Below are 57,671 nucleotides of genomic sequence, written 5' to 3'. Positions count from 1 at the left end.
GAAGTTCTACCCGTTCAAGGATAATGATATTGCCACTCACAGTACCGGCATTGCCACCAACGCCGTTTATCAATCCCCCTTGCGAACCATAGCCACCGGCGCCACCAAGGCTGATCCCGCCAAAAACGCTGCCGCCGCCAGTGCCGCCGGCACCGCTTCCCCCCATACTGACGCTCTTGTCTCCTTCTTCGTCCAAGATTGTAATCGTATGGGAAATTGACCCACCGGTACCGCCCGCATTGCCATTCAATGTGGAATCGACAATCTTTATCCGGTTATTGGTGACATCACCGCTATCGCCACCATTGCCATTATATTTTTTTGAATTCGAACCGTTGCCACCGCCGCCGCCGGTGCTTAAACCGCCGATAACGCTGCCGCCGCCTATGCCGCCAATTCCTCCGCCTTGACCGCCATTGCCGCCAATACCGCCATTCAGTGTTGTGTGATCGAGAGAAATAATATTGTTGCTGACAACTCCGCTCGCGCCGCCATTACCGCCTCTACTCTCGCTATTTTCTGTGTTTAATGCTGCATCACCGGCACCACCGGCACCCCCCATGGAAAGACCGCCAAAGACCGTAGCGCCGCCAGCGCCGCCGGCACCACCACCACTTGTTGTGCTCGAGCCGCCAGCACCGCCAGCACCTCCGTCAATCGTGACATCAACCAATGTAATGCTATTGGATTTTACATAATCGGCGATACCTCCATTACCGCTCGACGTATCAGCGGCATAGCCAGAGCCACCGGCACCACCGATGGTCATGCCGCCAAAAATCAGGCCACCGCCCATGCCACCAACGCCACCGCCACTATTGGGGGCGCCGTCACCGCCTTTACCGGCATTTCCGCCTTTGATTGTTACATGGGTCAGGATGAGTTCGTTGTCATGGATGGCGCCACTATGACCGCCATCAGAATTCGAGGCGCCGCTACCTCCGGCAAAACCACCTCCGCCGGCAATTGCCAGGCCACCTCCGATTATACCGCCGCCAAAGCCAGCCGTTCCGCCACTCCCGTTAACGCTTAAGGCCGAGCCGCCATTACCGCCATCGGCTCCGGTCAAAGTTACGTCCGTTAAAATAACGTGGTTATCGGAGATGACACCCGTTGATCCACCCTGACTATTATGTCGGGTTCCGTTATAGCTGGTGCCGCCGGCACCGCCGATAGAAACACCGCCCAAAACACTTGCGCCGCCAAAGCCGGCGGCACTTCCACCGGATTTCGAACCACCATTGCCGCCTTTGCCACCATAAAGGTCGGTTTTTTTCAAAGTAACATAATTGCCGCTTATGTCGCCTCCGTTGCCACCATTTGAACCATCGGCGGTTGAACGTGTTGACCAGGCTCCGGCACCGCCGATACTGATAGCGCCAAAAACCGAACCACCCCCCATGCCGCCAACCGTGCTTCCACGATGGTTGTTATCGGGTGAACTATTTCCCTCACCTGCATCGGCTCCATGAATGGCGACATTATCAAGGGTAACATGAACGCCCTTGATGTAACCGCCATTTCCTCCCAAGGCCACATTCGTACCATCATAGGCGGTACTCCCCGGGGCGCCTGCACTGAGGCCACCAAAAACCGAGCCGCCTCCCATGCCACCCAGTCGACCGGCTTGGTCGGCATTTGTTGCTTTGTTTGCGGCTCCGCTCCAGTCATATTCAACATCTTTGACCGATACGGTCGCTCCTGTGTTAGAGGCTCCGTCAATGCCATTATTGCCTGTGACATCATATTGCACAGAAGCAAAGCCGTAGACATTATAGGGAGCAATAGTGTTTTCCCAAAGCGTTCTTTGCCCCGCGACTGCCCCTTTAACGGTCATTGTATTGGTTTCATCACTCGTGCGCGGAAGAAGGCTCATGCGGGAAGCATTTATATCTGTCGGATCTGCGGTTAAAACACTGTGATCAGTGCCGTCATAGGTAAGCTCGTCAGCTTTCAGCTCCTGCATTGTCATGGCTGAAAGAGCCACAGTTGAAAGAACAATGCTTGAGGCAGCATTTAACAAGACCTTCGAGAGGCGGCTCAGATTAGAAGAAAGGTGCATAAAATTTCCTCGCTCTTTCATGGCCAAGGCCAGCGTCGCAAAAAACAAGAAGCGCTCTTTATCGGCAGGTAGCTGATTAATCGATGGCGGATGAATCAGCTATAGTCTATCTCGCTATGTTGAAAATTAAAAGGAGAAAAACACAAATTTATGTAATAAATAATAAATAGAAAATAACACAAAATAATTTTAATTCATAAAAATAAAACAAAATGTATTTTAATTTAATTTTTTATAAAACAAAATAACTTAATAAAATTAATATATATATTTTTATATTCAAATATTAAAAAATAGTATTTTAACGATAATAAATTAGCCGGCATAATAACGATATTTTAACAATAATTCTCAAAGTGAATAAAAGTGTAAATCGTTTTCATATAATATATTTTCAGGAAGAAAAAACAGTGAATTCTAGTCGAAAAACTCTGGTTTTAGCGGCGCTAAAAAGGGAATAATGGAATTTCATCCTTCGTTTTTCTTTAACCTTCTGGAAGAAATGTCTGGCACTATGGCGGAATAGTTTAAAAGTCGGTCGGGATTGCAACACTATGCTTTTTGACAAAGTTTGAAAAAATGTCACAAAACAGGTTGGTCATTTTGTGTCATAAAGGATTTTCCACTCCGCTCCAGTCATATTGCACGATCTTTGATCGTAACAACGCTATCTTTGGTGGAGGCTCCGTCAATGCCGTTGTTTTCCCGGCCAAGTCCGACTTCAGTCTGTATCGAAGCAAAACCATAGACATTATAAGGCGCAACAGAGCTTTCCCAAAGTGTTCTTTGCCCCGAGACCGGCCCTTGAATGGAAACAGTGTTGGTTATATCGGAACTGTGAGGAAGAAGGCTTGAATGCGGGGAGTGAAACTCTGTGGGGTCGGCCTTTAAAATGCTGAGGTCTGTCCTGTCATAGACAATCTCTTCTGCTTGAAGAGCCACTATCATAAGCCCTGAAAGTGCAATGGTTGCAAGTCCAATTCAGGCAAGTACAATTCGGGAAGCAGTAATGAAAAAATACCGGAAAATTTGGTATGATTAGAAGAATGGTGCATTGTAGTTTATGACTTTCAGATAGTTAAAGCCGATATTCTTGAAATAATAAAAAGTCTTTTTATAAGAATTAGATGATCGGGTGCCGATCCATGAATCGCGCAAAAAATATATTATCGTATTAAAAAATAAAAAATATGAGTTAGTTTCACATACAAAGGTTAGAATAAAAGTTATACGGAACGGATTTTTGCTTCTATAAAATAAAATATTTAATTAAAAATTATATATAAAAAATTAATACATAAAATAAATTTTAATATATAATAATAATTTATTTAAAATTGTAGTTTTCAATACAATTCGAATAATTTATTCAAAATAAAGGAGATAATTATCATGGAAAGCGATAGAGAATAATAAGACGGCAAAATAAAACCGGAAAGTTTGGCAAGAAAGTAGCGAAATAGGTGTTTTTTTATCCGGTATTATTCCACACTTATTTTTTTGTGTGGTTATGCCAAATGCCAACAATTCCGTTTCGTTTCGCAAGGCTCCGATCATTTCCGGAACGGAGCTTGACCTGTGTTCAAGATTGGCGAATTTATGAGTTAAAGATCGGCAAATTTACGTTTATAAGATCGGCAATCGAGAGAGGCTAAAGAAGAGTGCGCCAAACACTTGGCTCCTTCTTGGCGGTCTTTCTCAGTATTGTGCTCCCATCCGACAGAATGATGAAATAATGCCCGTCTGAAAAAGACTTGAACTGGCACAATCGGCCGCCGCAAAACCTTGATTTGAAAAAATGCCGGAGGAAAAGTTACTTGGGACTGTGCACCCAGAAACGGCCTTTCATATCAAGCATGAAACGCTCGGGTTGATGAACATAGGATTCCATACCGACGAGTGCGGCCCGGGGATGGGTGATGATAAAGGTAGGGATTTTTTCAAGCAGTTTTTCATGTGGTTGTTTATGGATGAAATTTTGGCGGAATTCATCCTCGTCAATGAGAGGTAAAAGTTCCGGCAGAATGCCGCCACCGATATAAACACCGCCTTCGGCCTTGAAAACGAGGGCAAAATCACCCGCCAAACGCGCCAGATAATTGATAAAAAATTGTACCGTGTCATAAGCTTGTTGTTCATGGGCAGTTAAAGCTTCGGAGGTGATGACTTCGGGGACTTCGATGGTGGGTGTTGCACCGCGCATATCGCAAAAGGCACGATAGATATTTAAAAGTCCGCGCCCGCTCAACAATTCCTCGGCACTCACACGCCCGACAATCTTTTTCAAAAACGGGTAGAGCGCAAAGTCTTCTTCGCTTTGCGGGGCAAAGTCGATATGCCCGCCTTCACCTTCAATCGGGATATAGTGCCCGTTCAGATAGGTAAGACCGGCAATGCCGAGCCCCGAACCGGCGCCGATGATAACTTTCGTATCATCTGTGGCGGTGTTTATCGGGCCGATTGGCTCAAGATATTTTTGCGGCAATACAATCGTGGAAAGTGCCTGCGCCTCGAAATCGTTGATAATGAAAACTTCATTGAAGCCGAATTCTTCCATGAGGTGGCGAGGATTGATGACCCAGTTGCAATTGGTAAGCTTGATAACCTCTCCCGTTACCGGACCGGCAATGGCGAGAAAGAGCGATTTTAAGGGCGCTTTTATCAATGGCAGAATGGTCTGGTGAATGGCTTCTTCAATAGTTGGAAAATCATTCACTTTGCGGGTGGAAATTGCCATTTGTTCGCCGGCCTGATTGAGGATGAGCGAAAACCGCATATTGGTGCCACCAATATCGCCGATAAGAACAGGAAATTCCAGATTTTGATTTTGCATGAACCATTCCCCGGTTTGGTGGTTGGGTATTTCATTGCAATTATATCATTGATGAAAAATTGCAAAATATAGTTTATTTAGCCGATTTTTCCGGTGCGTCCAAAACCGCCGTGCATTCCTTCGGCAATTCCGAAACCATCATGATATGCGGCTTCGGCGGTGTGGTGGTTACGGGTTTCTTCGGCTTTTTATCGGCCCATGGCTCGTCGGTAAACCACCAGGCAAGCGATTTGTCGCAACCGTCACCACCTGTTACTTTTGGTTGCGGCTTACAATTTTCAGAACCCGACTGGCATTTTAGCCGGACATGGAAGTGCCAGAAATGCCCCCAATAGGGGCGCACTTTCTGAAGCCATGAACGGTCGCCGGTCACTGTATCGCATAATTGTTTTTTTATACCCGGATGCACAAAAATGCGCTCGACTTCCGGATTTTCAGCCGCGTCACGAATAAGCGCTGTGCGTTCGGGTGTCCATTTTTTCGGGTCGGCATAAAGCGAATCTTTTTTAAGCATAGACACGCCTTGCATATTTTCTCTTTCTTCCCGACTTAAACGGTGGTCGGGCATGGGGGTGAGCCAGATATCCGCGTCAAGCCCGATCTGGTGGGATGCGTGCCCGTTCAGCATCGGCCCGCCGCGCGGTTGCGAAATGTCGCCAATGAGGAGGCCCGACCAGCCATCTTTGGCAGCCTGCCGCGACAATTGCTCGATAAAGCGTATGGTGGCCGGATGCCCCCAATTGCGGTTACGCGAAAGCCGCATGACTTGCCAATTGGGCCCGTCAATCGGCAGCGCTACCGCGCCATTAAGACAGCCTTTTGAATAAAACCCGATGGATTGTGCTTGACCGGTCGACGGCAATTTGACGGCGCCAAAAGCCTGTTTTGCCGGTTCGTCACTATGGGCAGCCGCGATTGGCAAAAAAACTGCTGCCAATGTTGTTGCCAAAATCCGGTTGAATGACTTGAACTTTGAAGACATCCCTAACGCCTTTCGAACGCGTAAACTTTTTTCAAAAGCACAATAATTTAAAAACTTGTCACAATTTAAAAACTTGTCACTCGTCGCAAGCACCCGACCGCCTTTTTTAAAAGGCGTGCGAGCTTAGATCTTTTTATCCCAAAGTTTATCTTTCCACATTGCCTCCAATGCGGTTCGGTAATCGGGATATTTCAGATTATATCCTGTTTTTGAGAGTTTATGATTCAATATTCTTTTATTATCACCATAAAAAGAACGTGCCATGGGCGACATATCGGCTTTTTCGAAGGGAACTTCTTCAAGTTCCATTACACCCATCAATTTTGCAGCATAATGCATGACAGCTTCTGGCGCTGCCGGTTCATTATCGACAATATTGAAAATGCCTTCACGTTTTGCCGAAGAAAAAGCCTTGATGACACCGGCAATATCATCAACATGGATGCGGTTGAAAAACTGCCCCTTTTTAATGACAAGCGTTTTGTTGCCCTGACTCAATTTTATAAAAGGATTGCGCGAAGGGCCATAAATGCCGCCAAGGCGCAAAATGGCAACGGGGATAGTGTGCTTGTTCCCGAAAGCCTGCCATTTCTTTTCCACCTCGAGGCGGGAAATATTGCGTTTAAGCGAGGGGTGACAGGGGGCTTCCTCGTCAATCCACCCACCGTCATGATTGCCATAAACGCCAATCGTTGAAAGATAGCCTATCCATTTTAACTCCGGCATAGATCCAAGAATGTCGGGCCGGTTCAAAACCGCGTCGCTCATTGTGTCATCGGGTGAAACCGAAATAACAAGATGTGTTGTTGTTTGAAGCCTTTCAAAAAAAGTTGGGGTCGGCTCGTCAAAAAGAAATGGTTCGATATTGGCGCTTTCGAGAGTGGCGAATTTTTCTTTTGTGCGTGTGGTGCCGCAAATCCTGCTTTTTGTGGCAGAAGGCGCGGTGTCTGGTGTGTTGGCAACAGGGGCGCCATAAAGAGAGGCGAAGGCGCGAGCCGAATAGCCCGCTCCAAGCATCATGAATTGTTCCGCTGCTTTTCCCTTTGCTCTATCCTGTTTCAATCTTCCCATTCCTTTAACACATCGGGGTTTGAAGAGAATGTTATAGAACGCTTTGCCAATTCATCAAATTCCGCTTTGGTGAGGAGTTGTTTCAAGGCCCAGACGGCCATACCGGCAACAAGCGGGTCGGGATCCTTCAAATGCGGCTTGACCACACTGACGAGTTTTCGGTCGGCGCTGTTTCCCGCAGCAATCAGACAATTGCGGATGAAGCGGTTGCGCCCGATGCGTTTGACCGGAGAAGCGGTGAAAAATGAGCGGAAGGCTGCATCATCGAGTTTCAAAAGAAAATCGAGTTTCGGGGCAATCAGATCTTCTCGTGCTTTGAGTTTGATTTCACGTGTGTTTCGGGCAAATTTGTTCCACGGGCAGGCGGAAAGGCAATCATCACAGCCATAAATGCGGTTGCCGATGGCTTTACGGAATGAAAGCGGAATTTGCTCTTTGAGTTCGATGGTCAGATAGGAAATGCAGCGGCGTGCATCAAGCTGATAAGGGGCGGGAAAGGCATGGGTAGGGCAGGCGGAAAGACAGGCGTGGCAGGAACCGCAATGGTCAACTTCCGGCTCGTTAAAGGTAAGTTCCACATCGGTAAAAATGGAACCGAGAAAAAGCCATGAGCCGAATTCACGGCTTACAAGATTTGTGTGCTTCCCCTGCCAGCCAAGTCCGGCAAGTTGGGCAAGCGGCTTTTCCATAACGGGTGCGGTATCGACAAACACTTTGACATCACCACCGAAACGCGAAACAAAGCGCGAGGCTATCTGCTTGAGACGCCCCTTTATCAATTCATGATAATCACGATGGCGCGCATAATAGGAAATATTGCCGGAGCTTTTGTCGGGTCTCTGGTGGAATTCATGTGCGTCCGGCCCGTAATTCATTGCAAGCATAATGACCGATTTGACGTCCGGCCATAAATTCACAGGTTCCATACGCCGTTTGGCGGTTTCAACCATCCATTCCATGGTTCCGTGATAGCCTTGGTGCAAGGCTTCGACAAGGTGATGGGCCGCTTTTTGATTGTTACAACCGGTAATGGCTATCGCATCGAAACCCTGCGCTGCGGCTTCTTTGACAAGAAATTCCCTGAGGACCAGAAAATCCTTGAGTTTTGCTTTGTCCTTAGAAGTCGAGATCGGCATAATGCGTGCTCGGAGCAATGCCTCTTATGCGGTCATTCAAAAGCGGACGGAACGAGGGTCTCGATTTGATGCGCATATACCAGTCGCGCGAGGCAGGAAAAGTTTTCCAGTCGATTTCTCCCATAAAATCAAGAACAGAAAGAGCCGCAGCAGCGGCAAGATCGGCATAAGAAATGGACGTTCCGGCAAGCCAGTCACGCGAGGCGGCAAGCCATTCGAGATATTTCATATGCGGGCGGATATTGGCACGGGCATAGCGCAAAGTTTGTGAATCGGGTGCTCCACCTCCCTGAGCGAGCGGTATTTCGCGTTTATAAATACGTTCGCGTACAATGTGACGGGTTACTTCGCTTTCAAACTTCGATAAAAACCATTCGGTCAGGCGGCGCACTTCAGCGCGTTCAAGCGGGTTTTCGGGAAAGAAGCGCTGGTCACGACGCAAGCCGCCGCGCGTTTCATCAAGATATTCATAAATGACATAGGCACCGCAAAGCGGCACTTCCCGCTCGGCTAACAATACCGGCACACTGCCGGCCGGATTGAGCGCAAGAAATTCGCGCCGGCGTGCCCATTCATGCTCTTCGATAAGATTGGTGGCAACATCATATTCGTTAAGGATGAGCCTTACAAAACGGGACGAAGAAGACATCGGATGATGAAAAAGCGTTAGCATGACTACTCTGGTTTTTAAAAACTTCAAAAGACCTTATAGAACCCATTCGCCCGAAGAACAAGAAAGGGAACCACGATGCTTCCTCAGTTGCAACACTCATGCTTAACCAATTGTAAAACGCGGCAAAAAATTGTCTCTCAACGTTAATAATTTGAAAACGGAATGTATAAACCGGTGACGTTGAAAAGATGTATTCATCCATTGTTTTGATATTCGGGTTGTTTCATCTTCCCCCTTCAAAATTTCCTTGAGAATTCACTTGAGAATTCACTTGAGAGTTCATTTGTAAACCGATGGCTTTCCCGTGAAGACGTTTTTCGGAGAAGTACCAGAGCCTGTTTTTAAAAAGATAGCTCTCGAAAAGGGAAAATTCTTAAAAATGCAGCCAGGATTTTTTAAAAAACAGGAAGTGATTTTCCAAGAGCCGGTCTTTGCCAACAGTGTTTCAATGATGAGCCCTTGAGTGCAAACGGTGTCGGGCGTGCCAAAACGGTTTTGTTTGTTCGTTGTGGCGCGCATTTTCAGCCGCCAGTTTTGAAAACGAAATCGGGCACAACTTGAAAGGGGCGTAACTTGGAAGGGGCGAAACTTGAAAGGGGCACAACTTGAAAGGGGCGAAACTTCAACCGCGTAAAATTTGACGGGGCAAAACTTGAACGGGGCAAAATTCAATGAACAAAAATTTATCGGGCAAAAACTTATCGGGCAAGCGGATTGGCGGCCTCTAAAATCGTTCCCCTCAAATCATCAAGGCCAATGCCTTTTTCCGAAGAGGTGGCGATGATATGGGGAAAAGCGGCAGGCCGTTTGACGATAGCCTTATGGGTGTTATCAATCAGTTTTTGAAGCTCTGTGGTTTTGATTTTGTCAATTTTGGTGAGAACAATCTGATAGGAAACGGCTGCTTTATCAAGAAGGGTGAGCACATCCTGATCGTTCTTTTTTATGCCATGGCGGGAATCAATCAGCACATAAACGCGTTTTAAAGTGGTGCGACCGCGCAGATAGTCGAAAATGAGCTTTGTCCATTGGTCGACCTGCGCTTTCGGTGCTTCGGCAAAGCCATAGCCCGGCATATCGACAAGTGCAAGCGGCGGCAAATCGTCCACAGTGCCGGCAAAGCCATCAGGCACAAAATAATTGAGCTCCTGTGTGCGACCGGGGGTGTTCGACGTGCGGGCGAGACTTTTATGTCCGACCAACGCATTGATGAGCGAGGATTTGCCGACATTGGAGCGGCCGGCAAAGGCAATTTCGGCTGGCCCTTCGGGCGGCAGAAACTTCATTGCCGGTACACCGCGGATAAAAATCCAGTTACGGGCAAAAAGTCCCGCCAATGCAGGACTGTCTGTCACTTATTTGGTCTCTTTCTTCGGTTTCTTTTTGAAGATGGCTTTGAGATTGTCCCAAAGTTCGATCTTTGCACCCTGACGTTTCATGATGATTGCCTGCTGGCAGATCGACAGCGTGTTGTTCCATGCCCAGTAAATAACAAGACCGGCAGGAAACGAGGCGAGCATGAATGTAAAGACAATCGGCATCCATGTGAAAATCATGGCCTGTGTCGGGTCGGGCGGTGTCGGGTTCATGCGCATTTGCAAGAACATGGTGATACCCATAATGACAGGCCACGCGCCAATCATCAAAAATGCCGGAACATTATAGGGAAGCCAACCGAACAGATTGAAGAGCGATGTCGGGTCGGGAGCTGCAAGGTCCTGAATCCAGCCAAAGAACGGCGCATGGCGCATTTCGATGGTGATATAGAGCACTTTATAAAGGGCAAAGAAAATCGGGAATTGCACAAGTAGCGGCCAGCAACCGGCGAGCGGATTGATTTTCTCGGTTCTGTAAAGCTCCATAATGGCTTGTTGCTGCTTGACCTTGTCATCGGCATATTTGGTGCGGATTTCCATCATTGCCGGTTGTACGACCTTCATGCGGGCCATGGACTTGTACGACTTGTTGGCAAGCGGGAATAAAACCGCCTTCAAAATGACAGTGACGAGCAGAATGGCAACGCCGAAATTGTTGGTGAGCTTAAAGAGAATGTCGATCAAAGCAAACATCGGCTTGGTGATGATAGAGAACCAGCCCCAGTCAATCAACAATTCGAATTTTAAAATTTTGAGATTATCCTGATAGGCATTGATGGTTTCAACGCGTTTTGCACCGGCAAACAAATGATTGGTAACAGTTTCGGTTGCACCGGAAGCAACGGTGATGACCTTGCCGGTCAAATCCGACTGATAATGGGTGGAAAGACGGTCGAAATAGACAAAACGGCTCGTATATTCCTCATCCTGCGGAGGAATGGCAGCAACCGCCCAATATTTGTCGGTAATGCCGATAAAGCCACCTTTGACCTTGTCGAAAACCATTTTCTTTTCATTTGCCGCATCGGGTTTCAAATCTTTCAATGCGGAATATTTTTCTTCCTTGAGGCCGTCATCACCGGCAACGCCGATCATGCCTTCATGAAGAAGATAGGTGGCACTTGCGTGTTCGGGAGGAGCAGCGCGGGCAACGCGCGCATAAGGCAGAAGGCTTACAACCGAAGAGGCATTGTTGGTGACACTGTCGGAAATGGTGAACATATAATTTTCGTCAACCGAGATCACACGGTGGAAGACCTGACCCTGACCATTATCATAGACAAGATGGACAGGTGTCTTGGGGGTCAAGGTTGTGTTTTCACCATCAACCTTCCATTCGGTATTGAATTGCGGCAGGCTTCCGGCGGGCAATCCCTTGCCGGTAAAACCGAATTCGGCAATATAGGTTGTGTTGAACCCGTTCGGGTTAAGAAGGGCAATTTCCGGCGAATTCTTGTCAACCGTCAGGCGGTAATTTTTCAAAAACAGATCATCGAACTGGGCACCGACAAGATTGATCGACCCTTGAAGCTCGGGCGTGTCGATTGCAACACGTTTGGATTTTTTAAGTGCCGCGTCGCGTGCGTCCGGTGTCATTTCGAAACCGGCGGGGTTTGTTTCTTCTTTGTTTTGCGGCGGTGTTACAGTGCCATTTTCGGCAGTCGGAACGGCCTGATTTTGCGCGTTTTCATCTTTCTCGATCTGGCGGGCAATTTCCTGAGCCTTTTGCTGGTCGGCATTTTTCGGCGCAACATAAAAATACTGCCATGCAAGAATGATAAGGAGCGACAATCCAATAGCAATGAAAAAATTACGATTATATTCCATGAGCGATTGTCCTGTTACCGTTTCGAGTTTTGTAATTTTTGCCTGAACCGGCGTTCCATTTCTCCGGTCAGACTGTCGAATGATGCTAGAAGCGCATCGGGCCGCGCAATAATGACATAATCTGTCCCGGCGGCAATGTCACGCTTTAATGAAAGCCGGAAAGCCTCGCGTAAACGCCGTTTGATGCGATTACGCTTGACTGCATTACCATTTTTGCGTGTGACAGTAAAACCGACACGCGGCGGCGTTATTGCCCTGATTTCTTCCGGCAAATTCCGGCTTTTCGATTCGAGAAGAAAAAACGGTCCGCGCCGTTTTTCGCCGTTTCTTAATGCCAAAAAATCCGCCCTTTTACGAAGGCGGAGGAAGGATTTCTCACTCATCGGAAAAACCTCTGACAAAACTCTGCCTTGAAAGAGCGGGTTTTAACGGGTGTCTCAACACTGGCCTTTTTACAACAAAAATGGGAAAACCGGTCATAATGCCTATCTTTCCCGTGGTTGTAAAATCCCTGAAAAACCGGAAAATTGAAACCGGAAAAATTGGAAAGCCGGAAAAAACCGAAAAATCAGGCTGAAAGGCGCTTGCGACCGCGGTTGCGGCGAGCAGCGACGACTTTGCGGCCACCAAGGGTTGCCATGCGCGCACGGAAGCCGTGGCGGCGTTTACGGACGAGTTTGGACGGTTGATATGTACGTTTCATTTATTTAACATACCGCGGCGTGCGGCCCTTCTTGGTTCTATGTGCGGTTTTCCGCCGGTTGAACAGTTTTCAAAACCTTGTGCCTTTGAACAAAGTACTCTGAACAAAGTACTACGAATAAAGGACAGGGCAATTTTTGCGCTTATACGGTTTAGTTTTCGCCGAGTCAATTGCCGTTCGTATTTCGTGCCCGTCCGGTATCAACAGAAGAGCGCCTGATATCAACAGAATATTGGTCGCGGCGGCCTTTTATCTGGGGCTTTATATGGGCTTCGTCAACAAGCTCTTTTAACGTTTTTTTCGTATCGACCACTTTGAGGTCATAAAGATAGGAGGGGAGCTGTCCTGAAAAGAGAATGCGCCAGTCAAGCGGAATACCGGGGTCGAGTACGCGAGCCATATCGAAAACGACTGTCGTGCAATTAGCCGTAACCGTGTTATAAAAACGTGCTTTATGGGCAAGTTTATCGGCTGTTTCGAGATAGTTCACAAAGAGTTCTTTTATCTTTTCCTGACGCACATTGATCGGATAGCGATAAACATTTTCATGCCTGATATCGGTGCGCAATTTTATGATGTCTTCTTCAGGTGCGGCTATCATGATCAATTCGAATTCTTTGAAAAAACCGCCAATAGCCGAAAAGCTTTGTTCTTTTGTGCGCCGGATTTCGGCAGAAAACACCAGATGGCGCCCGTCCTTGAAAGTAAAGCCCACAAGCGTGTGGGCAATATAAGGGCCCATCCAATAGGATAGATAGACATCAAGCCCGATAAGATCATTGATATTATAAGTCCCGTTTTCCCAGTTTTCCTTTCCCTCGTAAGGCGCGATCCATTCGAAATTGCGGATGTTTTGAAGATGCACAATATCGGGATTGATCGGGTCGAATGTGGCTTCCACACTGCGCGCAAGTTCGGGTGCCCAATCACGGTGCAGTGTCGGCCTGATTGACGACCACCATATGATTACGCCGATAAACATGAGAGCTAAAAGAATGCGCGATTTCCATGGTGATTTGAATTCGAGGATAAGCGCATAAATGCCGACAACCACCCATAAAGCGGCAATAAAGACAAAGCCCGCCATATTGAACGGTAACTGGTAGAAAAACGCAAAGAGGCTCCATACCAGCATGAAAAAGGCAAAACAGACCCACACTATACGCGCAATTTTTGCAAGAATACGCAATAGAAAATGTGACAGAGTGCTTTCCCGATGTAAAATAACTTTATTCATAACTACCCGAATTCATAATGACCCGATCAATCAGAAAATGCCTTTTTATTAAAAAATATTGGCCTGATGTAGTCCTTTCAAAGAATAATGTTGTATTCAACCAGAAAACAACCTATGATTGTTAATTGTAGCGTAAGTGTATCGGGTAGAAAGATGAACGAACATTGCACAGATATGCAACGACTGATGTTGATGATTCGTCAATATCTTTCAAAGCAAAATAGTTCGATCGAAGAGCCGGTCAACAGTATTTTCGAGGTTGAAAGATCGTTGAGAGAATACCGTTCCTTTGATAACAGCTGTACTACTCCCGATGAAATTCTGCGTCGGCTATTGTGTTTCGAGGCTTTGAGACTGGGGATGATTTTGTATTTCGGCGATGATTACCGGAATTTCGCAAAAAGATAAGGGCTTTTCCGAAAACGCTTGTTTAAAAACGCTTGTTTAAAAATGTTTTTGAGAAAAAGCGCCGCCTTACCCCAAAACTTATGCGAAAATGTGTGAGGAGAGAAGGGCGTACGGGTCTGCTGCAAATCTTTGCAACAAGCACATCGGCTATAAGCATATCGGCAACAAGCAAATCGGATTTTCCGTTTCGGCAAATTTGCTTATTGAAAGTCGATATTCTATTTCGATATTGGATATTTCATTTGATGACGGGCGGCAAAAGCCCCTCGCTGTTTTTCCATGTGCTGTTTTTTCATGTGCTGTTTTTCCATGGGCTGTTTTTTCATCTGTTTGTCTTTAAGTTTTTCTGACAGCTTAAGGCAGGCGCTATTGGCTCTTCACTGCGAATTGTTTTGGTTAAACAGCCTTTAACCCTTATATTGAAGAATTGTTAAAAGGTTCATCGGCATAATGGAGTTATGACAAAAAAGTCCGTTTTTTTTCTTGCGTTTATTGTTCTGGCATTGGCAAATTTTGTTTGTGATGCCGTGGCTTTCACTCAGCCATCTGTCAAGGATATGTGCGGCCATTTCATGAATGACGATTTTGCGGGTAAAACAACCGGAGCGGAAGAAAACGAGGGCACATCGGCTACGCCGCCATTAGTGACATCAGACAGCGCCAATTATCGCGCAGCCGATATGCCTAAAACCGATAGCGTGCTTCAGCGTTCAAGCACAGCCCATCATTTCACCAAAAGCGGTGATATTATAAAAAACCGCAAGATTGTAAAAAGCCGCGCCGATATAAAAATAAACGCCAATATAAAAATAAACGCCGATATAAAAATAAACGCCAATAAAAAAACAAGCGACGGGTTAAAAAGCCCTTATAATGTAAAAAGCCCTTATAATGTAAAAAGCCCCGGCAATGTGATGAAGATCAATGCAACCCTGTCGAATGGCGCGGTTCAAAACGGTGTGGTGCCGCTCAAATCCGGTTTGGCAAAATTACCGGGAAAATTCAGAGCTGCTCCTGAAGCCGACACCGCCAACAAAACTCCGGATAAAGGAATTTTTATGCAGAAAAATAATGATAATAGTGCCGATATTGTCCGTCTTGATAATTTCCGTTATCGCATTGACCGCGCTGCCAATCCGTCGGGAGAAGTCATTATTCTCTTGCATGGGTCGGGGGGTGATGAAACCACATTGTTTTCCTTTGCCCGCCCGATTTGGCCACAGGCAACACTTGTGGGCATTCGTGGGCGCATTGTGCAAAACGGCGAAACGCGCTGGTTTAAAAAAATTACACCGACAAAATTCGATCAGAAAGATGCGGTTGACGAAGCGGAAGCTTTTGTCAAGTTTTTGACCGATCTTGGTGAAGAGGATCAATATGATTTGTCGCGGGCAACCTTTGTCGGTTATTCGAACGGCGCCAATTTGCTGGCGGTCATTATCATGCGCCATCCCGAACTTGTCCGGCGTGCTGTTCTTATGCGTTCTATGCCGGTTCTTGATACTTACCCGCACACAAATTTGTCAAAAACCAATGCGCTGATTATTTCGGGGAAAAAAGATTCCCTTTATTCGCCTTTTCAACCGGCTTTGTCGGCGATGCTCACCGAAAACGGTGCCAAAGTCGATAGTGAAATCGTGAACAGTGACCATATGATTGGTGAAAAAGATCGCGAGATGATTGTGAAATGGTTGGGCAACCAAAATTCAAGCCGCATTTTGGCCAATACAAAAACCGGAAAAACTGCTCATTAGCCGGTTGACCAACGGCTTGTCAGCGCGATAGGAAAGAAAAAAATCCAGCAAATTTGCAGGAAGGAAAATTTCGTGTCCAATATCACAAGCGATGATGTTGTTGATGAATTGCGTAAGGTCAAAGGGCCCGATTTTGAAAGCGATATTGTTTCGCTCGGGCTTGTTTCGGAAATATTTATTTCCGATGGCAAGGTCTTTTTTTCGATAACTGTGCCGGATGAAAGGGCACAAGAACTGGAGCCGTTGCGACAGGCTGCGCAAAAGGTTGTCGAGGCAATGGATGGCGTTAAAGCCGCAATTGTCACATTGACGGCCGAGAAAAAGGGTTCGGCCAATGCTACTGAAACGGCAAATAGCGCTGCGCCCCATAAGGGACCGGCAAAAAGAATTGTTGTCGAACCGGGGCACGCCGCCCCGAAAATTGCGCGTGCAAGCCATGGCATTGGTGAAAAAATGCCGATTGACGGGGTTAAACATATTATTGCTGTGGCCTCCGGAAAGGGAGGCGTTGGCAAATCGACAACTGCAATCAATCTGGCTTTGGCACTTGCCGACAAGGGGCTTAAAGTTGGGCTCTTGGACGCCGATATTTACGGGCCGTCCTTGCCAAGGCTCACCGGCCTTATCAACCAGCGCCCGCGTGCGGTTGAAGGCAACAAGCTTGAAACGCTGGAAAAATTCGGCCTGAAATTGATGTCGATGGGCTTTCTCGTGGATGAAGACCGGCCAATGGTTTGGCGTGGTCCCATGGTGATGTCGGCTGTTACCCAATTTTTGCGCGATGTTTTATGGGGGCCGCTTGATGTATTGGTTGTCGATATGCCCCCCGGCACCGGTGACGCACAATTGACCCTTGCCCAGCAAGTGCCGATGACCGGCGCGGTTATTGTGTCCACCCCGCAGGATTTGGCGTTGGTTGACGCGCGCAAGGGCATAGAGATGTTTACCAAGGTCGGCGTGCCGATTCTGGGCGTGATCGAGAATATGAGCTATTTTATCGCTCCCGACACCGGCAAGCGCTATGATATATTCGGTCATGGCGGGGCACGCAATGAAGCCCACCACCGGCAGGTGCCGTTTTTGGGAGAAATTCCGCTTGATCCGGATGTGCGCGCTTTGTCGGATGCCGGTACACCGGTCTATATTGCCAAACCGCAAAGCACTTTTGCCAAACTTTATAGCGAAATAGCCGATCGGCTAAAAAGTAACCTTTTGTAAACGAAAAGGCGAAATTTAACCCTTTGTAAACCATGTTTTGCGATTCTTTAAAAGTTGTGTTAGGTTGACTTTGCAACTTAGGTGCCTAAATGTCGTTTTCGAACGCTGTTCAATGCCTTTTCACAACATTGGATAACGTTCCGGAGCTTCATTGAGTGTGGTGCGCTTTCATGTCGAACTTCGGTTTTTCATGAGGTTATCCACTTAAATGACAAGAAAATGACATTTTGGTCACAGGATTGCCATGAAATCGGCTCATCAGGAGTTGTCGCGCAAAGAGTACGGCGGCAAAGTGTACAGCGTATGTGCGTTTTTTGATGGCCAAAATATTTGGCTTTCTTGAATATTTTATAAAAGCCTGAACAAGTTGAATGGGGCTTGGACAGGTTTTAAGAAAAAGTTTGTATTAAAAACGGGTGGTGTATGACTAAACGACGTTTGATAGTCAGTGGCAGTATTGTCGTACTAACGGGTTTTCTGGGAGCATGTACCCAGCAAAACAAACCCAAAGCCGAACTCGCTGATGAAACCGCGTCGTTTGCACGTGTCGGAACAATGACAACGCCGTTATCATACGGTTATCTGATTGACAAAAAATTTCCGGTTCCGGTGTTCAAGGAATTGGCATATAATGGAAAAGAAGCCAATCCTGCAGCTCTCGCTAGAGAAAATGCCGCCAATCCCGATGCCCTCAAATCCTCGTCGGGGCCCGTTGAACTTGCCCATGCAAGCCCGGAAGTCGAACAGCTCATTTCCAAATATTCAATGGCCTATAATGTGCCGGAAAGTCTCGTAAGACGTGTTGTCAAACGCGAAAGCAATGGTAACCCCAATAGTCGTAACGGGCCCTATCTCGGGCTCATGCAAATCAGTCATCCGACGGCCAAAGGCATGGGTTATCAAGGGGATCCGAAAGGGCTTCTTGACGCAGAAACGAATTTGCGTTTTGCCGTGAAATATCTGGCCGGCGCCTATAAAGTGGCAGAAGGCGACGAGACGCAGGCCGTGCGTCTTTATGCCCGCGGTTATTATTATGATGCCAAGGCTAAAGGACTTTTAGGCGAGACAGGGCTTGGCGACAATTCCGGCATTTCGGATGACGCAAGAAATGCTGTCGAATCGGTTACCAGACCGAAAACCGATGCCAGCACCGGTAACGGCACGGTCAATATTCCGATACCGCAAATGAAAAGTAGCGGGACCTGATTTTTAAAAAAGTCGGGTTCACCTCTTTGATTGTTATGCTTTTGCCAAAAGAAAAGCACATAAAGATCACTTACGGGCAAGCGGCCGGTTTTATGGGGCGCGACACTTACCAATATTAAAACCGGTATCAAGCGAAGCAAGCACTATTAAGCAAAGCAAGATTAAGCATAATTTATTCAAGCTTTCAAAAAAATTGCCGGTGAATGAATGCTGTTTGGCGTGTCACTCGACAAGCTGTTCAACAATAATAGAGATTTCATCGAGTGTAACAGAGTGGCTTTCCGGAAAAAACTGACCGGTCGCATATGTTCACTGCGCTCCAAGGTCGAGTGATCTCATCATAATAATCTATCCATAATAATCCGGCCATCATGATCTGACTTTTATGATCTGGCCTTGGTGCTTCGCTTTGGTGATGATCTGACCATCATGGGAAACCGATAGCATCGAAGACCGGAATACATTGACCAGCTTTCTAAAAACATCACTTAAGCTTTTTCACAAAAACAGGTTTTGATACAGTTTCTTGATTGTCGTTTTGTTACAATTTCCGGATTGCCATTTCAGAGAGCACTGTTTGTCCAACAATGAGAATAAGCTTCGCGATTAAGTCAACGCTGTTTCGAAAGTTTTTGGACGTAACCGATAGAAGCAAACCGATTTTAGCCTGATTGTTTTGAGCCTCATTAAAATTGTCGGACAAAAGGTACACAATTGCTTGGTTTTTGGAGCACAATTACTTGATAAGAGGGGATAATTGCTTGATAACAGGGTACAATTGCATGATAAGGATGAGTGGAAAGTTGTACTTTCGGCTTATGCCTGATAATGAGCTTTTTAATGGAACCTATTCTGTTCAAGAACAGTTTGATTTCAAAAATTAAGGAAGTCGGAACAGGACCGGAACAAGATTTATACCACTTGGAGTCAATTCCAGATCGTTAAAATAGGTCAGGATTGTTAAAAGGGTTGAGGTTTGTTAAAAGGGTCATGGGAATGGAGTTTGATTGATGGCAAGTGTTATGCGAGATCGGTTAATCGTCGGATTGGACGTGGCTGATATTCGGCAGGCAGAAAAGCTGGTTGAACAATTAGGTGATACAGTCGGCTTTTATAAAATTGGCTATCAATTATTGTTTGCAGGCGGGCTTGAATTTGCCCGTGAACTCAAAGCGGCAAACAAAAAAGTTTTCCTTGATATGAAACTCCTCGATATCGACAATACGATTGCGAGTGCGGTTGAAAATGTCGTCAAGCTCGGTGTCGATATGTTGACTGTTCATGCCTATCCGAAGGCCATGCGTGCAGCCGTGAAAGCGGCCAAAGGGAGCAATCTTTGTCTCCTCGGTGTGACGGTGCTCACCTCTATGGATGACGCTGATCTTAAAGCAGCAGGTTATTCAGACGATGCCAAAACATTGGTGCTAAAGCGGGCGAAAGACGCGCGTTTGGCAGGAATGGGTGGAATTGTCGCTTCGGCTGCGGAAGCCCAAGCATTAAGAAATGTTATTGGCCCTGATATGGCTCTGGTCACGCCCGGTATTCGCCCCAAAGGGGCAGATAAAGGCGACCAGAAACGTGTTATGAGCCCGAAAGAAGCGATTCAAGCCGGTGCAAGTCATCTTGTTGTTGCCCGACCGATTGTCAAAGCGGACAATCCGTTACAGGCGGCCAAGCTGATTTTAACTGAAATGGAAGAGGCTTGATAGCATAAGCCCAGCAAACGTTACCTGGATTTTCAAAAGTTTCGCAGGGAGGCTGGCTAAAATGTTGTTGAGAATGGGAGTATGGAATGTTTGAAGATCGAATTCAAAGTGAGGAATTGAGAGCAAAAATCGTCTCGGCGGACGAGGCGGCAAGTCTGGTCAAAGATGGTATGGTTGTCGGCATGAGCGGTTTTACCCGTGCGGGCGATGCTAAACTTGTTCCTCATGCAATGGCAAAGCGGGCGAAAAAACACCCTTTTAAAATCAGCCTGTTGACAGGCGCTTCTCTTGGTCATGACACCGACAAGATATTGAGCGAGGCGGGTGTTCTTGCCCGCCGTATGCCGTTTCAGGTTGATACCGCTTTAAGAGCGGCAATCAATCGCGGCGAAGTTATGTTTATTGACGAACATTTGTCGGAAATGGTCGAGCAATTGCGCGCCCACCAGTTACCACCGGTCAATATTGCCATTATCGAAGCGATGATGATTCATAAAGATGGTTCGATCGTGCCGACAACATCTGTCGGCAATTCGGCAAGCTTTGCCTTGGGGGCAGATAAAATTATTATCGAACTCAATACCAGCATCAATCCGGATTTTGAAGGCATACATGATATTTATATTCCCGAAGCACGGCCAAACCGCAAGCCCGTCGGGGTAGTAAAACCGGATACGCGCATCGGCACGACTTCAATCAAGGTGGATAAAAACAAGATTGCGGCCATTGTCATTTCGGATGTGCCGGATAGCCCGTCATTGATTTCGCCAGCCGATGATGCAACCAATGCCATTGCCCGCCATTTGACCGAATTTTTCTTAAAAGAGGTCGATCAAGGGCGCATGGATATGACATTAAGCCCCATTCAGGCGGGGATCGGCACCATTGCCAATGCGGTTCTGACAGGCTTTGTGAATAGTCCGTTCCACAATTTGCAAATGTATAGCGAAGTGTTGCAGGATTCGACATTCGAACTTTTCGATGCCGGCAAGCTCGATTTTGCATCGGCCTCGTCAATTACTTTGAGCGAAGCCTGTGCTGCACGGGTTTTCCCGAATATCGGGCGCTATAAGGACCGGTTGATCTTGCGGCCGCAAGAAATTTCGAATTATCCGGAAATTATCCGCCGCCTCGGTATTATTGCGATCAATACCGCACTTGAAGCCGACATTTACGGCAATGTTAACTCGACCCATGTCGGTGGCACCCATATGATGAACGGTATTGGCGGTTCGGGCGATTTTGCGAGGAATGCCTATATTTCCGTTTTTGTAACGAAATCGGTTGCCAAAGGTGGCAAGATTTCTTCCATAGTGCCGATGGTTGCCCATGTCGATCATACAGAACATGATGTCGATGTTCTGGTGACAGAATTGGGCTATGCCGATTTGCGCGGTCTTGCACCACGTGAACGTGCACCGCTTATCATTGAAAAATGTGCCCATCCCGACTATCACGATATATTGCGCGATTATTTCGATCGTGCTTGCAAAACGGTTGGTGGCCAGACCCCGCATATTCTTGAAGAAGCCTTTTCATTGCACGAAAAGTTCAAGAAAACGGGTTCAATGTTAGGATGAGTTTTGGCAGACAGGAAATATATCATCGGGGCGAATGCTTATGAAGCACCGGCACTTGAACCGGCGCTCTATCTTGTGGCAACACCGATAGGAAATCTTGGCGACATCACCTTGCGGGCAATAGAAACTATCGCCGCTGCCGATGTTCTTGCCTGCGAAGATACCAGAGTGACACGCATATTGCTTGATCGCTATGGCATTCACCAGAAGCCGATTGTCTATCAGGAACATAATGTCGAGGAAGCAGGCAGAAAACTTCTCGGCGCTCTCGAAGATAATCAATCGGTCGCGCTGGTGAGTGACGCTGGCATGCCACTTGTTTCCGACCCCGGTTTCAGGCTGGTTGCCGAGGCGCGCGAAAAAAACATCAAAATCGTGCCCGTTCCGGGTGCTTCTGCCGCTTTGACAGCGTTGATTGCAACAGGCCTACCAACCGACAGCTTTTTCTTTTCCGGCTTTCTTCCAACAAAGTCCATGCAAAGAAAAGCCCGCCTTGAAGAACTGGGCTTAATTCCCGCTTCATTGATTTTTTACGAGTCGCCGCATCGCGTGTCTACAACTCTGGCCGATATGGTTGATGTTTTCGGGAAAGACCGCCGTGGTGCGATCTGTCGCGAAATGACCAAAAAATTCGAGACAGTCGATGTCGCTCCACTTTCGGAATTGAAAGAACGCTATAATGATAGCGAAAAAATACGCGGCGAAATTGTTATTATTGTCGAGCCGCCATCAAAACAGGAAGAAAAATTCAGTGCGGAAGAAATCGACAAACTTCTGATCGACCTTGCGAAAGATCATCCCGCAGCAAAAGCCGCCGCAGAAGCAGCGAAAATCACAGGACACAAAAAACCGGAACTCTACAAACGCCTTTTATCGCTGAAGGATTAAGCTTTTTGAAGCGGATCAGGGGCTTTAAAAAAAGGTTAGGGTGGCTCGAAAAGCTCAAGTAACTGAAAGAGATGAGGGACTCGACAAAATCCGTTAAATTTCTTTCCGTCAATTTTTAAATTTTCGGCCCTCTCGCCTTTGAAATAGTTAAGGGAACGATCTAAGAACGGTGTTTTTTAAAAAATATTTCTGTATAAATCTTTATTCTTATGAGTAGATAGATGTGTCATTTGTCTTCCCCTTTCATGAAGAGAGATCATGAACAAAAAACGCAAGCAGAAAATATATTCACGCGGCATTTATGCTGAAAGGCTTGCGGGCTTATGGCTGCAAATGAAGGGCTATCATATTGCGGCACGCCGGTTTGAAACCCGTTTCGGCGAAATTGATATTATAGCGCGGCGTGGGCATGTTATTGCGATTGTCGAGGTAAAAGCGCGCCCCACCATTGAAGAGGCGATGGAAGCGGTTAAACAGCCAAGTGAAAAACGTTTTGACAATGCAGCCAATATTTTTCTCGCGCGCCAGCCCGACCGCAAAAAATTGCGGCTGCGCTATGATTTGATTGCAATTAGCCCGTGGAAATTGCCCCGCCATATAGAGGGTTTTTTTCATCCTGAAAATTGAAAAACAACAAGCGGGGAAAGATAACCTGCAATTCCGGCTTGGCAAGTTCAGTTTGTTCAAGATAAGCGGTGTTGTTCATAAAAGCTTCTGCGATAAATAGGCTATAAGAGCTTTAACGATGAAGAGCTCGGGCGAGGAAAAACGATTCCATGAAAAACTTCGTGAGCAGGCGCATTGTTGAAGGGGCACGAACGAAAAAAACATTTCGTTTTTGTCTGTCATGCGTTAGAAGGAAAGAAACATCAAGTAGCCGGACTTTGATTTATGAGAATTGCAAGCCCGCTTGAAGAGGATTGATTATGGACGATTATGAGAAGTTCGCAACCGGTCTTATAATAGTTTTTGGTGCGCTGATTATCGGTGGCCTCTTGGCTGCCCATCTTGTTGCCATGAACCGCGCCGGTTTTATGTTTGCATTAAGCGCCGGTATTATGGGCTGGTTTTCTGCTTTCGCAATTCTGTTCGACAAGAAAAAAGCCTATCTTATTTTGATAATTCTGTCAGTTTTGTGTGTCGCTTGCTCTATCGGTATTTTTGTCCGGTGACGATCACAAAAAGTTTTATTAAAAAGGCGCCGGTTTTTACCGGCGTTTTTTATTTCTATTCTTGCAATTTATTGACATAAAGAAATCTTTATGTCACTCATGACCGGCTGATATGAAAGGTTCCCCTGCTATGTCACATATTGTCGAAAAGTCATCTTCCGGTGAAGAGAAAGCCTCGGGCAAAACGCAAAATCCTGTAGAACAATTGTTCGGTCAAACGGAAAAGCCGAAAAACCGCACGGAAGAATTGCGTCAATTGGCGCGCGAGCGCATTCTTATTCTTGACGGCGCGATGGGAACGCAAATCCAGTCTTTCCATTTTGACGAAGAACATTTTCGTGGCGAGCGGTTTGTGGCCTGTAGCTGTGCTCTTCAAGGCAATAACGACCTTTTGACATTGACCCAGCCGAAAGCCATTGAAGACATCCATTTGCGCTATGCTTTGGCCGGTGCCGACATTCTGGAAACCAACACATTTTCTTCAACCACCATTGCGCAGGCCGATTATGGCATGGAAAATATGGTCTATGAGCTTAACCGTGACGGTGCCCGTCTTGCGCGCCGCGCGGCTTTACGGGCCGAAGAGAAAGATGGCAAGCCGCGCTTTGTTGCCGGCTCCATTGGCCCCACCAATAAGACCGCGTCGATTTCGCCCGATGTCAACAATCCCGGTTTTCGTGCCATTACCTTTGATGAATTGCGCATTGCTTATGGCGAACAGATCAATGCACTGATTGATGGCGGGGTTGACCTGCTTCTCATTGAAACGATCTTCGATACGCTCAATGCCAAAGCGGCTATTTTTGCCGCAAAAGAAGTTTTTGCCAAAAAAAATATCGAATTGCCAATCATGATTTCCGGCACAATTACCGATATGTCGGGGCGCACACTTTCAGGGCAGACGCCGACTGCCTTTCTTTATTCGGTTGCCCATGCCAAGCCGTTTTCTGTCGGGCTTAATTGTGCTTTGGGCGCAAAGGCCATGCTGCCGCTTGTGAAGGAAATGGCCGCCAATACGGAAGAACTCATTTGTGTTTATCCCAATGCCGGTTTGCCCAATGCCTTTGGCGGTTATGATGAAACGCCTGAAATTATGGCAAAAGAGCTTGGAGAATATGCGCGTGAAGGTGTCATCAACATTGTCGGTGGTTGCTGCGGGACCACGCCTGATCATATTCGCGCTATTGCCGAAGCGGTCAAACCCTTCAAACCGAGGAAACCCAAACCGCAGGAAAAGCTTTTGCATTTGTCGGGGCTCGAACCCTTTACACTCACCCACGACATTCCCTTCGTCAATATTGGCGAGCGCACAAATGTTACGGGTTCGGCACGGTTTCGCAAACTCATAACCAATAATGATTATACGGCTGCTCTTGATGTTGCACGCAATCAGGTGGAAAACGGCGCACAGGTCATCGACATCAATATGGATGAAGGCTTGATTGATTCCGTTGCGGCCATGCGCAAATTTTTAAATCTTCTTGCCGCCGAGCCTGATATTTCCCGTGTCCCCGTCATGATTGATTCATCGAAATGGGAGGTTATTGAAGCTGGTCTTCAATGTGTGCAGGGGAAATCCATCGTCAACTCGATTTCCTTGAAAGAGGGTGAGGAAAAGTTTATCGAACACGCAAAACTTGCCTCCCGTTACGGGGCGGCGGTTGTGGTGATGGCTTTTGATGAAAAAGGCCAGGCCGACACCGAACAACGCAAGGTTTCAATCTGCGAACGCGCTTATAGAATTCTTGTCGACAAGGTCGGTTTTCCACCTCAGGATATTATTTTTGACCCCAATATTTTCGCTATTGCAACCGGCATTGACGAGCACAACAATTACGCCGTCGATTTTATCGAAGCGACCAAGGAAATTCGCAAAAAATTGCCTTATTGCCATATTTCCGGCGGGGTCTCCAATCTGTCATTCTCGTTCCGTGGCAATGAGCCGGTTCGCGAGGCGATGCATTCGGTCTTCCTTTATCGGGCAATTGCCGCCGGTATGGATATGGGCATTGTCAATGCCGGACAATTGGCCGTTTACGATACAATCGAACCGAAGCTTAAAAAAGCCTGTGAAGATGTGATCCTCAATAAAGACGCTGGCGCAACCGAACGCTTGCTTTCTTTGGCGGAAGAATATCGCGGTAAGGCCGGTGGCGGCGTGAAAAAAGAAAAAGACTTGAGCTGGCGACAATTGCCGGTGGAAAAGCGCCTTGAACATGCGCTTGTGAACGGCATTACCGAATATATCGACGCTGATACGGAAGAAGCACGCCAAAAAGCCGAACGCCCGCTTGATGTCATTGAAGGGCCGCTTATGGCCGGCATGAATGTGGTGGGCGACCTTTTCGGGTCCGGCAAAATGTTTTTGCCGCAGGTGGTCAAATCCGCCCGCGTGATGAAGCAGGCTGTGGCCATTCTTCTTCCCTATATGGAAGAGGAAAAGCGTAAAAACGGTGGCGAAGGCCACCAGAGTGCAGGCAAAATTATTCTCGCAACAGTCAAAGGCGATGTGCACGATATTGGCAAAAACATTGTCGGCGTTGTGCTTGCCTGCAATAATTACGAGATTATCGATCTTGGTGTGATGGTTCCCGCACAAACCATTCTCGATGCGGCACGGCGTGAAAAAGCCGATGCAATCGGCCTTTCCGGCCTCATTACACCTTCGCTTGATGAAATGGTCAATGTTGCCCACGAAATGGAAAGTCAGGGCTTCGACATTCCCTTGTTGATCGGCGGGGCAACGACAAGCCGCGTTCACACGGCCGTCAAGATCAACCCGCAATATCACCGCGGGCAGAGTGTTTATGTGCTTGATGCAAGTCGGGCGGTGGGGGTTGTTTCATCGCTTCTTTCCCCGCAAACAAAAACCGAAACAATCAAAAAAATCCGTCAGGAATATGCGAAACTTGCCGCCGCCCATGAAAAGGGTGAACAACAAAAGACCCGCGTTTCATTAAGTGAAGCGCGCGCCAATGCACTGAAACTCGATTTCAAGAATTATAAACCGGTCAAGCCGACATTCCTTGGTGTCAAAAAATTCGACGATTGGGATCTTGCCGAGCTTTCGACCTATTTTGACTGGACACCGTTTTTCCAGAGCTGGGAATTGCGCGGGCGTTTTCCGGCAATTCTTGATGATGAAAAGCAGGGGGCAACGGCCCGCCAGCTTTATGACGACGCGCAAAAAATGCTGAAAAAAATCATTGCCGAAAAATGGTTCCATCCGAAAGCGGTGATCGGCTTTTGGCCGGCAAACCGCGTTGGTGATGACATCCGCATTTACACTGATGAAACAAGAAAACACGAGCGGGCAACCTTCTTCACTTTGCGCCAGCAATTGCAGCGGCGCGAGGGAAAGCCCAATCTTGCTCTTGCCGATTTTGTTGCTCCTGTCGGCACGCCCGATTATCTTGGCGGTTTTGTGGTAACGAGCGGCTTTGGAGAGGAAAAAATTGCCGAACGTTTCAAACGCGAAAATGACGATTATTCTTCCATTCTTGTCAAAGCGCTGGCCGACCGTTTTGCCGAAGCTTTTGCCGAATGTCTGCATGAACGCGTTCGCAAAGTCTATTGGGGTTATGCAGCCGATGAAAATTCGACAAAAGAAGATCTGATTGTTGAACATTATCGCGGCATACGTCCGGCTCCCGGCTATCCCGCACAGCCCGATCATACCGAAAAAGGCACATTGTTCGAGCTTCTTGATGCAACAAAAAATACCGGTGTGAAACTTACCGAAAGTTACGCCATGTGGCCCGGCTCGTCGGTTGCCGGACTTTATTTTTCCCATCCCGACAGCTATTATTTCGGCGTTGCCAAGGTCGAACGCGATCAGGTTGAAGATTATGCCGAAAGAAAAGCAATGCCGGTAAGCGAAGTCGAACGCTGGCTTGGACCGATCTTGAATTACGAGGTTAAAAGAGACAAATGAAACTAGGTTTTATCGGTACAGGAACCATTGCCTCGGCCATGGTGGAAGGCTTGATGAAGAGCAATCTTCCGGTGGAACAAATTACGGTTTCACCCCGAAATGCCGACCGCGCGGCAGAGCTTTCCAAACGCTTTGACAAGGTGAAAATCGGCAAAGACAATCAGGATGTAATCGACCAGAGCGATGATGTTTTCATTTGTTTAAGAAGCCAGATTGCCGAGGAAGAATTGAAAAAGCTTGATTTTTCCAGAGCAAAAACAGTTATTTCGGTTATTGCCATGGCAACGGCAAGTGAAACTGAAAAATGGATTGGCAAAAAGGTTTTTCGCGTAATGCCGCTTCCCTTTGTTGCCGAAGCCAAAGGCGTTACGGCAATTTATCCGGATAATCCGGAATTGCGGAAAATTTTCAATGCGATGGGTGGCGCAATTGCCGTCAAGGATGAAAGCCAGTTTGCCTTGATGATGACGGCCGGTTCTCTGATGGGCGTTTATTTCAATTTCATCGAAACAGCAAACCGTTGGTTCGAAAAAAACGGGCTTGATGAAAGCCAGTCGGCACCGTTTCTTGCCTCTATGTTTGGCAATCTTGCCGACGAGGCGCGTAAAGTAGGGAAGCCCGATTTTACTAAATTGGAAGCCGAATATTCGACCAAAAAAGGCACGAACGAGCTGGTCTCCCAATATTTTACCGATCATGGTGGCAGAGAAGCGCTCACCGGCGGCCTTGATGAAGCGTTCAAACGTATCAAAGGCGAGTGAGCGGCTAAAAAGCAATCACCCGCCATTTGTGAACGGTCATAAATCAACAATGCCCGTGCGTTAAAGCCCCACGGGCATATTGAAGGCAGGGGAGGTGCTTGCAACCGATCGCGCGCCATTTGTGAACGGTTTTAAATCAACAATGCCCGAGCAATAAAACTCTGCGGGCATAGAAAAGACGGTCGGGCAATCGACAGAAAATTTGCGCGGTTCGGGAGGGTTGCAAGGCTTCAAAGCAACAGCAGCGCGGGAAAACCTCGAATATATCGGATGCGGTCGGTGAATACTCTAAAACAATCGGCTTGGTTGCCGGACGACCTTTTTAAAAAGTGTTTGGTTTGACGTATCCGCAATTTTTGCGGCCGGTTTTCGGGATTCATTGTATTTTTCAAGAACTGCCTTCAATGGGGAAGGTAGTTTTTCCGTCCGCTATCCGAATAGCAATAATGTCCGCCTCTGGGGCCAACGCAATAGGTTCCCGATCGGCAAGAACAATTTCCCGATGATGGTTCCATAAAAGACGGGCTGCTTTTGAGAGACTGGCTGTTTGTTGAACTGCCGCCCATATAGGCCGAACAATCTTTGGTCGATGCGCTGGTTGAACCGTCATTACAGATAAAGGTTGTGCCAACACAATGGGAAATGCCGCCTTTCCGGCCTGAACAAGGTGTATTTGCCGCAGCAAGTTCCGGAAATGAAGCTGTGAAAAAAATGAAAATCAGCAAAATATATCTCATATCGAGATTCCCCGTGCGATCATCGTAATACTCGAAATAATTTTTTTACAATCAATTTCGAGTTTGACGGGAGAAAAGCGGGACTATCGCCAGAAGTTTTTCAATAGTGCGCGAGATAGTTGTGGCTATCAAATGCTATCTGGACTATTTACCCGTTCCGGTTTTTTTAAATTTTTTTGGCCGCAACCATTTGTTCTTTAAGTGTTTGTCCGAAAGTTGGCCGGTTGTTGAAACCGGTTTTAAAAAGGTATTACCGGTTGTTTGCTATGGCTCTCCATCGAAAATCGTGGTCTTTCATTATCGCAGCTCTTTACCGAAAACCGTACTTCTTTATCACATGCTTCTCCACCAAAAACCGTGCTTTTTTGTTATCGCGGCTCTTTACCGAAAACCGTTTCACACTTTTTGGGGCAGCCGCTTGAACCACCTTTCGGGAAGTGGTTTATCGGTTGTTCCTCGTCAAGGCGAAGATGAACACAAGATTAACAAAAAGTTCAGGATAAGTTCAGCTAACAAAGCATAAGATGATTCTCAAGAATCGTTAAAAGGATATCTCGCATGAGAAAACTGATTGTTCTTCTTTTAAGCCTTGCAATGACAGTGCCGCTTTTTGGTGCACTTTCTGCTAAGGCTGATGTTTATCCTGTCATCATCATTGATAACGGTCATCGTCATCATTATGACCGCTATCATCACCACTATCCGCCGCATCGGCGTTATTTCGAGCACCGGCACTTCTATCCGGCACCGCCTCCGCCCCCGCCGCCCTATTATGGGCCCCATTATGGCCCGCGACCCTGGCACCCGCATCCTCATTGGTATTGATAGGTTGTCGTAAGATAATCATAAACCGGAACCCCGATCAAAGCCCGTTTGGCGATATACGCCGGACGGGTTTTTATTGTTTTCCTGAATTTTGCATCTCACACTTTTCCGCCTGAGCCCGGATTGTCCGGTTTTAAACGCGGCAATTCTTGCCCCTGTTTTCGGTGGGTGACATGAAAACCATGAGCGGCGTTGAATGGGGCAGGGCAGATTTAACGAAATGACCGGCGAGGTTTTAAGCCACCTTCCAGTGTTGGGCAAATTTCCGATATTGCGTCAAAGCCGTTATCATATGATAGAAAATGGAAGCCGGAACATCTTCGGCAATGGCGCGGCCGTTTTCCGAAATAAGGTCAATCCATAAACCTTTGGGGGCGGCGTCGATATGCCACCGGAAAAGCCTTCCCACACGCGCTTCAATTTCAGGTTTCAGATCCGGCCCGTCATTGCCATCAAGCGCAAGCGCTGCTTTGATCGCTTCGGTTTGCGGCCAGCTTCTCGAATTGGTGTCGATCGGCATTCCGTGGCGCGAAATCGTGTTATAGGCAAGTCCCGTCTTGCGGTTCAAACCATTGGCAATGGCCGAGGCATAAAGCTTTTTGGCAAGTTTTATAACGCTGCGGTCATTGGTTTTCTTCGAAAAATCGACAAGCAGCGACGACCATTCAAAATGGTGACCGGGTTCGCAAATGTCACCGTCGGGAGCGGGAGCTCTTTGCCAGTCCTTGTCATAATATTCGGCAAGGGTCCAGCTATCTTCATCAAAGAAATGTTCCTTGAAAAGATCGACAATGCGTTCTGCCCGTTCAAGATAATCTCTGTCGCCAGTCACATCATACCAGGCCATGAAACTTTCAAACAAATGCATATGCGGGTTGGAACGGCGAAATGTTTTCTCTCCGTCGGTTTTGGCATTTTCAAAAAAGCCCTTGCCATTTTTATCGGCAAGATGAAGATCAATGAAAGAGAAGGTTTCCATAGCAAGCGGCAAGGCTTTTTTATTGCCAACACGATGGGCGTGGGCAAGTGCCAGTAATACACAAGCCTGATCGTAACTGTCTTCGGTTGCGTTGAGGACCTTGCCATCTTGTGAAAGCTGTAAAACCCAACCGCCGCGGTCAGTTCTGCCATTTTTGCCAATAAATTCAAGGCCGTGGTCAATCAGCTCTTTATAAGGGCCGTCCCAGCCCATTTCACCGGCCATGGCAAAAGCATAAATTTGGCGCGCCATTGTGCGCATGCGTTTGGCGCGCAATACCGGCATTCCGTCAAAGCCCAAGGCTTCATAAAACCCGCCTTTTTCGTCAACCCCGCGTGTTGACCAGAGCGGCAGCGCCTCATCAAAAAGCCAATGCTCGACACGGGTGAGATAAGCGCCGCTTTGCGGTATTTTATCGGCGGCGGGAGTGAATTTGGTTTCAAGCCTTCCGGCTTTTTCAAGTGTTGCCACCACGTCGCGCACATTCTGGCTTTCTTTGACGGGAGCCACAAAAGTTGCGTCTGTCGTTGCGACAACCGCCATATTGTGAAGCCCGACAGCCGATAGTAACCCTGCTTCCGAGCGTAAATAGCTGCCATGGCAATTGATCGCCACAACATCGCCAATAATCACATTACCATTTTCATCAGGCGGTGTGGGGCTTGATTGCTGGTTCAAAAGCGATTGCCACGAGCCGAGATCATTCCAGTGAAAGCGGGCAGGCACAAGCGCAATGTCTTTGACATGCTCCATAATGGCATAATCAACTGAATCGGAAGGGATTGCCGCATAATGCTCGTAATTTAGCCATGTGCCCGATATATCGGTATGAGCGCTTTTCAGTGCCGCGACTGTTTTGTTCCAGATTTCCGGCTGGAATTCAAGAAAGGCTTTTTTCATAGTTTCTGCAGAAAAAAGGAATATTCCCGAATTCCATAAAAAATTGCCCGACTGCAAATATTTTTTGGCCGTTTCAATGTCCGGCTTTTCAACAAAGCGGATAACGTCATAAACGCCGTTTTTTTCCTGTCCTGTTTCGACATAGCCATAGCCGGTTTCCGGCTTATCCGGATGAATTCCGAAAACTACAATGCGGCCGCTCCTTGCGGCTTCTTCCCCTTCGTGGACAGTTTTCCAAAAATCGTCATCGGTTGAAATTTCATGGTCTGATGGGGCAACGAGAATGAGCCTGTCACCATATTCGGCAAGGGTGATGGCTGTTGCCAGAGCAACAGCCGCCGCCGTGTTTCGTCCCAAAGGTTCAAAAATCGGGCGCCCGCCATTTAATGGCAAACCGGCAATATCATGGCGCAAACGGTATTCATGAGCTTCCGAAGCAATCAGAAAAATCGGCCCGTGGCCGCTTGGCCGTGCATTCATACGCTTGACTGTGCCGGAGACCATCGAGCCTTTGCCGGAAAGGTCATGAAACTGTTTTGGAAAATCTTCACGTGATAATGGCCAAAGGCGGGTGCCAACGCCGCCACTCATTATGAAACTGATGATTTTTTCGGCCATTTTTTCTTTTCCGGCTTGAACTTAAAAAGCATATTCTTGCTATCGCTTTTCATTGGCTTAGGTCAAGTCAATGCCGCCCGCCGCATAAAAAATAATAAACCAATAGAACGACCGTTAATAGTCGAGCGACTTTTCAAGCGATGGGGCGATGGCTGTGCGAACCGGCAGGTATTTTTAAACTGGTCTTTGGGGCAACTTGTCGGCGTGATCTTTGTCCGATTGGATAAACGGGAAAAGCGTCTGAACGCTCACAAAACAGGAAAAGAGGAAAAATAGGCCAAACTTGCAACAGAAGTTTCGGGAGGTGGGAAGAAAGCATTTTAAAGCGGCAAAAACCTCCCGCACTACCAGCAAAATCTCGTGCTTCGGTGAAAAAATTCAAGCAAACTATAGCAAAGGCGCTGTTGCACGAGGGGAAGAGGGCCAATATGGGGAAAACAGATCCGGAGAAGGCGATTGAAAGCCAAGGAGCGAAGGGAAAACAGACAGGAAATGAATAATTGTTGAGCGGGTTTTTTTAAAAAACACTTGCGAGAAGTCTGTCATAACGGTATAAGCCCGCCAACACCAGTTAGTCGGAGTGTAGCGCAGACTGGTAGCGCACCTCGTTCGGGACGAGGGGGTCGGAGGTTCAAATCCTCTCACTCCGACCATTTTTCATTAAAATTATTTTTAAACGACAAAACTTCAGTTTTGTAAGTTTCAAAACATCGAACAAGCGATCGTGCTTTGCGCGTGACTTTGTTGTGTTTTGCGTGTGATTTTATCATCTATAATTGTTTTAAAAGTCAGGGTTCATAAGTCTCGACCGTGTCAATAAAAATGCCCGCGCTCGAATAAAATGCACCCAATCTAATAACATGACTGCCAGAACAACCGGATATTTTATCTATATCTTTGACGGAAAAACACAAGCTGAAGACGACATGCCGAGCTTATAATAAAATGTTTCTGGTTAGTTGTAGTTGCAGCCTAAAAAAGAAGTGATTCGGTAAAAATATCGGGCTCATTCTATTTTTTTGAAAATTAATGTTTTTAAACTTAAAAAATTTCAGCGAAAGAATATATTGTATTTGAGTAATCGGACACTATTTCTCTTTTTTGAAGAAGGTCTTTTCTATAAGAGATTCAAATAGTTGATAAGATATTAAAACACAAAAAATTTAATTTCCTCAATATCATTTTAACGGAAATGTAAATTGTCTGTCCTATATTGACACACTTACCATATTAGTTTATTTCAGGAAGGCTATTGGTAATTAAACCAATGCCAATAAAGCCTCGGGTGCAACCAAAGCTTTATTGTAAATTTAACCAAACTGACGCAAAGCGTTAGTCTAACAATTATGATCAAACTAATATTATTATGATCATAGATATCCTCCATTTTTGATGATGTCAAGACGTAATATAATAATTATTATAATTGTATGTGACCACTCTTTGCGGCAGTTTTCTCAAAAGGAGAAACTTTATTATTATACCGCATTTTATTACGGAAGTGATCATCGGTTTTTTTCGGTCGAAATGTTTTTTCATTTCGGCTGATCTAAAAATCAAATTAGGTTGTGGTGTCCACAGACCTAAAGAGAAAATTGGACTGGAAGATGGGAAGAAAAAAACACTTCCACCAGATTATTTGAAAAAACACTAAAAGACTGGAAGCGCCTCTTTTTTCGGAGGCGCTTCCAAACCTCTGGCTCAAAACACGGCTAATCTGTTAATTAAAAGCGTTTCTTGCGCCTTCTTAAAATCAAAGCGGCTCATGCACCTGATGAAATTCCGGTAGTATTTCTTGGCATACATGGCAGTTGATAGAACTCACCAAGGTAAGGGGCTGCGCTTTTCCCGAATGCCCTTCTTTTGGTCATCTCCGCTTCAGGGCTTGTTGCTTTCCGTGCTGTTGTCGTTGATGTGGTGGGCGAAAAAGCCAAGAGGTTTTATGAACATTCCGGATTTATTCAAATAAAAGGAATGGACATGAAACTTATTCTTTCTATCGCCGATATTCTAAAATCATCCGTGGAAGCTTGTCATGACAGAGATTGCTGTTAGCTAATTGCTTCATGCCTTTCGTAACGGAAAATAGGTTTAATTATTTTTCTTTTTCCACATTTGGTTATCTGAAAAATCGGGAAAACAAAGCGGTCTCAAACAAACCGGAAATAAGCGTAAGCCTGCATCCTGTTTCCGGTCTGCGTTGATTTGCATTTTATCAACTCATTGAAAAATAAGTTGAAAAACTCATTGATAATGAGAATTTAATTCTCTTGGAAAAAGTGGATTTTGCAGTTGAACCGGAAAGGAAGTGCGGCTTGAAACCCACGTTCATCAACCGCATATAATTTATATAAAAGGTTCGTTCGGACTATTCGTCTGAACAATTTTTTAATTGACTCTTTTTAGAAAAATAAGAACAATACGAGAACAAAAATGGAGTCGCGCAAAGTGAGCAAAGCTGTTTCAAACGATAGTTGTGAAGACGATATTGATGGCCTCATTGCAGCCTATGACGGGGATGCAAAAGCCCTCATTAGAGCTTTGCTTGAAGAACGGAAAATGCTTATCCACCAAATCGAACTTGCGGCTTCTGCTATGTCTGTCGGCTATGGTCGGGGGTGGAAACCGAAACTGCCGATTGACTAGATTGGCCGTTTTTTATCTCCACGGCGCTTAAGCCCCGCTTTGGAGTTCTACCTTTCATTTTGTTTCAGATTTGTTTCAGGGCCGGTTTAGCGGGTGCATGAGGATTGGTTGCGAAGACCGGGTTATGAACTGAATTTTCTTCTCAAGAGGCCTATAACACTATCAATAATCGACACCCCCAAGGCACCGCATAAAAAACCGGCAAGGCCGAGAAATTTTTCCGGCACAACATAGGAACCATCGATCAGGTCGAATTTATCAAGCAAATGAGAAAGGGTATTGGCGGCAAGCTCGGCTCCGTAAATGGCGCATAAAGCACCGCCAACCCATTCCATTACGCGTTGCGGCCATTTTTTTGGAGCGTCGTTAAGCTGGCTTAAAAAACTTCCGCAAGCACCGGCAAGAGCAAGAAGCCCGAACCTGACAAGATAAGCAAGCCAGTCGGGTGGGGGATTGTTTTCTGACATTTGATTAGTCCATGATAAGCGCGAGCCGCTATTAAAATATTGTTCGCTCTCACAAGTTAGGCGGCGAATGTTATGATAAGCGGGCGCAAGCTGTGCCGACAGAGAGGGACAAGAACTTCGATAAGTCGAAAATGTTTGTTTTCTGCAAGAGATAGAATGCCGACGGGATTTTTCATCAATGATATTTATTGGAAGAGCACCGCATTTCATATGTTATAAAATAGGTGATAGGGCTTCTATTGGAAAACGGCATTCGGTTTTCTGTCACAGTGTTTCTTGCCGATTGTTCAGACAAACAATATAAAACATTGGCATCAACGCGCCGCCAATTTATCGACTTTTAATAAATGCCACTTGGCATTGTGATAATCAGCTTTTTCATTTCCAGCATTTCTGTTTCTGTCCAAACCGATCAGTCGAGATTATCCATTTGGTTATTGCCGGTTCTGTTTCGACAAGGCGCGCTGCATCATTTGCCCTGGGTGGTTTTGTCCAACCCGCGCAGGAGAATTTTGCATTCGTCTGGCATCCCGCCAACAGCAAGGCAGCGCTGATAGGGAGTAAGAGCTTCAACTTCATTTTCAACCTCGTGAGACTTTTCAAAGGCCGCATTTGCGGCTGCAAGCGACTTTTGTTTTTGCAACTCTTGACCGATAAAAATACCGCCGGACACGGCGGCAAAAATGACGACAATGATGATGGCAATGGTGATAGTCAGGCGTTCGAATGTTGTCATAATTCCGCCTCTCTAAACCGTTTGAGAAAATAGAAACTGCCAATTGCAACGCCGATCACTATGACGACTGCTAACGCCCATTGGAACGGTCCCGAACCGGTGGCAAAACCGGTCAAGCCGGAAGCGGCACTGATAACCGGCCCGATCACTTCCGGTTTCAACACCGGATGAACAGTGTTTTGTTCAGGCACGACATCTTTGGACGTCACGAACGCGCCTTCCATCCACAGATACCCTTCGGCCCGCCGCCGGTTGACAAGGCCTTGAATTTTTTTGCCCCCCGCTTTTGTCCATTTCATCAATTCGGTCGGAACCGCGTTGAAATTGCCGGCGTTCAATTTTTTAAGAAGCTTTGATTTCTTGAACGAAGCAAGGGGGATATTGTAAACAAATGAGACCAGAGCGGCAAACTGGTTGTCGTTGAGCTTGACTTTTACGTTGTTCTCGATCGCCGCTTCATACTGTACAAGATCTTTCAAAAGAATGCTTTCCGCTTCGGCTGCAGTAATGACTTGGCCCTGATACGGCACTGGAGAACCGGCCATGGCCGTATGCCCATAGCCGATTGTCCACACACCGCCAGAATCCTTATAAGCTTTGGTTTTGAGACCTTCCCATTGTTTCAGTTTTTCAAGGCCGTGGGGGCTTATTTGTCGTGTCATGGTGTTTCCTATCAATGATAAATGAAGGCAATAAAAAACCCCGCAAGAAGCGGGGTTGTGGTTCAATATTCAATGAAGTAAATTTTTGCTTTTGTTAAAAAACCGGATAAGGTGGGCGCGGCTCATGCGCTGCAACCATAAATTCATTTAGAAGCGTGTTCCGTTTGCTTTAGAGCGCAATCGCTTGTGAAAAACATGAAAATTGGTCACGTTTTTCTTTTAAAAAAGGTGGCAGCTTATGATATTGTAAGCCTTGGTTCAGTTTCATTCGGGAGGGGAATTTAATGGCAAGTCTGGAAGATGAATTTCATAAAGAAATGTTGGCTATTTATGATAAAACTCTTCATGAAGTTGGAATAAGACTTCCCAGATTCAAACAAATGGTTGAACGGAATGGTGGCGTTAAAGCTGCTAAAAAATTGCTACATTCCAATTCGGTTTCGACCGGTTTTTCCAAACTATTCGAGAAGGGGCGGCTCGATTTGACTGTTGAATCGCTTGTTGCAAACAACGAAAAATGGCATCCGCTTTTTACCGAGGAAGAAATAAAAAAAGCCAAAGCAATTTTTCGGCAGTAAAACATCCACGCTTTATTTCCAAGAGGCCATAAAACCGAAGCAAAAGATGCGGGGTTTTCAGTCGGTTTTACTGCAATATTTATTGGATATTCGCCGCCCAATTCCATAAAGTATCGAGTTGCGTATCCGGAATTTTGTTGACTTCGGCCATTTTTTTCAAAAGCGGAAAATCACGGGTAAAGCTTGTCGCTTTGGTAATATCAATGAGTACGCTTTCGCGTTCCTCTTCATCTTCAATGTAAAAAGGGCTATCCTTATTGGCTATACCGGTGGTGAGGTTTTCTTCTCTCACCCCGATGGCAAGAGCCGCCTGCCAGAATTGCCGCGCTGTTAAAGGCGGAAATACGGGTGGGGGTGCAACAATCTTTTCTCCGTCCCATAGCTTGCCATAGACACTGCCGCCCGGACCATATGTTTCACCATAATTCCCGTCAATGCCGATAATATCAAAACCTGCAATTTGCGAAAGTTCAGGGTCATCCGTCATGGAAATAATGTGTTTTGTGTCATCAACCGTGATATAGAATTTATGCGGATATTTTTTGAAAAGATCGTGCCACTCAATTCCGTCTTTATCTTTCAATACGTTGATTTTTACAGTGTTAGCTGGCTGAACGATATTGCCTTTTTCATCCTTGATATCTTCACCGAGCTTGATTTCTTCAAGAGTTGCCGTGAGCTTGCCAAAATTTTTCATCTTACCATCCTCCCAAAGCAAACCATCCGCGATTTGCAATAAATAGTTGTGGTTGGCGACCACCAAAAGCGTATATATTGGTATTAGTTAGATTGAGCGATGTTACGAAATATCCACTGGGTAGATGCATCCATGCGTAGGTAGGTGACTTCAGCTCGACCCAGCCGTCAACACGGCTGTCGGTGACGCATGCGTTTTGAAACGCAGCGCAGCGGCTTTCGATATGACTGGAGAGGTCTCCGTTTGTCCAGGTTGAACCAAGGATGTTGCCATCAGTCCTCACATTTGTCTTGTCACCAACAATCAAACCGCTTTGAACACGGACGTAACCATTTTGATAACATTGAAGCACATAATCCGAAGGCGAACTTGCCATTCCGAAGCGGAGTTCTCCTGCCGCTCCCAAGGTTATTTCCGCAGTATGATCGGATTTTTTTTCGGGAACAGTCAGCCTTATGCCGTAATGATTGACATCGTCTGTTCCATCATTTTCTATCAAAACCCATCCGTTGGTTTTAAGTGATCGACACCCCTTCAAATCCTGGCTGACATCGAGATTGCCGGTAATCGTGCCGCCGGTTTTGGGAAGATAGGTCTTGTCCAGTTTTGCAATTTTGTCGCGTTCGTCGGCTGTCATAATTTTGGCATTTGACGCCTCTCTCATATTGCTCATATCGAACGCGTCGGTTCGCTTACCCGACGGGTCATAGAGTGCAACTGTCATGTCGCCGCCACCGGTAAGGGTCTGCCAACCATTGCCGGATAGAAAAGTAGTGTTTGAAGGCAAACCGTTTGTTTCAATTTCAGTTAAAACGACTTTGTTTTTTCTGGCCAAAGTGCCGAGCGTTTCAGGTTGAACGGCACTATCGGCTCGTTTGCCCTGTTCGGCCGTTGCAAATTCGCTTCTATCGGCTGTTGCAGCCGTACCCAGAACCGAAGGCGTTACGGCTTTGTCACTGGAAGCACGTGCTGCCATATCCTGTGGCGTTGCAGTCGGAATTTCGAAAGTGTGTGTATGATAGGGTACAGCCATTTAAACCCCCAGTTTCTTCAAACGGTTGTCGAGTTCGGTAATTTTGTTCTGTAACGGCATAAGAAGTGCGGAAAGGGCAACATGCGCCATTTGATTATTCGCGTAAATCAATATGCGGATTTTCTCCGGCTCTTTTATGCCGGATATTGCAAAAGGGTGTTCATCCATTGTTCAAGCCTTGATAATATATTGAATGGCAATATTGACCGGGCGCGCTTCATTGCCGCCGTCGGCATTGATGTTGAGACTATGGCTGTGTTTTCCGGATATCGCCGTGTTTTCGGTTATCTGTGAATACCAATCCCAGCCATTTTGGCCGTCCGGTCCTCCGTTGTTGCGCTTCCATGTCGTATAGCTGTGGTTGTGTTCGCCAGCTTCACCGACCGAGCCCGAATGGCTGTGCGATTTGTTCTGGCTATCCTGAAAAGAGGCAAAGGCACGGTTGGGGTCGATATTCTTACCGGCATCTGTTCCGCGTAGAAACACACCGCGCAAATCCGGCACGGCAAAGGTTGTTTGCCCGTCGCCTTTTCCCCACCATTCGCCGATAGCCGAAAAAAGTGCGCCATATTGTGTTCTTGATAATAAGCGTCCGTCGCAGGGTATCCATCCGGAAGGCGCTGTCGGCGCACCGAACATTGAAATAACACCGGCCGGCGTTGATTGTTGAGGAGTGGGTGACGACAAAAACCAGCCGCCGCTCCCGTTGTTCAATAAACTGCAAAAGACGATTTCATAGAGAGCTCCAGCCTGAATGTCCCCACTTTCCAAGGGTTTTACCCCCTGATAAGTTGCCTTGAAAACCGGCTTATAATCAATATTGTTGAGGCTTATCATCGGTTGCTCGACATTCATACCGAGAGCGCGAAACCGCAATGTTATGCCGTTGATATAAGAAGTTACCGGTGTTTTCGACTGAATGGCAATGCGTGAAGAGGATCCTTCGACGCTAACATCGCCGCCAATATCGCACATATATTCACGTACACGTTGCATCATCGAACGGGCGGAATTATTGACTGTGCTTGGCGGCTGCCCCTCTGTCCAGTTGATAATATTGTCGGCATTGGCATTGCTTGCCGCCGAAAGTGACCAATCATAAATAGAACTCATAACATTCCCCCATTGTTGGTTTTCTGCTGCATGTTTTTTAAAAGCCGTAAAAGTGCCTCCGATTGTTCAGCCGAGGGGCCGCGCACCGGTTTTAGTAGCATTGAGGTTGTCTGCGGTGCGTCAACATTGCCGAGGGCGATCAATGCATTGGCAAGTGAAGCAGCGCCTTTTTCAAGGCCTTTTTGCGTTTGCCCGTCTTCCAGTAATCCGTAAGCGGTGGTGGGGCTGGAAAGGGTTCCTCTATTGTTATCACCCGCTACACGGGAAGGGGCAGATGAACCGGTTTTAAAGTTTTGGCCGGCAAAACCCAAGGGGCCAATCGAGCCGAACACAGGCGCATTGTTATTGGACGGGCGGTTAGCCCAAAAATTAAAAAAAGAATGTGAATTCATGAATTGGCCTCCATTCGGGTGCAATTTTTCCTTCGCGCTTCCGGTTTTTTCCGGAATGGTCACGCAATGTCTTTTGACTGATTTGTCGTTGAATTTATGAGGCTCATGCTCGAGCGGCAGGGCGTTAAGCTATTTGGCCTCTTTTCACGGAAAGGCATTTGAAACGCCCGAATGGCTTTTCTTCAAAGAAGCCTTTCCATATCAAATCCGAGCTTGTTGTAATTGACCATTAACAACCCGCTTTCGGGTTGGATCACAACTTTATCGGGGTCGGTTTTAAGGATTTCTTGTGCGATAACACCGCGATAGCGCTCAGTCCTTCCGATATAGTTAAAATCATAGACATTGTAGCCGTTGCGTTTGCCCGCATAGCGGATATTTTCTTTTGTGCGTTCATCCGAGAGACCAAAAAGCGATGACAGCGCACCCAAACCGTTTCCTATTGTGGTGAGCGCACCATTCTGTTGTCTTGTTGTTTGCGTTCCGCTTGACGTTCCGTAATTTCCTGCCGCACCTTGAGCCGCACTTAAAAGCATGGCAAGCCGGTTCCAGCCGCGATTATCTTCTTCATTCCATTGGTCACGTGCTGCATCAAGTTTTTGCTGGTTGTTCTGGTCAAGGATTGTGCCGCCTTTCAAAGCATTAAGAAGATTATTGCCTTGCCCTTGAAAATAATTGCTTGCGGCCGAAAGCTGGTTATTGTTTGCCCTGTCGATAAGCTCGTTGGCATTGAGCATATTTCCAACATCCTGATTATACTGGTTGGAAAGGGCAGTTGTTGCAGCCTGTCCCAATCCACGCGACAGAACGCCGCTATGGGCGCCCGAACCATAGCGCCCGGCACCGCTCATTTGACTGTTGATGGTATTGGCGGTGTTATCAAGTGTGTTTTGTAAAGCCTGATTATAGGCTGTGTTTGCCCCCACCATTTTTCCTGAAGCCATATCGGCAAGGTTCTGGCCACTCGCATTTTTGCCGCCTGCAAGGCCTTGCAAATAGCTGTTGCCATAATTGGCGGTGGCGTTTCCAAGCCCGCTAATGGCATTTTTTGTTACCTCACTTAAATCGGCCACCCGCGAGCCTTGATAAACATTGCCACCCTGACCGGAATTATAAAGGTCCATGGCATCTTTGGCCGAGCGCTTGAAGAGTGGTGCTGCCCATTCCGGCGGGGCTGATGTCTCGGTTTTGGTTTGCTTTGTTTTTCCGCCTTTTCCGCTACTTCCGCCCATTGTTCAATTCCTTTCGATATTTGACCACGCTTGGCCGATAGCCATGTGCGCGCATGATTTTTGACCAGCCGATGCGACCAATCGGGCAAATTTCGGATGCACCGATGGTTTTTGCCCATTCTTCTATCGGTTCGATCATATCGGCTATTTTTTCGCCCCCGTGACCGGCAAGTTCGAGGAGTTCGACACGTTTTTTCCCGCTCGCCAGAATTTCGATATGCGAGGTGACGAAGGCGACAAAGTTCTCTTTCTCGTCAACAATGATCCATAATTGCCGCTCGCCACTTGCAATTTCTTCTGCCATTGTTTGAAACGATATGTCATCGGGAAAACGACGGGCGATTTTCTTCATCGCCTCTGTAAGATCGCCGCTATAGCGTTTTATCCGTTCATAAGGCCAGTTTTCCGTGAGATAGATTTGATAGCTCATCTTTTTCCGGCTCTTGTAAAATCGACATTGAAGCCCGCGATATGCGACCATTTTTCCCCCGCCGGAACACGCAGGCGAAATTTGTGAAACCGCGCCCGCGAGCGGCCATGGTAACGGCCGGTATTGTAAGAGGGGCTTTTTTCACCTGACCATTTTACCGGTTCTTGCGGGTTTCTCCGCATTCTTGCACCGATTGCAAGCAAGGCTTCATTCGTGTCTATTTGTGCAATAACATTTTCCAGCCGGTTTATATCACCATTGGTGGCTGCAATTTCCTGCGAGGAAACAATTGCCTCCATTGCTTCTCCCGAAAAGGAGCCCAAACGGTAATCCATGGAAAAAGCGCCAAGAATGGGCGCGCCACCTTGCCAGATTTTGCTATCCAGCGAAAATGGCAAATTTTCCAGAATAGTTGAAATATTATCAAGCCCGTCCAGTGTGTAACCGCTTGTATAAATCGGCATAATACTGCTTGCCGCAATGTTGATAACCGTCCATTTTTGTAGGCCCCAGTCATAAACCATCAATTCGTTCATCACGCCCGAACCGTTATAATCCATTGCCCAATAAACGCGGTTATAGAAAGGGTCGATTGCACAGAACATCTCGGCAAGATTATTGGCATTCATGCGGGTAAAGACCGAGCGGTCGATTTTTTCAAAGCCGATAGGTGTCACCGCGCCATCGCTGGTAATCTGGAAAAATCCGCCTTCATCGGCATAAAAGGAAAATTCGCCGCGACTGCTGATCGAATTGGATGATTTGGCTCCGCGTTTGTCATGAATTTTCTGGAAAGAAAATATAATGTCGGAACCGGGAATGAATGTGCCACGATAAATCGCCGATTGTAAAAAAATAATCGGGTTCGTCGCTTCGCTCGAGCCTTGAACACTGCCCCCATCCGGAAAATCCTGATAGTCGCAAGACTTTTCTCCAACCGTCCAGAATTCCGCATCATTAAGGCCCGACCAGTAAACGCGGTTGGGATTATCCGGCAATTGCATGAGACAAACAAAATCGCCCCACACTTTGACAGCTCCCGCCCGTGGCGGATTGCCGCCAAGATTGCGGAATTTTGCCGAACGGTTCAGCTCGAAAACCTGTGGCGGGTCGTTTTTGTTGACCGCAATAATGAAATTGCCGAACGACGCAAAAGACCAACGCGCTTCATCGGAAGCGGAATAGGCTTTTCCCGTTTGCGTGATGTCGCGCCAGGAAAGATCGGTATTGTCGAGGACAAAAAGTTTGGTTGCAGTTCCCGCAAAAACCGAGGTTGTTCCGTCAAGCGACCGCGCGGCATAGGCTCCATAAGGCTTTTCCGGAAACGGTTTGGAAAAGGCTTTGAAGCCGGGCATTGGAATATAACTGCCGTCTGCCGGCAAAACATTCAATATATCATCGCTATAGTCGCTATTGATATCGGCAATGTCGGGGCGATATTCGGCTATCGATAAAAATGTCATTTAAAACACCGTTGCTTTGATTTTGCCGCTACCATTGCGCCGCGAGGTTTCCGCTTTAAGCGCTGAAAGCTGCTCGTTAAAATCGTTAAAGGCTGTTCGAGCCATTTCGGCATCTTTCAAAATATCTTTATAAAGCTCGTATTTTGCCCGCGCTTTGATGAGGTCGAACGCATCGAGAAACCAAGGGCTTTCCTCATCGGCCTTCAAAACTTCTTCAAGCCGGTAGGGCTCGATCATCAGCCTTATTTTGTAAACCTTGTCAGGGCAGGGAAAGAGCCGCAACTTTTTCCCAAAATAACAATAGGCATAAGGTTCGCCATGGGCTGAACCCGCGCTTTCAAGTTCCTGCGGGGAATTGAGGTTAAGCCTTTTTGCGTTGCCATTAGATTTTTCAAGAAAGACAAAGCGGATACCGGCCGCACTTGCAATCGCCTTTTCGGTTGTTGCGCCATACCATTCCTGATTTTTAGTCGTCAAAAAGGTAATATCGCGCGTTTCATTGAAATAAAGCGGTTCTCGTGCTGAAAAGCGGATAGAAGAATAGATTGCTTCCTGAATCTGGCTAAAATATTCATTTGTCGTATCATCAATTTCATCCTGAATAACGGCAATCATATCCGAAAAGTTTTTGTTTTTCGGCTGGAGAGGCGTGGGAAGACTTGTCATCGGCCCGGCAGTGGTAATGATTATGGCCATAATATTAAACCTTTGTTTTCCGGTTTTTCTTCGAGTTCGGGTTGCGTGTTCTCCGCCGTTTTTTGCCGCTTGCGGTCTTCAAATTGACGGCTTTCAATTTTCCGGCTTTTTCGGCAGTGTTTCGAGATGTGCTTCCGGTTTCCGCTTGCGGTTTTTTCATTCTCGCTTTTTTGCCGGTTTTCGGGAAAGGGGTGTGGTTTTTTTATCTCGCACCTTACGGCTTTCAGCGTCAGGCTCATCAAAATCGAGAAGTATCCAGTCGGTATCGTCGCTTGAAGGCGTGTCTATAGAATAAGCACGGGTCATTTTTTTCGTCTCTTTCAAAATCACCGGTTTTTTAAAAATTCGGGAAGGGGGAAAACGCGGCTTTAACAGCGCATTGAAGAAGAAAAGGAGCATTTGCCCCTTTTCCTTCTGTTTCAAATGCCGTTTTAAAGCGGCTCGGCATAGGTTGAAATAACGATGGTTGCAAAATCCTGTTCGCCGACAGTGCTGTCTTTCAGTTTGAAGTTTGTTTTCTTCATACCGATCAGGGTTTTTGCTGCAACACCGAGTTCGCGTTCATAGTCGAAGAATTCTTCAACCAGTTTGTAGCGCGTTGGTCCGCGGTCCTTGCCGAAAGCCACAATGGAAGCCTGTGCACCCAAAAGCACCGCACGGCGGGTGTTTGAAACAGGCGTGGTCGGGTCGGCAGAATTGACACCTTCGGTAATATGTTCGGCTTCACGCAGAACCACCCCGTTATACATGCCGAGCGAGCCGTCAAAAATCGGGTTTTTGGCGCGCGAACCCTGATAGGCCGCTTTTTGAATATCAAGCCATTGGCCGGTTGCCGTGTTGGTGCGCAGTGCCGTCACCTGTGTCGGGTGCAGGTAAAGCACATAAACACTGTCCCCCTCGACACGCACAGGGCGCAAACGCGGATTGGCAAGTTTTGCCCGCTCCACCGCTTTATCAACCAGCGAAAGATTGAACACATCTTTTTCGTCAAGGCTTTCGTCAGTGGTTTTGCCATTCGGGCGAATAATGCGCTTGTCGGTCGGGGCTGTCGGCTCATTGAAACCGTAATGCACCGGCGACAATGAAATGGTGCGCCCTTCAAAGTTCATTTGTGTAGCCGTATAGCCGCAAACATGGGTAAAAAACATGAGCGACAAACGGTCGGCATACCAGTCGGTCAAACCGTCCTTGGCTTCGCTGCGCAAATCGAAAAGCACGCGCTGCTGGTCGATTGTGCCCTCGTTTTTCACCCTCACAGCATGGGCAAGTTCATTGATGATAACAGCATCGTTCAAGGTTGAAAGAGCTTCTTCATTGCCTTCCAGTTTAACCCCTTCCGAAACGCCTTCGCCCGTCAACTGGGTGCGCAAGCCGAAACGGACAGTATCACCCGCGCCTTTCTGGGTTTCGTCTTTAAGCTGGATAATGCTGTTGGTGTCGGTTCCGATCAAAGGCGCAATCTCGGTAGCTTTCGATACTTCGACGGCAAGTTTCTTCGACCAGGCACGAACAGCCAGAGGGTCGTTCACCCCGATGGATGTAATAGCCATTATGGCCTCCTAAAATTCAATTGATTTTCAAGCTTTTTGTCGCTTTAACGCGAGCGAACCAACGAAACCGGAAAACCTCCGGTGGGTGAAAATGATAACGTCCATTTCAAACGAAAATCCGCAAAAGAAAAAGGTGAAAGTTTCAAAACAAACCGGCACAAATCTAATTCAACGTTTTAGACGCCCCATCTTTTGCAAGCGGTGGTTTTTAAAGCTCAAGCTTCTGAAACAGAAGTCTCTCAAATCAGCTTTAAAAACAGGCTTGTGCAAAAAGCCTTATTTTGCAAAAAGCCTTATTCCCCTTCATCAGAATGTTGAAGGCTCTTTCATTTCGCGGATTGGAAATCCACTCGGCAAATTGCCGGTCGCTCATGGCATCTATGGCTTCAAGGCTAATAGGGTCGGCAATAGCGCGCCCGTTCGATGCGGTAAGCGTGCGTGCAGCGTTTTTTTTGGCGCGCATTGCGGCAATGTCACCCCCCGCTATAGATTTCGCCTTGAAGCCGATATTTTTTGCATAATTATAAATTGTTTGCGCCGGATTTGTGCCGCTTTCCAAAGCGCCTTTAACAATGGCCGCAAGCTCGTTGCCAATCTGCGCATTGATCGCATCGGCACTTTTAAAAGCAGGGTAAGCATCGGCGAGCGCCTTCAACTGGTTTACCCGTGCTTCATAAAGAAAATCGGCCGCCTCGTCGAAATCCGGCAGTTCGGCTTTAAGTGCGGTTACAGACGTGGCGAAATAATCTTTGACCGCTTCCTGTTCTCTTGCGGCTTTGATAGATTGCCGCTCTTCGGCTTCTCTCTTTTGTCTTTCGGCTTCCTCGTTTTGCAATCTGGCGCCAATCCATTTGACATAGCCGACAAAATCTTTTTCCGGGTCGGGCGCTTCTGGTCGTGGCTGTTTTAACAGTGAAAAGCTTTCGTTTCCGGCATGATTTTCCGTGAATTCGCGCGCAATTTTGAAACGTTCTTCAATGCGGGCAAGTTTGGCTTTTGCCTCTGCTGCCTCGGCTTGCGCTTTCTTGCGCTCTTCCCTTTCAGCGTGAAGTGCACCATGCGGAACCATATGGTTTCGCGCTTTTGCTGTTCTTTCGTCTTCCTCTTCCGCTACCGGTTTTTCATGTTCCCCTTCCTGACTTCCGGAAGGTCCGGTCATAGTATTACTGTCGGAAAAATTTTCCGGTAAGGCTGTTTCATCGTCAAAGCTTTCATTGTCGGTGTTTTGGTGGCCGAGAACATCCTGTTCTTCCGGTGAAAATTCGGGTGCAATATCCATAAATTTATCCTTTAAACATGCCCTTTAAAAAAACGGGCAGCAGAGCATCAAAACGCCGATGCTTGAGGCGAAGCCGGTTCATCCGGCAGGAAAGACAAAAGTTGCGATTGCGGGCGATAAAAAGCGGCGACAATCTGAATTGCCGCTTTGCCAAATTTAAAACCCATTCTGTCCAACTTTTCGGGGCGCTTGTTTCAGGAATTGGAGTTCCCCGTTTGCGATTGTTCAATTTTCAATTGTTCAATGAGCGCGCGGTTTTTGGCTGTTTCGGTCTCAAGCCTTGCTTTCTGATTTTTTAAAAAAAGATCGGCCGCTTTGGCATTAAGGTCGAGTTCACGGGCTTTGGCTTTCATATCAAGCTCGTTTGCCAGAGCTTGCAACTTCAATTGCTCCGCCTGTTGCCCTGTTGACTGTTCCGGCAATGCATTTCTTCCCATTGCCGCTTCTTGGCTCGTCATCTGTTCTCTGGCCATCTGTTCTCTGGCCATCTGTTCTCTGGCCATTTCCTGTTCTGCTTTTTGTTGAGCCGCTTCTTGTGCCTTGGCTGTCCATTTTTCAACAAGCGAGGCGGGTAGCGGCGAATAGCGCAGAATTTCCAGCCCGATTTCCGGCGTGAGATAATCTTTCAACATCGGCAACATCTGTTGAATAATCGCAAATGTCCTTTCTTTTTCATTAGGGCTTGTCGGCGCATCATCAACAATAATGTCATATTGGCGATTGGCGACCGCTTCATGTGTCAAAGGCACATATTTCTTGTTGTCATCACCCACAATGCGGATAAGCCTTCCATCGGAAAGATAGTTCTGTATGAGGTAAAGCATAATTTGCCCCTGTCTTTTCCGATAACGGCGCAGCGCATCAAAAAGCGAGGCAAGCAAATTCAAAGAAGATTGCCGGCGCTGGCTTTCCAAAACACCGGGCTGGTTTACTTCTCTCGTGCCGATAAATTCTGAAGATAAGCCCGTCACATCCGAAATTGCTTCTTTGGCTTCATTGAAAAGCTGAAAAAAACCAACAGGAAATTGTGCTACGGGTTTGGGTTGAATGCGGGCATTTTGTCCGGTGAGCGCATTTTGTTTTGTCCAGGTAATGGCATCGGCGCGCGCCCAGCTTTCTTCTGCCTGCCTGTCATCATCAAAAGCACCGCGTTCGGCAAGAATGCCGCCCTTCGATTGGCTGTTTAAAAGATACATCACCTGGCTGAAAAATTTGTTCGCCCAGCGCTGCGGGTCTTTTGTGGGGCGCACAATGCCATAATAATGCTTTTTCATCTTGTCGAAATAGCCGGTAATGCATTCCCAGCCAAGTTGCCCGTTCGGCACCATCGGCTGATCCGGTTCGGCAAGCAAAACCTCGCCCAGAAAAGCCCGTTTCACAATCTTTCTTGTAAGCCTTACCGATTGTATTTCAGGCGAAATTTTCTTTTTCTCTTCATAGTCGCGAAGCGAATAATCCTGCGTTTCACCTGTCAGCGGGTCAAAAACCTTGTAAAAAGCCTCACGCTCGAACCAGCGGCATTCGACAAGTGTCACCAGAGAGCTGGAAGCGGAAGAAAGCCCCAAGCCTTGCCTCTCCGAAGCACCCGTTTGGTCGTCACCATAGAATGTGTCAGAATTCACATGGGAAAGAGGGGCGCCACTATCAAAAACACCATTTTTTGCCCAGCGTGCATCAAGCAATGACGGGTCAATATCGGGAAACATGCGGCGCGCTTCGGCAAGCGGCTTTTCGTCGATATACCAGAGGCGCTCCGCATCCACCAGATTGGCTTTCACCGCCGAGGCATCCCACACCATTTTCAACGGGTCAAGGCGGCAAACAACAGGTTTACCCGCTTCATCATCGTCAAAGTCAAGGCGTGTATCTGTCCACCCCATACCGCAAATGACAGTATCGGTAAAAGCTTCCGAATCCTCATATTCCGCTTCCGCCTGATCGCGAAACCATTCTGCCGCACCGGTCAATATTTCATTGGCTCTGGCGTCTCCGATTTCACGCGGAATAAATTGCACTTCGCGTTTGTTGTTGCGCTCCGAGCCGATAACAGCATTGACAAGCGGCGCAATGCGGTTGAACGTCATAACAGGGCGTTTTTGCTCGAAAAGCGCCGCCTTGTCTTGGGCTTCCCACTGTTCACCATTATAAAAGGCATAATCTTCGCGGGCATTTTTGCGCCATTCGGCAACATGCGCCATATCCTGCCGGAAAAGCTTTAACAATGACTGGAAAAGAATATCTCTTTTTGCACTGTCAAAGTCATCCGAAGCCCCATGGTCTAAACTCTCGTTTTCTTGCATCATCATCAGCCCGTAAAATTATTGGTTAAAATTCGTCGTGCCGCAGCCCGCACAACTTGAAAGTTCAATTCTGAAAAAGCCAAAAAGCCCGAAAAATAAAAAGGGAAACCGCGCAAGCGGGCAGGCGGGCAAGCACAAGGCAATCATCATAAAGAAACAAAAAGGTCAGCTCACATGAAACAAAAGCCATCGCCGGAAAAACAAAAGCCGATTGATTGCGCATCCGGTTCTATTGTCCCGAATAGTGCTCCTCGTGCGACACCGGCAATCACAGCGAATATCACTCATGCCGCGAACGCTGCCAATATTATGCGTCCCGTAAACATTTCCCGTGCCTCAAACAATGCAAACATCGCAAACATTGCGAACGCCGCCAAATTCACGCCTGCCGCGCATAAAGCTTGTTTGAGCTTCGCACCGGGTTTTCCTGCTCTTTTGCCCGTTTTGGAAGCTCTTATCGCAAACATTGCGAACGCCGCCAAATTCACGCCTGCCGCGCATAAAGCTTGTTTGAGCTTCGGCCCTCGTTTTTCTTGCTCTTTTGCCCGTTTTGGAAGCTCTTATCGCAAACATTGCGAACGCCGCCAAATTTACGCCTGCCGCGCATAAAGCTTGTTTGAGCTTCGCTCCCGGTTTTCTTGCTCTTTTGCCCGTTTTGGAAGCTCTTGTCCAAGAAAGTCTCCGGTTTCGCATATTGTGCCGTACCCTTGGCAGCTTGTTTTTAAAACTTCGCTTTCAAGCTTTGAAAGAAAAGCAAAATGCAATTGCTATCCGCTATAATTTGGACACGCACGGTTCTTTCACTTGAATCTTGGTTCAACAGTCGACAATTTTGCTTTTTGTTATCCTGCCATCCATGACGTATTGAAATCATGTCGCGGGAAATTGCGCTGCCGGTTTTTAAAGATTTTCGGTGCTTCATAAGCAATACACATCAGGCCGAAAGCATCAGCCCCGTGGCTTGCCCAATCATGTTCCGGCCCCAGTCCTATATCGCGTTTGTCGTCACGTTTTTCGTGATACCAGCCCAAAGCATCGCGTCCTGCTTCTGTGGTTTTTTCATTAAACCAGATAGAGGGGAAAAGTCGTCTTGCCGCTTCAATGCGGGCGCGTGCTGCCCCTTTTCCCTGATTGGGAATAATGTCAACCTCGAAACCGGCTTCTTGAAGCGCACTTTCAAAACTCACATCCCGCACGCGATCTTTGGTTGCACCATCATGCGGCAATGTAATTTTTGCCCGCCCGTAACCTTTTTCCCGCAGCCAGTTGATATGGGCGCTCAAAGGCTGCCCTTGCGCTTCATAATAATCAAGAACGCGGATTTCTTTTCCGATAAATTGCGCAATCCAGATAGCGGTTGCATCGGCTTTGGCACCTGTTCCCCCAATGTCGAAAAAAGCTTGAAATGTCATTAACGGGTCGGCCGGAACGTTGGAAATGCGCCCTTCTTCTTTGGCAATTGCAAGACCGGTTGCAAAATAGGCTCCCTCCATCTGGGCAAGAAATCCCCCTTCCCATATATGGTCATAACTTTCCGGCCGGTTCTTCAAATCATCAAGGCGGGCGCGGTTTAATAGATCGGGAAATCTCGGATTATCACGCCAATTCAGTTGAACAGATTTGATACGCGCATTTTTACTGTTGCGAAAACGCTTTTCAACAGCTGCCTCTTTTCTAAGCGGGTTCCATGTTACCCAGAGTTCGGTGTTCCAACCGTCACCTTCTTCACGCAAAGTCGGTATCAATGTGTTCCATGCGTGGGAGGTCACAGGTTCGGCTTCATCCACCCAACAAAGAAGCAACCGCCCCTTCGATTTGATACTGGCAATATTCCGGTCAAGACCGGAAAAGGCATAAGTAATGCGCCCGTCTTTCGAGCGTATATAGGTTTCACCAATGGTATAGTAATTTTGCAAAAACGGGTAATCGGCAATAGCTCTTTTGATTTCCTCCAGTGAGCTGTCAGCCAAAGAATTCTGGAACTGGCGGGCACAAAGAATAATGCCGCGAATTCCTCTTTTTCCCAAACAATAGCCCACCACTGCGCTCATTGTGGCAAAGGAACGGGTTTTTCCCGAACCGCGCCCGCCATAGGCCGCCCTGATATCGGCAGGCCCATCGAAAAGGGTAATGAGCTTTTCCGGCAATTCTATTTTTTCTGTTGTCATGAACCACCACAAAACCACAAGGCAAAACGACCGGACAAGACGTTTGCTACGTTCCGAAACAAATCCGGAAGCCGAAAAAAGCTTAAAAAGCTGTTCTGAAAGCCGTCCTCACCACCTTGACGGTTATGAAAGGAAAATGCTTGTTTTAAACAAGCATCGCCACTTTAAAAAACCACACCTTCCGGAAATAAAAGATCCCATCACGATAACGCCAATATAAGAAAGGCAGTACATCAAGCTTTTTAAAAAGCCCACCATTTCAAGAAGCCACCATTCCAAAACGGGCACGACGTTTTTTGAAATAATTTTCAAGACACGAAAAACAGTGAAACTCTCTCTTCATTTCGCATGGCAAGCAAATTCGTTGAACAATTTAAAAACCGGTTCACTTCTTTGGAAACCTTTTTCATCGGAGGTTCTTCAATCGTCTTTTTTAAGGATTTCCGAAAGTTCCTGATTTATTTCAGGTTTCTGATTTCGGCTCATGTGCTTTTTACAAACCGCACGCTTTTTTCCGGTCGGTGATTTTGCAACTGTCAAATCTTTCGGTGACGGGGATAATGCAACCAGTTCGATTTTTGTCACGGTTTTTAATTCTTGTCCGTCTGAATTAAGTTCGGCAGGCAATACTTTGCCGAGTAGCGTCAAAAAGGACGAGGCATTTTTTAAAGCCTGCGCTTCAAGATAGGAAACAAGCCCGTCTTCTCCCAACTGGTTACCGGCTTTTATTGCAGCTTTTAAAATAGCCTCTTTCAAAATTCCGGAAGCCTTCTTTTCTCCCACGGCTTCCCGCTTTTTTTGCGCGGCCTTCTTCTTTGTCAAACTTTTTTCAGTCGGCATTGTTTTCAAAACTGCATTACTCTCTAGCGGCAATTTCCCATTTCCATCATCACCAGCCTGCACAGTTTTCCTTTCAACTGCCCCGCTTGAATGCCCAGCCTTCTTATCATTGCCAAGCACTTGCTGCACAACTTCCTTTTCACGCTTCACTCTCGAACGTGCTGCCTTTTCCTTGAGATCAGTCACTTTTTGTAACGCCTGCTTTCCAAACCCTGCGGATAGGGTTACTGCTTTTTCCTTGGATTCAAGCACATTTTCCAGCGTTTCTTTTTTGAACTCTACGCTTGAACGAACGGCCATCCCCTCATTGCCCAGCACTAGCCGTTCAATTTCCTTTTCATGCTTCACACTTGAACGTGCAGCCTTTTCCTTGGATACAAGCACATTTTCCAGCCTTTCCCTTTCAACTGCTGCGCTTGAGTGCGCTCCATCCTCTCATTGCCAAGCACTTGCTGCACAACTTCCTTTTCAAGTCTCACTCTCGAACGTGCTGCCTTTTCCAAAAATCCATCAGCAACCCGCACAGTTTCTTTTTCAATTTCTTCCGATAAGGCGCGGCTTTTTTCTGTTGGCACACCTTTTTAACGGTGTTTTTTTCGGGGATTTTTCTGTTTTTAGGGATGTTCGCTTTTTGGTTCCGGCCACGTCCCTTTTCCTTTTCAAGGATAAAAATTTTAACTGCCAAATGCGCTTTGCTTGAAAACATCTGCCACACATTTTTGCGGCTCGAACAATTTCATCCGGTTTTTTAAAAGCATTCAGAAACCGCTATGAACAGCAAATGGAAATATTCCTGAATAAAAATCGGTAATTTCAAATAATAGTGTTTTAAATGGAATTTAAATTCAACAAACAATATAATATTTAAATATGATAAAAATCATAAAATGTTTTTATATTTATAAACGTCAACCAAATGATAGATACAATTCTTGTTGTGCCGTATGTGTCAGTTAATATTTAGTGACATATTTTTGCAAGAAAAAAATAATCGAAAATTTTAAAAAATTATTTTTCTAAAAATCAGGTGGTCGGAAGACGCGTGAATTTTTGTTGGTCGCTTCCGGACAAAACCAATCGACACATGTTTTTCAATTGCCGAATAGATTATTTCCATTTTGAAAAATGAAGATGCCTTTAAACTTAAAAAGAGAATTTTTAATAAAGAGGGGGAAGTTCTCTTTTAGTGTAAAAGAGTTTTACTCGTCAAAATAAAATTCATAAATAAACATGTTTATATCTACTAATTATCTTGAAATGATGAAATAAAAAACCCACTTTCCTTAAAGTGTTTGGCGTAATGTTTCTGAATTATGAATAATCCACTTAAAACAGGAAAAAATCATGAAATTTGAAATTTATAAAGATAAAAACGGCGAATGGCGTTGGCATTTGAAAGCAGCGAACCACGAAAAGATCGCAACTAGCGGCGAAGGCTATAAAAACAAGGCTGATGCTCTTCATGCAATTGAACTGGTGAAATCCTCATCTCACGCACCGGTTGAGGAAATCTGAAAGCCTGAATATTCGCCTGCCGTTTCGCAGGTCTATTTATCAAATTCCCTAATCGGTTAGTTTATAGTTTAAAAGCTGGCGGCATTGCGCTACGCCAGCTTTTTAATTAACTATCGTTCCGAATTTTCCTAGGCCTTCTCCCTTCAACTGGAAAGCGTAACGCTTTTTTCATATTTTCTATCACTCTTGAAAATGAAGCAACATTGCCGGAATTTTTTCGGTATGGCGACAAAAGTTTACTATTCTTACGTCTGGGCACATCTATGTTGTTGCAAAGTGTTTTGAAGTTATGAGCACCCGAAGGTTTATCTCAACCATTTTGAACAAATTTATTTATCCTCTTTCGACCTTGTACGGGAAAGCAAGTAAGAAACAAAGGATGCGCAAGCCCCCAACATGAAAAGCGCATCGGCCTCGTCAACGGCTGCATTCGACTTGTCCAAAAGTGAATGTCGAATTCCGTTTTCATCAGAGGTAAAGCCATAAAGTGCGCTCAACGCTTTCTTAAATGCCGGATGCAGAGGATAGTTCTTTTCAATCTCATTCAACGCTGAGCCGAGAGTTGCATTTTCTCCGACAATTTGGCGGCAAACTGCTTCCACCGCGCTGATGCTTTCCCGAACGCTATCTGCCCACTTCTCGTGATTTATCTGTTCTCCGGCTTTAATCAAATGACTATGGGCACCAAGCTGGCCTGTGTCCTTGGTCTCATCGAGTGCAGCAACATAGGTCTTGCCCTCAAATTCATTACTGATAGGTTCGATCTTCCCATTGTAAATAGTGTAGGCTAAGTGATGCTTTTTAACGATTGTTTTTAACTTAAATTCAAAATTTTCATTACGTTTTTTATAACCAATATTATCTGTATTTAATTGTTTAAGATCTTTTATCAGTTGTTCCAATAAATCAAAAAGTCTAAAAAAATCACAAGCGTTAACAAAATCGGATAAGAAGTTAATCACGAAATTCCTTGTTATTGAACGTTTGCTATAATCTATCGTTAAACGCGTCTTATATTCGAAAGAAATTGGTTTAGGTTGTTTATGTTTTGAAAAATCACTATAACTTCCTCCACAAATATTTAGAAAAATATTTCTAAAAGTATCTACAGAGGATATAAGAATATATCCTCTATCATCTTCAATAATAACTTCGTCCAGAAGAGCCTTTATATCTTCTCTGAATGCCGTTGGTATTTCTCCCAAAGCAAGCTGTTGAACAACCGGCGCATAGCCGTAGCGCTGGGAAAACGGGAGGTCGTCAGTAGAATCACTCATAATTAAATGGTTATACGTTCTTTTGAATAGTGGAAATATAATGCCATAGAAGTATTCAAATATTAACCGATTCTGTGTTTTTAAAAAATAGTTTCATTTTTTATCACTTCACAAAGAATACCGCTTTTTTTGCACTTAAGCGACGTTTTGAATGGAACCAACAATACCAGCTTTGACCGTGAAAAACTCGTGCCACGAAATAATGCCGTCGATAGGCGTCAGTTATTCCCTTCGTCATTCTTGATGAATCTTGAAACAATAGACAAGCAAACACATCACACAAATAGTGGTTGCAAAAAGGGGAAAAACACATCCTAACATTGCTTTTGTCTGAATTTTTGGCATAAATCGCAAGGGTGAGAGAAGGGGGAAAAGCGAAAAATGCCTTTAACTACAAACGCCGATAAACAGAACGATAAGCCACAACAGGCGAGTGAATCAGATGAAGAATTGATTGATTTTAAAAAGTTCTATTTGTACTTTGGTATCGGCGTTTTATTTGTATCCGTAATGTTGTCCGTCACGAATTATTTTTTCTTTGAAAAAGAAAAAATCTGTCTTTGGGGGGTGACTTTTTTTCTTGTTGTATCGGCAGACATACTGATTTTGCTTCCAGCAATCATTACGAAAGAAACAAACTGGTTTGCGCTTCTCGGCTCGACTGTTTTATGTGTTGTTTTCCTTTGTCTAACGGTTTTTTATCCCTTTCAGGACTTTCAGTATAGATTGAAAGTCATTTCCTTGGTTGCGATTGTCGCAACGCTTTTATTTGTGCTTTTGAATAACTGGATTAATGCAGCTTTTTTCCCGTCGAAAAATGCCAATATTCGCCACAGTGTTGATTTTGTCAGCAACCGTTTTGCCGTTGATGTTTTAAACGTCACTTTAATTCTCGGCACATTGTTCGGGACAATTGCTTTTCTCTATTTTAATCCGGATAAGGACAATTCAACCTTTTTTGGTGGCATTGACATAAAAAATGTAGCGCTGGCCACCGCCGGTCTTGTTACCTTTTTCTGGGCTGCCAAAGCGACAAAAAACAAATCAATCGACCTTGAGCAAAAAAAAAGAGAGTTTGCGCAAAGAAAGCAAGAGTTTGAACAAAAGAAGCTCGAATTTGAAGAAAAGAAGCAGGATGGCAAACGTCACGATAATGAAATCGCAATGGTAAAACGGCGTGATACCGCCCAGCTTATCGCAGAAGCATCGAAACTTTTAAGCAGTGAAAGCGATGCGCAAAAATATGCAGGCCTTTCTTTCTTGAATGCGGTCGCAAGTGACCCTGAAGGTCCCCTCAGGAAAGAAGCATTTGACCTAATTGCAGATTTTATACTGACCGCCAGTGACGTCACAATAACGAATAAAGTTCGAATGCGAGCGATTCATTATGCCGATGATCTTGTCGGGAATAATCCTGATATCTATTTTATCGATAAGTTTATACACATATCGAGTCCGAATGCTGATAGGGATCATTTAAAGTCTATTGAAATTAAAAATTTATTTGCTGCATACATCGGATTTATAATTCATGATTCATCATTGCTTGAACAAATTCAATTAAGAAAAGTAAGACAGTTTGCATTTATTGATTGTATTTTTAATGGATCGAATTATGACGCAAAGACTATAGAAATAAATAATATTCTGGCAATGGTATGTGTTTTTGAATATTTAAAAATTAAAAAAATTGACACATCATTTAATATTGGTGCTTATGACTATAAAACAAAAAAATTATTAGTATTGATAATATATCAAATATATATCATTATAATAATAATGTTGACGTCATTAAGTTCACGAGATGTGACTTTAGCGATTGTTTATCATGGGACGTAGTTGTGGGTGAGTATACATCACTTTTGTTGAAGGAAGAAAGTGGAGTAGAAAAGGTCTTTGACCGGTGCTATTATTATTCAGGTCATGAACCCGTAGGTTTTAATAAAAGATATGGTAGAGCTTTAATAACCGAAATAACTTCAAAAGAAAAATTTAAAGAAACATTGAA

52 protein-coding genes and 1 tRNA gene (2 of these 53 only partly in view) are annotated in these 57,671 nt (G+C 46.1%); 18 read left to right on the top strand and 35 right to left on the bottom strand.

The genetic code is table 11. The annotated features are described in order from the left end of the window. From BBC0178_RS12225 to BBC0178_RS09050, 12 genes are all read right to left on the bottom strand, one after another. A protein-coding gene (locus BBC0178_RS12225) for an autotransporter outer membrane beta-barrel domain-containing protein (protein WP_188317721.1) crosses the window boundary here: on the bottom strand, positions 1 to 2,062 show its 5' portion. Its footprint begins 2,102 nt before the window's first position; 2,062 of the gene's 4,164 nt are visible here — the first part of the coding sequence; the start codon lies at positions 2,060 to 2,062; the stop codon falls past the left edge of the window. A 636-nt stretch (positions 2,063 to 2,698) separates the two neighbouring features. Continuing rightward, entirely contained in the window at positions 2,699 to 3,004 is a 306-nt protein-coding gene (locus BBC0178_RS09105; RefSeq protein WP_149867473.1) for a hypothetical protein, read from the bottom strand. Positions 3,005 to 3,875: 871 nt separating this feature from the next. Then, positions 3,876 to 4,895 carry a glucokinase gene (locus BBC0178_RS09095; RefSeq protein ID WP_078039927.1) on the bottom strand — a complete coding sequence of 340 codons (1,020 nt, stop codon included), beginning with the start codon at positions 4,893 to 4,895 and terminating at the stop codon, positions 3,876 to 3,878. 73 nt (positions 4,896 to 4,968) lie between these two features. After that, positions 4,969 to 5,877 (bottom strand): penicillin-insensitive murein endopeptidase, encoded by a 909-nt coding sequence (gene mepA, locus BBC0178_RS09090; RefSeq protein WP_078039926.1) that lies wholly within the window; start codon positions 5,875 to 5,877, stop codon positions 4,969 to 4,971. A gap of 123 nt (positions 5,878 to 6,000) precedes the next feature. After that, positions 6,001 to 6,939: an SDR family oxidoreductase gene (locus tag BBC0178_RS09085; protein ID WP_225868307.1), complete on the bottom strand. Its 939-nt coding sequence runs from the start codon at positions 6,937 to 6,939 to the stop codon at positions 6,001 to 6,003. Next, positions 6,936 to 8,084, bottom strand: a complete 1,149-nt coding sequence (gene queG, locus BBC0178_RS09080) for a tRNA epoxyqueuosine(34) reductase QueG (protein ID WP_078039924.1) — start codon at positions 8,082 to 8,084, stop codon at positions 6,936 to 6,938. The genes BBC0178_RS09085 and queG overlap by 4 nt, the downstream gene beginning before the upstream one ends. Then, positions 8,065 to 8,757 (bottom strand): glutathione S-transferase family protein, encoded by a 693-nt coding sequence (locus BBC0178_RS09075; protein ID WP_077972509.1) that lies wholly within the window; start codon positions 8,755 to 8,757, stop codon positions 8,065 to 8,067. The genes queG and BBC0178_RS09075 overlap by 20 nt, the downstream gene beginning before the upstream one ends. Positions 8,758 to 9,455: 698 nt before the next feature. After that, positions 9,456 to 10,112, bottom strand: coding sequence for a ribosome biogenesis GTP-binding protein YihA/YsxC (gene yihA / locus BBC0178_RS09070; RefSeq protein WP_078039923.1), 657 nt, complete (start codon positions 10,110 to 10,112; stop codon positions 9,456 to 9,458). Next, positions 10,113 to 11,960, bottom strand: coding sequence for a membrane protein insertase YidC (yidC, locus tag BBC0178_RS09065; protein ID WP_078039922.1), 1,848 nt, complete (start codon positions 11,958 to 11,960; stop codon positions 10,113 to 10,115). Between the two features lie 14 nt (positions 11,961 to 11,974). Next, positions 11,975 to 12,343, bottom strand: coding sequence for a ribonuclease P protein component (rnpA, locus tag BBC0178_RS09060; RefSeq protein WP_078039921.1), 369 nt, complete (start codon positions 12,341 to 12,343; stop codon positions 11,975 to 11,977). A 185-nt stretch (positions 12,344 to 12,528) separates the two neighbouring features. Then, positions 12,529 to 12,663 (bottom strand): 50S ribosomal protein L34, encoded by a 135-nt coding sequence (rpmH, locus tag BBC0178_RS09055; RefSeq protein ID WP_075869057.1) that lies wholly within the window; start codon positions 12,661 to 12,663, stop codon positions 12,529 to 12,531. Between the two features lie 166 nt (positions 12,664 to 12,829). Beyond that, the gene (locus BBC0178_RS09050; RefSeq protein ID WP_078039920.1) at positions 12,830 to 13,900 is read right to left on the bottom strand and encodes an Lnb N-terminal periplasmic domain-containing protein; all 1,071 of its coding nucleotides are present in this window, start codon (positions 13,898 to 13,900) and stop codon (positions 12,830 to 12,832) included. Positions 13,901 to 14,766: 866 nt separating this feature from the next. On the opposite strand from BBC0178_RS09050, the gene BBC0178_RS12340 reads away from it, so the two are divergent. The 10 genes from BBC0178_RS12340 to BBC0178_RS08990 all read left to right on the top strand — a co-directional run bounded on the left by BBC0178_RS12340 (position 14,767) and on the right by BBC0178_RS08990 (position 28,527). After that, complete coding sequence (locus BBC0178_RS12340) at positions 14,767 to 16,062, top strand: alpha/beta hydrolase (protein WP_149867472.1); 1,296 nt, start codon at positions 14,767 to 14,769, stop codon at positions 16,060 to 16,062. 72 nt (positions 16,063 to 16,134) lie between these two features. Continuing rightward, positions 16,135 to 17,280 carry an Mrp/NBP35 family ATP-binding protein gene (locus BBC0178_RS09030; protein ID WP_078039917.1) on the top strand — a complete coding sequence of 382 codons (1,146 nt, stop codon included), beginning with the start codon at positions 16,135 to 16,137 and terminating at the stop codon, positions 17,278 to 17,280. 423 nt (positions 17,281 to 17,703) lie between these two features. Then, a complete protein-coding gene (locus BBC0178_RS12280) occupies positions 17,704 to 18,486 on the top strand; it encodes a lytic transglycosylase domain-containing protein (protein WP_078039916.1) in 783 nt (260 codons plus the stop codon). 1,010 nt (positions 18,487 to 19,496) lie between these two features. After that, positions 19,497 to 20,192 (top strand): orotidine-5'-phosphate decarboxylase, encoded by a 696-nt coding sequence (gene pyrF, locus BBC0178_RS09020; protein ID WP_078039915.1) that lies wholly within the window; start codon positions 19,497 to 19,499, stop codon positions 20,190 to 20,192. Between the two features lie 86 nt (positions 20,193 to 20,278). After that, entirely contained in the window at positions 20,279 to 21,772 is a 1,494-nt protein-coding gene (locus BBC0178_RS09015; protein WP_078039914.1) for a succinate CoA transferase, read from the top strand. 3 nt (positions 21,773 to 21,775) lie between these two features. Then, positions 21,776 to 22,660 (top strand): 16S rRNA (cytidine(1402)-2'-O)-methyltransferase, encoded by an 885-nt coding sequence (gene rsmI, locus BBC0178_RS09010; RefSeq protein WP_078039913.1) that lies wholly within the window; start codon positions 21,776 to 21,778, stop codon positions 22,658 to 22,660. A gap of 258 nt (positions 22,661 to 22,918) precedes the next feature. Further along, positions 22,919 to 23,287, top strand: coding sequence for a YraN family protein (locus BBC0178_RS09005; protein WP_078039912.1), 369 nt, complete (start codon positions 22,919 to 22,921; stop codon positions 23,285 to 23,287). Positions 23,288 to 23,586: 299 nt separating this feature from the next. Further along, the gene (locus tag BBC0178_RS09000) at positions 23,587 to 23,832 is read left to right on the top strand and encodes a hypothetical protein (protein ID WP_077972485.1); all 246 of its coding nucleotides are present in this window, start codon (positions 23,587 to 23,589) and stop codon (positions 23,830 to 23,832) included. Positions 23,833 to 23,962: 130 nt separating this feature from the next. Continuing rightward, positions 23,963 to 27,766, top strand: a complete 3,804-nt coding sequence (gene metH, locus BBC0178_RS08995; protein ID WP_078040443.1) for a methionine synthase — start codon at positions 23,963 to 23,965, stop codon at positions 27,764 to 27,766. Continuing rightward, complete coding sequence (locus BBC0178_RS08990; RefSeq protein WP_078039911.1) at positions 27,763 to 28,527, top strand: pyrroline-5-carboxylate reductase; 765 nt, start codon at positions 27,763 to 27,765, stop codon at positions 28,525 to 28,527. The genes metH and BBC0178_RS08990 overlap by 4 nt, the downstream gene beginning before the upstream one ends. A gap of 401 nt (positions 28,528 to 28,928) precedes the next feature. Here the strand turns inward: BBC0178_RS08990 and BBC0178_RS08985 are convergent, their stop codons facing one another. After that, a complete protein-coding gene (locus BBC0178_RS08985; protein ID WP_078039910.1) occupies positions 28,929 to 29,264 on the bottom strand; it encodes a YdcA family protein in 336 nt (111 codons plus the stop codon). Between the two features lie 558 nt (positions 29,265 to 29,822). Here BBC0178_RS08985 and BBC0178_RS08975 point away from each other — a divergent pair. Continuing rightward, complete coding sequence (locus BBC0178_RS08975) at positions 29,823 to 30,089, top strand: hypothetical protein (protein ID WP_075914030.1); 267 nt, start codon at positions 29,823 to 29,825, stop codon at positions 30,087 to 30,089. 235 nt (positions 30,090 to 30,324) lie between these two features. On the opposite strand, the gene BBC0178_RS08970 is transcribed toward BBC0178_RS08975, so the two are convergent. Continuing rightward, positions 30,325 to 32,586 (bottom strand): AGE family epimerase/isomerase, encoded by a 2,262-nt coding sequence (locus tag BBC0178_RS08970; RefSeq protein WP_078039908.1) that lies wholly within the window; start codon positions 32,584 to 32,586, stop codon positions 30,325 to 30,327. Between the two features lie 576 nt (positions 32,587 to 33,162). Here BBC0178_RS08970 and BBC0178_RS08960 point away from each other — a divergent pair. Together BBC0178_RS08960 and BBC0178_RS08950 are read left to right on the top strand one after the other, a co-directional pair. After that, a tRNA-Pro gene (locus BBC0178_RS08960) sits at positions 33,163 to 33,239 on the top strand. A gap of 1,780 nt (positions 33,240 to 35,019) precedes the next feature. After that, positions 35,020 to 35,232: a hypothetical protein gene (locus tag BBC0178_RS08950; protein WP_078039905.1), complete on the top strand. Its 213-nt coding sequence runs from the start codon at positions 35,020 to 35,022 to the stop codon at positions 35,230 to 35,232. 122 nt (positions 35,233 to 35,354) lie between these two features. Here the strand turns inward: BBC0178_RS08950 and BBC0178_RS08945 are convergent, their stop codons facing one another. The 3 genes from BBC0178_RS08945 to BBC0178_RS08935 form a co-directional block, all read right to left on the bottom strand. Further along, a complete protein-coding gene (locus BBC0178_RS08945) occupies positions 35,355 to 35,699 on the bottom strand; it encodes a hypothetical protein (RefSeq protein ID WP_078039904.1) in 345 nt (114 codons plus the stop codon). A gap of 469 nt (positions 35,700 to 36,168) precedes the next feature. Further along, positions 36,169 to 36,435, bottom strand: coding sequence for a hypothetical protein (locus BBC0178_RS11875; RefSeq protein ID WP_078039903.1), 267 nt, complete (start codon positions 36,433 to 36,435; stop codon positions 36,169 to 36,171). Beyond that, positions 36,432 to 37,097 carry a lysozyme gene (locus BBC0178_RS08935; protein ID WP_078039902.1) on the bottom strand — a complete coding sequence of 222 codons (666 nt, stop codon included), beginning with the start codon at positions 37,095 to 37,097 and terminating at the stop codon, positions 36,432 to 36,434. The genes BBC0178_RS11875 and BBC0178_RS08935 overlap by 4 nt, the downstream gene beginning before the upstream one ends. A 284-nt stretch (positions 37,098 to 37,381) precedes the next feature. Here BBC0178_RS08935 and BBC0178_RS08930 point away from each other — a divergent pair, with 284 nt between their 5' ends. Next, complete coding sequence (locus BBC0178_RS08930) at positions 37,382 to 37,675, top strand: hypothetical protein (protein ID WP_078039901.1); 294 nt, start codon at positions 37,382 to 37,384, stop codon at positions 37,673 to 37,675. A 79-nt stretch (positions 37,676 to 37,754) separates the two neighbouring features. On the opposite strand, the gene BBC0178_RS08925 is transcribed toward BBC0178_RS08930, so the two are convergent. From BBC0178_RS08925 to BBC0178_RS08870, 14 genes are all read right to left on the bottom strand, one after another. Then, positions 37,755 to 38,372, bottom strand: a complete 618-nt coding sequence (locus BBC0178_RS08925) for a hypothetical protein (RefSeq protein ID WP_078039900.1) — start codon at positions 38,370 to 38,372, stop codon at positions 37,755 to 37,757. Position 38,373: 1 nt separating this feature from the next. Next, on the bottom strand, positions 38,374 to 39,405 hold the full coding sequence (locus BBC0178_RS08920; RefSeq protein ID WP_078039899.1) for a hypothetical protein: 1,032 nt from the start codon (positions 39,403 to 39,405) through the stop codon (positions 38,374 to 38,376). Beyond that, positions 39,406 to 39,573, bottom strand: coding sequence for a hypothetical protein (locus BBC0178_RS11870; protein WP_178391754.1), 168 nt, complete (start codon positions 39,571 to 39,573; stop codon positions 39,406 to 39,408). A 3-nt stretch (positions 39,574 to 39,576) separates the two neighbouring features. Next, positions 39,577 to 40,518 (bottom strand): tail fiber protein, encoded by a 942-nt coding sequence (locus BBC0178_RS08915; protein ID WP_078039898.1) that lies wholly within the window; start codon positions 40,516 to 40,518, stop codon positions 39,577 to 39,579. Continuing rightward, a complete protein-coding gene (locus tag BBC0178_RS08910; RefSeq protein WP_149867470.1) occupies positions 40,515 to 40,910 on the bottom strand; it encodes a hypothetical protein in 396 nt (131 codons plus the stop codon). The genes BBC0178_RS08915 and BBC0178_RS08910 overlap by 4 nt, the downstream gene beginning before the upstream one ends. A 182-nt stretch (positions 40,911 to 41,092) precedes the next feature. Next, positions 41,093 to 42,142, bottom strand: a complete 1,050-nt coding sequence (locus tag BBC0178_RS08905; RefSeq protein WP_078039896.1) for a tail fiber domain-containing protein — start codon at positions 42,140 to 42,142, stop codon at positions 41,093 to 41,095. Next, the gene (locus BBC0178_RS08900; protein ID WP_078039895.1) at positions 42,129 to 42,572 is read right to left on the bottom strand and encodes a hypothetical protein; all 444 of its coding nucleotides are present in this window, start codon (positions 42,570 to 42,572) and stop codon (positions 42,129 to 42,131) included. Before BBC0178_RS08900 ends, BBC0178_RS08905 begins: the two co-directional genes overlap by 14 nt. Beyond that, positions 42,569 to 44,035 (bottom strand): hypothetical protein, encoded by a 1,467-nt coding sequence (locus BBC0178_RS08895; RefSeq protein WP_078039894.1) that lies wholly within the window; start codon positions 44,033 to 44,035, stop codon positions 42,569 to 42,571. Before BBC0178_RS08895 ends, BBC0178_RS08900 begins: the two co-directional genes overlap by 4 nt. Then, the gene (locus BBC0178_RS08890) at positions 44,036 to 44,731 is read right to left on the bottom strand and encodes a phage adaptor protein (RefSeq protein WP_225868306.1); all 696 of its coding nucleotides are present in this window, start codon (positions 44,729 to 44,731) and stop codon (positions 44,036 to 44,038) included. A 4-nt stretch (positions 44,732 to 44,735) separates the two neighbouring features. After that, a complete protein-coding gene (locus BBC0178_RS11865; protein ID WP_188317720.1) occupies positions 44,736 to 44,891 on the bottom strand; it encodes a hypothetical protein in 156 nt (51 codons plus the stop codon). Beyond that, a complete protein-coding gene (locus BBC0178_RS08885) occupies positions 44,888 to 45,130 on the bottom strand; it encodes a hypothetical protein (protein ID WP_078039893.1) in 243 nt (80 codons plus the stop codon). The genes BBC0178_RS11865 and BBC0178_RS08885 overlap by 4 nt, the downstream gene beginning before the upstream one ends. 32 nt (positions 45,131 to 45,162) lie before the next feature. Further along, positions 45,163 to 46,281 carry a N4-gp56 family major capsid protein gene (locus BBC0178_RS08880; protein ID WP_078039892.1) on the bottom strand — a complete coding sequence of 373 codons (1,119 nt, stop codon included), beginning with the start codon at positions 46,279 to 46,281 and terminating at the stop codon, positions 45,163 to 45,165. Between the two features lie 250 nt (positions 46,282 to 46,531). Next, the gene (locus BBC0178_RS08875) at positions 46,532 to 47,560 is read right to left on the bottom strand and encodes a hypothetical protein (protein WP_078039891.1); all 1,029 of its coding nucleotides are present in this window, start codon (positions 47,558 to 47,560) and stop codon (positions 46,532 to 46,534) included. A 194-nt stretch (positions 47,561 to 47,754) separates the two neighbouring features. Continuing rightward, positions 47,755 to 49,863 carry a portal protein gene (locus tag BBC0178_RS08870; RefSeq protein WP_149867519.1) on the bottom strand — a complete coding sequence of 703 codons (2,109 nt, stop codon included), beginning with the start codon at positions 49,861 to 49,863 and terminating at the stop codon, positions 47,755 to 47,757. A gap of 171 nt (positions 49,864 to 50,034) precedes the next feature. Between BBC0178_RS08870 and BBC0178_RS08865 the strand changes: the two genes are divergently transcribed. After that, the gene (locus BBC0178_RS08865) at positions 50,035 to 50,469 is read left to right on the top strand and encodes a hypothetical protein (RefSeq protein WP_078039890.1); all 435 of its coding nucleotides are present in this window, start codon (positions 50,035 to 50,037) and stop codon (positions 50,467 to 50,469) included. Positions 50,470 to 50,702: 233 nt separating this feature from the next. Here the strand turns inward: BBC0178_RS08865 and BBC0178_RS08855 are convergent, their stop codons facing one another. From BBC0178_RS08855 to BBC0178_RS08840, 3 genes are all read right to left on the bottom strand, one after another. Beyond that, positions 50,703 to 52,028: a phage terminase large subunit gene (locus BBC0178_RS08855; protein WP_078039888.1), complete on the bottom strand. Its 1,326-nt coding sequence runs from the start codon at positions 52,026 to 52,028 to the stop codon at positions 50,703 to 50,705. Between the two features lie 420 nt (positions 52,029 to 52,448). Then, positions 52,449 to 53,252, bottom strand: coding sequence for a hypothetical protein (locus tag BBC0178_RS08845; protein ID WP_149867469.1), 804 nt, complete (start codon positions 53,250 to 53,252; stop codon positions 52,449 to 52,451). Positions 53,253 to 53,343: 91 nt separating this feature from the next. After that, positions 53,344 to 53,574, bottom strand: coding sequence for a hypothetical protein (locus BBC0178_RS08840; RefSeq protein WP_078039885.1), 231 nt, complete (start codon positions 53,572 to 53,574; stop codon positions 53,344 to 53,346). A 638-nt stretch (positions 53,575 to 54,212) separates the two neighbouring features. Here BBC0178_RS08840 and BBC0178_RS08835 point away from each other — a divergent pair. After that, positions 54,213 to 54,383, top strand: a complete 171-nt coding sequence (locus tag BBC0178_RS08835; protein WP_077972433.1) for a YegP family protein — start codon at positions 54,213 to 54,215, stop codon at positions 54,381 to 54,383. Positions 54,384 to 54,712: 329 nt separating this feature from the next. Here BBC0178_RS08835 and BBC0178_RS08830 read toward each other — a convergent pair whose 3' ends face one another. After that, positions 54,713 to 55,660, bottom strand: a complete 948-nt coding sequence (locus BBC0178_RS08830) for an AbiJ-NTD4 domain-containing protein (protein WP_078039884.1) — start codon at positions 55,658 to 55,660, stop codon at positions 54,713 to 54,715. A gap of 381 nt (positions 55,661 to 56,041) precedes the next feature. Here BBC0178_RS08830 and BBC0178_RS08825 point away from each other — a divergent pair, with 381 nt between their 5' ends. Both BBC0178_RS08825 and BBC0178_RS08820 read left to right on the top strand, forming a co-directional pair. Further along, positions 56,042 to 57,502: a hypothetical protein gene (locus BBC0178_RS08825; protein ID WP_149867468.1), complete on the top strand. Its 1,461-nt coding sequence runs from the start codon at positions 56,042 to 56,044 to the stop codon at positions 57,500 to 57,502. Positions 57,503 to 57,504: 2 nt separating this feature from the next. Continuing rightward, positions 57,505 to 57,671, top strand: the 5' portion of a protein-coding gene (locus tag BBC0178_RS08820; protein ID WP_078039882.1) for a hypothetical protein. The gene runs 52 nt beyond the window's last position; the window shows 167 of its 219 coding nt (coding positions 1–167); the start codon lies at positions 57,505 to 57,507; its stop codon lies beyond the right edge, outside the window.

The organism is Ditibartonella apihabitans (genome assembly GCF_002007485.1).
GTDB lineage: Bacteria > Pseudomonadota > Alphaproteobacteria > Rhizobiales > Rhizobiaceae > Bartonella > Bartonella apihabitans.
Note: the sequence above shows the minus strand (reverse complement) of the source record. Positions and strands in the feature narration are given on the sequence as shown.

Coding starts and splice junctions, on each gene's coding strand:
- queG (WP_078039924.1), bottom strand. CDS start 8,084: ATGCCGATCTCGACTTCTAAGGACAAAGCAAAACTCAAGGATTTTCTG.
- BBC0178_RS08975 (WP_075914030.1), top strand. CDS start 29,823: ATGAGAAAACTGATTGTTCTTCTTTTAAGCCTTGCAATGACAGTGCCG.
- BBC0178_RS12280 (WP_078039916.1), top strand. CDS start 17,704: ATGACTAAACGACGTTTGATAGTCAGTGGCAGTATTGTCGTACTAACG.
- pyrF (WP_078039915.1), top strand. CDS start 19,497: ATGGCAAGTGTTATGCGAGATCGGTTAATCGTCGGATTGGACGTGGCT.
- BBC0178_RS09005 (WP_078039912.1), top strand. CDS start 22,919: ATGAACAAAAAACGCAAGCAGAAAATATATTCACGCGGCATTTATGCT.
- BBC0178_RS08825 (WP_149867468.1), top strand. CDS start 56,042: ATGCCTTTAACTACAAACGCCGATAAACAGAACGATAAGCCACAACAG.
- BBC0178_RS09075 (WP_077972509.1), bottom strand. CDS start 8,757: ATGCTAACGCTTTTTCATCATCCGATGTCTTCTTCGTCCCGTTTTGTA.
- BBC0178_RS08985 (WP_078039910.1), bottom strand. CDS start 29,264: ATGAGATATATTTTGCTGATTTTCATTTTTTTCACAGCTTCATTTCCG.
- BBC0178_RS08835 (WP_077972433.1), top strand. CDS start 54,213: ATGAAATTTGAAATTTATAAAGATAAAAACGGCGAATGGCGTTGGCAT.
- BBC0178_RS09050 (WP_078039920.1), bottom strand. CDS start 13,900: ATGAATAAAGTTATTTTACATCGGGAAAGCACTCTGTCACATTTTCTA.
- BBC0178_RS08875 (WP_078039891.1), bottom strand. CDS start 47,560: ATGGATATTGCACCCGAATTTTCACCGGAAGAACAGGATGTTCTCGGC.
- BBC0178_RS08890 (WP_225868306.1), bottom strand. CDS start 44,731: ATGGCCATAATCATTACCACTGCCGGGCCGATGACAAGTCTTCCCACG.
- BBC0178_RS08865 (WP_078039890.1), top strand. CDS start 50,035: ATGAAACAAAAGCCATCGCCGGAAAAACAAAAGCCGATTGATTGCGCA.
- rnpA (WP_078039921.1), bottom strand. CDS start 12,343: ATGAGTGAGAAATCCTTCCTCCGCCTTCGTAAAAGGGCGGATTTTTTG.
- BBC0178_RS08900 (WP_078039895.1), bottom strand. CDS start 42,572: ATGAGCTATCAAATCTATCTCACGGAAAACTGGCCTTATGAACGGATA.
- BBC0178_RS08830 (WP_078039884.1), bottom strand. CDS start 55,660: ATGAGTGATTCTACTGACGACCTCCCGTTTTCCCAGCGCTACGGCTAT.
- BBC0178_RS09095 (WP_078039927.1), bottom strand. CDS start 4,895: ATGCAAAATCAAAATCTGGAATTTCCTGTTCTTATCGGCGATATTGGT.
- BBC0178_RS08935 (WP_078039902.1), bottom strand. CDS start 37,097: ATGACACGACAAATAAGCCCCCACGGCCTTGAAAAACTGAAACAATGG.
- BBC0178_RS08950 (WP_078039905.1), top strand. CDS start 35,020: ATGGAGTCGCGCAAAGTGAGCAAAGCTGTTTCAAACGATAGTTGTGAA.
- rpmH (WP_075869057.1), bottom strand. CDS start 12,663: ATGAAACGTACATATCAACCGTCCAAACTCGTCCGTAAACGCCGCCAC.
- BBC0178_RS08930 (WP_078039901.1), top strand. CDS start 37,382: ATGGCAAGTCTGGAAGATGAATTTCATAAAGAAATGTTGGCTATTTAT.
- BBC0178_RS08880 (WP_078039892.1), bottom strand. CDS start 46,281: ATGGCTATTACATCCATCGGGGTGAACGACCCTCTGGCTGTTCGTGCC.
- BBC0178_RS08990 (WP_078039911.1), top strand. CDS start 27,763: ATGAAACTAGGTTTTATCGGTACAGGAACCATTGCCTCGGCCATGGTG.
- BBC0178_RS08970 (WP_078039908.1), bottom strand. CDS start 32,586: ATGGCCGAAAAAATCATCAGTTTCATAATGAGTGGCGGCGTTGGCACC.
- BBC0178_RS11875 (WP_078039903.1), bottom strand. CDS start 36,435: ATGACAACATTCGAACGCCTGACTATCACCATTGCCATCATCATTGTC.
- BBC0178_RS08925 (WP_078039900.1), bottom strand. CDS start 38,372: ATGAAAAATTTTGGCAAGCTCACGGCAACTCTTGAAGAAATCAAGCTC.
- BBC0178_RS08910 (WP_149867470.1), bottom strand. CDS start 40,910: ATGAATTCACATTCTTTTTTTAATTTTTGGGCTAACCGCCCGTCCAAT.
- BBC0178_RS12340 (WP_149867472.1), top strand. CDS start 14,767: ATGACAAAAAAGTCCGTTTTTTTTCTTGCGTTTATTGTTCTGGCATTG.
- BBC0178_RS11865 (WP_188317720.1), bottom strand. CDS start 44,891: ATGAAAAAACCGCAAGCGGAAACCGGAAGCACATCTCGAAACACTGCC.
- BBC0178_RS08915 (WP_078039898.1), bottom strand. CDS start 40,518: ATGAGTTCTATTTATGATTGGTCACTTTCGGCGGCAAGCAATGCCAAT.
- BBC0178_RS09015 (WP_078039914.1), top strand. CDS start 20,279: ATGTTTGAAGATCGAATTCAAAGTGAGGAATTGAGAGCAAAAATCGTC.
- BBC0178_RS08905 (WP_078039896.1), bottom strand. CDS start 42,142: ATGGGCGGAAGTAGCGGAAAAGGCGGAAAAACAAAGCAAACCAAAACC.
- BBC0178_RS08855 (WP_078039888.1), bottom strand. CDS start 52,028: ATGACAACAGAAAAAATAGAATTGCCGGAAAAGCTCATTACCCTTTTC.
- BBC0178_RS08945 (WP_078039904.1), bottom strand. CDS start 35,699: ATGTCAGAAAACAATCCCCCACCCGACTGGCTTGCTTATCTTGTCAGG.
- BBC0178_RS08840 (WP_078039885.1), bottom strand. CDS start 53,574: ATGTTTTCAAGCAAAGCGCATTTGGCAGTTAAAATTTTTATCCTTGAA.
- BBC0178_RS11870 (WP_178391754.1), bottom strand. CDS start 39,573: ATGGATGAACACCCTTTTGCAATATCCGGCATAAAAGAGCCGGAGAAA.
- mepA (WP_078039926.1), bottom strand. CDS start 5,877: ATGTCTTCAAAGTTCAAGTCATTCAACCGGATTTTGGCAACAACATTG.
- BBC0178_RS09000 (WP_077972485.1), top strand. CDS start 23,587: ATGGACGATTATGAGAAGTTCGCAACCGGTCTTATAATAGTTTTTGGT.
- BBC0178_RS08895 (WP_078039894.1), bottom strand. CDS start 44,035: ATGACATTTTTATCGATAGCCGAATATCGCCCCGACATTGCCGATATC.
- BBC0178_RS08870 (WP_149867519.1), bottom strand. CDS start 49,863: ATGATGCAAGAAAACGAGAGTTTAGACCATGGGGCTTCGGATGACTTT.
- BBC0178_RS08920 (WP_078039899.1), bottom strand. CDS start 39,405: ATGGCTGTACCCTATCATACACACACTTTCGAAATTCCGACTGCAACG.
- metH (WP_078040443.1), top strand. CDS start 23,963: ATGTCACATATTGTCGAAAAGTCATCTTCCGGTGAAGAGAAAGCCTCG.
- yidC (WP_078039922.1), bottom strand. CDS start 11,960: ATGGAATATAATCGTAATTTTTTCATTGCTATTGGATTGTCGCTCCTT.
- BBC0178_RS08885 (WP_078039893.1), bottom strand. CDS start 45,130: ATGCTCCTTTTCTTCTTCAATGCGCTGTTAAAGCCGCGTTTTCCCCCT.